This is a genomic window from Desulfomicrobium salsuginis (genome assembly GCF_054657795.1).
On the sequence record NZ_BAAHYA010000002.1, the window covers coordinates 505,643 to 563,313 of the forward strand.

Below are 57,671 nucleotides of genomic sequence, written 5' to 3' on the forward strand. Positions count from 1 at the left end.
AGGTCGGCGACGGCCCGTGCACTCCGCCCGTTGTGCTCGACGGCCTGGCGTGCTTCGGCAGCGTGGACGGCCATCTTTATGCGGTGGATGTGGCTACGGGAGCGCTGAAGTGGAAGTTCTTCGCCGAGGATTGGGTCGACCAGCCGCCGGCCATGGCCGGAGGAACGGTCTTTTTCGGCAACGTCGTTGGCGATAGGAGCGGCGACCGCCATTTTTTCGCCCTGGACGCGGCCACGGGCAGCGAGAAATGGCGCTTCAAGTCCCTGTATTACGGCGTGAATTCCTCGCCGGCCATGGTGGACGGCGCCATCTGCTTCGGAGCCGGCAAACACGTGTACAGCGCCGACCCGCAGACGGGCGATGCGAAATGGAGTTTGGAGACGTCTGATACCGTAGGCACTCCGGCCGTCTCCGACGGCACGGCTTTTTTTGCCCACGCCAACCGCCTGACCGCCGTGGAACTGGGTGCCGATGCGGAAAAATGGACGTTCCGCGCCGGGGCCAACATCACCACCTGTCCGGCCGTGTCGGATGGGCTGGTGGTCTTCGGCAGCGACGATTTCAACATCCACGCGGTGGACGTTCAGACTGGAGTGGAGAAATGGAAGTTCGGCACCGGGCTGATCCATCACCCCGCGGCGGTGCACGACGGCGTGGTCTATGCCGTCAGCGCCGACAACCTGCACGCCCTCGACGCCGCCACGGGGACCGAGAAATGGAAGGTCAACATGCAGCGCGCCGGACTGAAGGCCCCTGTCATCGACGGGGATGCCCTGATCCTCGCTGCCGGCAATTTCCTGGTCTCGCTGGACAGGGCATCCGGGCAGGAGCGTTGGAGATTCGAGGCCGGCGGCGAGATCACGTCCCCGGCCCTGGCGGGTGGCGTGGCGTATTTCTGGAGCGAGGACGGGCATTTGTATGCCGTCCGTTAGCCTTGTGATCAACGCGGCAACGAGGAGGCTCATATGCGTTCTTCCCTGATAATTCTGATGCTGGCCGGGCTCCTGTGCGCGGGGCCTGCATTTTCCGCCACTGCGCAGGGGGCCGCGCCCGAAGTCGAGATCGCCACGGGCCCGGACGGGCTCCTGCAGATGGAAGTCGAGGGCAAGATCACGGTCCGCGCCCTGCGCGGCTGGGGACGGCTGCCTGACACGTTCGTCAAGCTGGCGCAGCGGATGCGGCAGGAAGCGGGGCTCGATCTGCTGGGCGCAAATCTGGATCAGGTCCGGAGGTGGGGCGGCGACGAGGCCGCGGCCGCGTACAGGGCCGAACTGCAGGAACTGGCGGCCTTCATGGAGCGCGGCGAGCATCTGGACTGGACCCCGTCCGCTCCGGGCGCCGCCGTACCGGCCGGCACCCTGGTTCGCAGCGGCGGCGTGCGCTGGACACAGGCCGCCGACGGGCCCGTCGAGGCTCGCGTCGCGTCGGCCGATACAGCGCCTGCCGAAGTCGCTCCGGTCGAAGCCGTGCCTGCCCAGGCCGGGGCGGAGCAGGGGGCGGCGACGGCTTCGTCCCTGCCACCTGCCGCACCGAGCGACGCTGGCCCGGCGGAAGGCGTGGAATTTCCCATCAACGACCAGGTCCAGGGTACGTACAGGGTCAGGCTGCAGGCCGAGGGCATCACGGTGGCCGGGCTGCAGGACGACCCCTATTTTCAGCGGCGCCTGCAGGCCATGCTGCCGGGGTCCCCGGCGGTCGCGGAAGGGGAGAAGCGCCATTTCGACAAGCTTGCCGAGAACATGGGCGTCAAGGCCGCCCTCGACGGTGACGCCCCCTACAGCCGGGTCCTCGGGTTCGTCACGGCCGACACGCCCGTGGTCATCCGCGTCGACGCCCCGGAGAACCCCGAGATTCCCCTGAGCGAAAAGGAGGCCAAGGACGGGGTGTCCTACCGCGTGGCGGGCAAATCTGTGTATGTCTACCGGCACGACGACGCCGGGGGCGACGCTGACATCGGGTTCGAGGAGAGCCGGGACGGCGAGGTGCGCTGGACTCCCCGCCTGGACCCCGCCACGGGCCGCCCTGTGGGCCCTAGGGCCTTTGGCGTCTACATGGCCTACCGGGTCAAGAAATTCATCGGCGACAACGAGCTGGGCACCCTCAGCACCAGCGTGCACCGTGTCGGCTGGGTCGTGACGGCCATGCCCGGCGACGTGTATGAGCACGAGGGGACGCTCTATGCCGTGGGTCAGGAGGAATCCCTGTCGGCCGGGGCGCCGGGCGGACCGGCGACGGCCGCTGAGAACTTCGATTTCGAGCTGCCGCAGTACGCCCTGGATGAAAGGGCCATCAAGCTGTCCGACGACCTGCGCCACGTGGCCTGGATCGAGGGCGAGAAAAAGGGGAAGAAGCGCGTCGTGGTCAACGGCGTGCCCGGAAAATGGTACGACGACGTCAAGGGGTACTCCATGCTCTTCACGCCCAAGGGCGAGACCTTCTGCTTCGAGGCGGAGCTGGGCGACAAGGAGGTTCCGGTGTGCAACGGGGCCGACGGCCCGGTCTTCAGCGAGATCGATTTCCTGAAAATGAGCGAGGACGGGGCCCATGTCCTGGTCGGCGGGCAGACCGGCGACGTGAACCGGGTCTATCTCGACGGCAAGCAGGTGCGCGAGACGCCCGTCCCCGTACGGGAGGGGGCCGTGGCCTGGAACGGCAAGGCCGCCTGGATCGAGCGGGGGCGCGACGAGCAGGCCGGCGCCGACTTCGCCATGGCCGTGACCGCGGACGGGACCGTGGGGCGGAAGTACCCGGCCATTCACGGCAACCTCCTGTTCACGCAAAACCGCGCCGAACTCTACTACATCGCCGAGAAGGAGGGCGGAGACCGCTTCCTGGTTCGGGACGGCGAGGAGCTCACACCCACCATGGGCAGCGGCTACAAGTTCACGGTCACCCCTGACGGTGCGTATTACGCCTTCGTGGCCCATGTGGACGACACGGTCAGGTCCATGGTCGTCAACGGACAGATCGGTCCGGATTTCGAGGATATCTGGGATCCGGCCACGTTCAGCCCCGACGGCTCGCGGCACGTCTACGAGGCCAAGAAGGGCGGTCAGGCGTTCCTGGTGGTCGACGGGCAGGTCTTCGAGCATGATTTCGGGGCCCTCAAAAGCGTTGTCGGCGAAACCTTCAGCCCCGACGGACGGCATTGGGCCGCGGGCTTCCAGATCGGCGACCAGGAATACGTCGTGGTCGTGGACGGCAAGGAGGTCGGCCGCGGCCAGGGCTCGCCCAGAAGCATCGTCTTCAGTCCGGACGGGACGAAGGTGGCCTGGCTGGAGAAGGGCAAGTCGTCCTGGCGGGCCTTCCTCGACGGGCAGGCCGGCCCGGAATTCCGGGAGATCTTCGGCGACGAGCCCCCGCAGTTCAGCCCCGACGGCATGCATCTGATCTACTTCGCTCTCGACAAGGAGAAGAAGGTGCACATCGTCGTCTTCGGGGGCGAGGACCGCGCCCACGACATCATTCCGCCCCGGGCCGTGTTCGCCAAGGGCGGGGTGGAGTACCTGGCCGTCGACGGGAACCGCTTCCGGCGGCAGAGCGTGCCGCTGCCCTGAAACGGTTCCGTCTCGGCCGTCCCTCCCGGCGGCCCGGACAGACATGAAAACAGGCCGGAAACCGCCATGGTTTCCGGCCTGTGTCTTTTCGGGGTGACGCCTAGGAACGTTTTCCGAACTTGACTGCCCCTTCCAGGAGGTAGGTCATGTCCTCCACGACCTCGGGGATGCTCTTGCCGCCGGTCAGTTCGCGGATGCGGCGGTCGGCGGTGACGGGATCGATGTTGTTCTCGCCGAAGTCGGCCAGGATCTGGCGGACCTTGTTCCAGTGCTCGCGGGCGTTCTGGAATTTGGCCTGGCTCTGGCCCGTGGGTTTGACCTGGTCGAGGATGGGGTTCAGCTTGGTCTGCATGTCCTTGGCCGCGCCGCGGCTGATCTCCTGCAGCTTGGTCATCCTGTCGAGGCTCGGGTCGTTCTGCATGTGCCAGGACTTGTAGCGCGTCACGTCGGCCGACTGCTCGCCCCAGGCCTTGGATACGCCGGACTTGTCTGGCGAGAGCCAGGCCAGGTCCTTGTAGCTCTCGGCATGGCCGCTGGTGGTCACGGTTTCCCATGCCTGTCCGGCATTGCGTCCGGTTGACGCCTCGTAGGCCTCGTTCCAGGCCCTCTGGGCGTCCTCCTGCCACTGGTTCAGCTTGGCGGGCTTGCCGTCCCGGGTCAGGGCGCGGGCCGCCTGCTCGTCCAGGCCGATGTCGAAGTCCATGCCTACGGACCCGGCGCTGGCGGAGTTGCGGAACTCCTTGAGGGGCTGCTGGTTCCAGCCCCTGGACTGCATGTTGGCGTGGAACTTGGCCTCCACGTCGGCGTGCACGGCCCGCAGGTGGGCGTTGTAGGCCTGCTGCGAACCGGCGTCGCCCTTGTATTTGAGGAAGTTCTTGGCGTGGGGGCTGCCGTTGACCGCGGCCACCTTGTCGCGGACTGCGGCCTGGAGCTTCATGATCTCCGCGGGCGAGGCCCCGGCCGCGCCCGCCTCGGACAGGCGTTTCTGGGCCTGCCGGAAGTCCTCGACGAGGTCTTCGCCCTGCTTCCTGGCCTGCCTGAACTGCTCCAGGGCGCGCTGGTCCCCGGATTTCGGCAGCTTGGCCACGGCCTGCGGCGCCGTCCCGGAGGACGCCGCCGGCTTCGTCGCCTGCGCACCCGGCGCGGTCCCCTTGGCGGCGGGCGCATCCGGGCCGTCGACGCCGCCCCCTTTGCCCATGACCTTGCCCATGCCGTACTCCATGCCCTTGGCCGTGGCCAGGGAGATGGCCCCGCGCTTCAGGGCTTCCTGCACGCCGCCCTCGCGGTAGCCGCGCATGGCTTCGGCCGCGGCCCCGGCCGTGGGACCGAACATGGAGGCCGTGCGCAGGGCGGCTTCGGCGGGCCCGCCCTCGATGTAGCCCGTGGCCGCCTGGTAGGCGGCGTCCACGTACTGCCCGCCGAACAGGGACAGGACCATCATGCTCGAATCGGCCGCGGTCTTGATGTTCTCGGCCGCCTCCAGGCCCAGTGTGGCGTAGGCGGCCTCCTCGTCGCTCTTGGCCTGCTGCCCCAGGTAGTGGCCCTCCACCTTCTTGCCCAGCGCGTCGGCGATGCGTTTCACGGAGGCCTGATCCATGTTCAGGCGCACTTCCGGCGTCAGTTGGCGCTCCACGAAGGCGCGGGCCTCGTTGCCCTCGTCCCCAGGCAGCATGCCGGCGAGCTTGAAGAGGGCGTCGCTGGAGCGTTGGAAGTTCTCCATCTGCCGCTGGCTCTGCCTGATGTTGGTGATGAACCCGGCATGGGCGTAGTCGTCGAAGGCGGTGCGGGTGCGGACCAGTTCTCCGGTCTCCACGGAGGCGACGAGGTCCTTTTCGCCCTGCAGGTCGGACATGGCGCCGACGATGCGGAACTCCAGCTGCGCGCGGCGTTCGGGGTCGGTCTCCTTGTCCAGTTCGGCCCGGTCGCGGTCCAGGTTGCGCTGGATGATGACCATGTTCTGTTTGTGGAACTCGATGCGCTCGAGCCTTGCCGCTTTTTCGGCCTCGGTCGCGTCGTCCGTGGCCTTCGGCGCCTCTGGTGCGGCGGCCTTTTCGGGGGCCTGGGCCACCGCGGCCTGCGCAGGTTTCGGCGGCGCCTGCTGCGGGCCGAGAAGTCCGGCGAACATGGCCGACAAGGCCTGACGGTCCTGGGCCAGGGTGGATTTTTCGGAAAAGGGGCGGTCCTTGAGCCATTGCCGCGCGGCCCGGAGGAAGAGCGGCGTCCACTCGTTGTGGCGGCGGACGTCGTTCATCGTCGACACGGCGAACTTTTCGAAAGCGGAAACCATGGCCACGCCGACGACCTGCTGGGCCGACTGCTTGAGCGCCTGTTCCGTAGTTTCGGCCGGAGCGGAGGGGGCGGAATCAAGCTGTTCGCGCTTTTCGGCGTTCTTCCTGAGATCCTTTTCGAAGGCGGCCTCGACGGTCTCCAGGGCCACCGGCGGGGGATAGTCGAAGGACTCGGCATCGTCCGCGAGGCGTTCGGCGTTGACGGTGATGACGTACGTGTCCTCCTCGTCCTTGATCTCGTAGCTGTGCCGCAGGATGCCGTCGCCGAATGCGGGCAGCATGCCCGGCATGTCCGGCGTGTCCCCATCGTTCATGCCGAAGATGTTGACGTAGGGATCCGTCTTTTCATCGTAATCCTCGGCGTCCAGCCGCAGGGCGCGGTAGCGGGGGCTGGCCGGGTCCCCCACGGCGTAGACCACAAAGAGGGCCGGGGAACCCTTGATGCCTTCGATCCAGCCGTCCTCGTCGTATTCCGATGACCCGTACCAGATGCCCTCCAGGGGCGGGGCCTCGACGAAGAGTTTCTTGATCGTATCGACGGCCGACTTGTGGCGCGAGCGCGCCTCCTCCTTTTCCGCCACCGGGTCCGGGGCCTCGCCCAGGTCCTGCAGGGCCTGGGCCAACTGTCGGCCCCGGGCCTCCAGGGAGACGAGGTAGTCCTTGAGCATGTCGGCCTGGGCCAGGGCCGCGTCGGCCCCGTCCAGACTGTCGTACCCGGCGGCCAGCCCGGCTTCGTTCCAGGCCTGGTCGAAGGCGGCGGAGGTGGTCGCGATGGCTTCGCGGATGTTCAGGAATTCCGAAAGAATGGGCGTGGCCGCCCGGAAGTGTTCGACGATCTCGGCCGACGGGTGGTCGTAGTAGGCCGCCCAGCGCTGCTCGAATTTCCTGGTTTCGGCTTCGGAAATGTCACCCATGAGGGTGCGGGTGGCCTCCTTGGCCGTGGTGATCATGCCCGCGTACTGGGCGCTGCCGAGCTCGACCATGGGCAGGGCGGGAGGCAGGGCCATGGGCGGCAGGGGGGCCGGGGCCGGGCGGACAGGCACGGAGGCACCTGCTGCCTGCGCCGGAGGTGTGGCGGACGTTTCGGCTACGGAGACGGCGACCTCTTCTTCCTGTGCAGCAGGCGCGGAGGAGGGCTTGCCGGCCGCCTCTTTGCCGGTTTCGCGCATGATGCCCGCCACCCGCTCCAGGGCCTGCTTCTCGGCCGCGCTCAGGGTGGTTCCGTGTTCCTTGAGGATGGCGTCGAGCTGCTGCGGCGTGGCCCCGAGCACGTCGATGCCCTTGCCGCGCAGTCCGGACAGGGGGGCCATGGCGGCTGCGGGGATGCGGCCGAATCCCACGAGGGCGCGGACCGTCAGGGTGTCCTTTTCCATGAGGGCGCGCAGGGCTTCGTCGGATGCGCCGGTCGAGGCCGCCTGCCGCGGGCCGGATGCGGCCGGAGCCCCGCTCTGGGCGCGGACGGGCCATGCGGCCAGAATAAGGAGGAGGGAAAGGGCGAGAATCGGCAAGCGGTCCGTAATGGTCGTGACGCGGGAAAAGAACATGGCATCCCCCTGTACGTGGTTTAGCGGAATATCTAGGAACTTTTGCCGCAAAAAACAATCCGGCCGCTGCACTTCCGCAGGGCAAGCGACTTGCTCTGCCTGTCGTCTTGTGGGTATGCGAAAATATGGCCCGAGGGCAGATGCGGGCCGGCGTCATCCACCTCGTATCCGGGAGGGTCCACGATGCATTTTCGTTTCACCATGGCGATACTCCTGTTCCTGGCCATTGCCGCGGCCAGTCCGTCCCGTGCGGCCCGTGCCGCGGGACTCGAGACGGCGGTCGGGCCCGAAGCTCTGGTGCGGCTCGAACTGCAGGGCAAGGTCACGGTCAGGGCCCTCGGCGCATGGGGGAAGATGCCGGAGCGGTTCGTGGGTCTGGGGCGCACTCTGCGTGCGGATGCGGGTCTGAACCTCCTCGATGCGGGCACCGTCCAGGTCGCGGACTGGCTGGCCCAGGCCCGGGGAGGTGATGCCCGCCTCGCTCCGTCCACGGAAGGGCTCGCGGATCTGCTGGGCTTCCTTGAGCGCGGCGATTTTCTGGAGTGGGTGGCCGTGGCCGACGAGGACGCCGCCGCGCCGGGCGCGCTGCTGCGTCGCGACGGCCGTCGATGGGTTCGGGGGCCCGGCGGACAGGGCCCGGCAGCCGCGTCGGCGTCTTCCGCGCCGGCCGCACAAGACACGGAAGCGCTTTTTGCGGGCGACATGTCCGACATGTGGGCCCCGTATCAGGCTGATGGTGGAAAATTCAAAAATTTCGCTAAAATAGAAAACGGCATGTTCATCGTGGACGTTCCGGAGGGGAATTCCTGGGGGCGCACGGGCATGTACACCAACGCTACCGTCGTCGAGCATCCCCGCGGCGCGCGGCAGGGCGTCAGGCTGACGGCGCTGTTCGACCCGGGCGCGTCAACCGACTTTGTCTTGTCCCTGGTCCCGGCCGAGGCCAAGACCGACGACGAGTGGCGGTACCATCATGTGCGCGTGGGCATGCATCTGGAAACCATCGATGGCCCCCGGACCCTGACCCTGTGGGTCGGGCAGCAGGTGGTCATGACCCGTGAGATCGCAGAGGTCCCGGAGCGCATAGACCTCGTCCTGCGTCCCGACGACGCCATCGTGGTCACCGACGCCGGAGGCAAGGTGCTGCTGCAGGGCGTCATGCCCGGCGACGTCCCCAAGGACGGCTACCGGCTTTACGCCCTCGCCGGCGCCACGGCGAGCCGGCGCGGCAAGCCCGTGCGTCTGTCCCTGAAGCGGATCGAGCGCAGCCGGGAGCCCTTCGCCCTGCAGGCGGCGCATGACGCGCCACTCGACGGGGCCCGGCGGACCATCCTTTTCGAAGGCGGCGTGCTGGGCCGCTGGCTGACTCCCCTGGCCGGCCAGGGCGGGGATTTCCGCAAGCACGCCAGGCTGGAGGACGGGGAGGTCGCGGTGAATGTCCCTGCCAATTCCAGCTGGGGCAAGGTCGGCGTCTATACGCCGGGTCCCGTGCTGTGGCTGGACGGATTCGGCCCCGGCTCCGAGGCGGGCGTGACCTTCGAGTTCGATCCGGACGGCACCACGGGCTTTGTGGTGGCCCTGTCCCCGCTGTACAATCTCAAGAACAACGATCCGGGCAAGCCGTACGTCTGGGCCCAGTGGAACCGCAAGGAGGATGGCTCGGGCGGCAGGAGCATGCTCCTGCTCGATCCGGACTCGCGCGAGGGGGCATGGAAGGTCGAGACGGGAGCGCAGGCCCCGGGCAGAGTGACCCTGCGCATCTCGCCCGAAGGGGTCATGGCCCAGGGCCTGGGCGGGCCTGATGAGCGCTTCCCCTGGAAATGCGCCGTGCCGAACCTGGGCTTCCGGGTCTACGCCTTCAGCCAGGCCGAGAAGGCGGGAGCGCCCGTGCGCATGGCCCTCAAGCGCATCGTCATGGACCGCGTGACCGGCGCTCCGCTGCCCCCGGAGGAACCGGCGCCGGGCGTCGAACCCCTGGAAGAGGCAACCTTGTTCGACGGCCGGGGCGGCGAGGCCTGGGAAAGCTACGGCATCCGCGGGGCCGAGTTCGCCAAGCACGGCCGCTTTGAAGGTGGAGGGTTGGTCGCCGAGGTGCCTGCAGGCACCTTTTCCTGGCCCAAGGTCGGCATCGTGTCACGAAACCCCGTGCTGAACTTCAATGAGCGCATCCTGCGCACGCCCTACGCCGTGCGCATCGCCTGCGACCGGACGCGCACCAGCGGCGTGGAGGCCGTGTTCCGGTCGGCCAGGTCCCCGGAAATGGACAAGGGCACCGAGGTCCAAGCCAGTTTCGTCCGCCACGACACGGGGCCTGACGCGGGCATGTACGTCCTGTCCCTGAGCGGCGAGAACGCCATCTACGTGAACTGGTCGCGCCGGGTTGACGCGCGCTGGGTGGACGCCAACTGGGACGGCGTGCTGGAGGTGCGCTTCGGCGACGGCTGGGTCGAAGCCGGCCTGCCGGGCGGCCCAAGAGTCCGCGGCATGGGGCTGCGGACCGGGAAAGGCTGGGAGTACTATGCGGCCCTGACCACGTGCCCCGCGATCAAGAACGGTGGGTCCTCCCTCGCTTTGAAAGGGGTCGTCGGAGGCTGGGTCACCCCGTCGGGCATGACGGCCGACGAGCGCTGGACGCTGGTCGACGACGAGGACTTCCAGGCCGAGGCGTTCATCGACCATGTGGCCGAATCATTGCCGGAGGAGAACTGACATGAATCAGAGACAGCACGAACCCGCCCGATCCCGCGTCCACGGTCCGGAAATCGCCCCGAAAGGCGTGCGCTTCCTGGCGAGCCTTCTGTCCGCCGCGGCCCTGGTTTTCTGGCTGGCCGGCCCTGTATTCGGCCATGACCTCGAATCGCTGCGCTCCCTGCAGCAGAAGGAGCTCGACGCCATCGAGGCCAAGTATTCCGAGATGGCCCGGAAGGCGGCCGGCAACCCCGACGGTACGGTCAATGTCGACAGCGAGGCTTACCGCAAGATCGAAGTGGAGTATTTCCAGCAGATGGAGAAGACGCGGGCCAAGTACACCAAGTACGACCCCCGCATGCAGGAGCTTACGCGCATTCAGAACACGTACGACGGGCTCATCGAGAATACCGGCTCGGGTGCCGCGACAGGTGACGCAAAGGCCGATACCTCCGCCGATAACGGCCAAAAGAAGGCAAAGGACCTCAAGCCTCCCAAGGACGTGCGTGCGGATCTCGATCTCACGGCCAAGACCGACGAGGCGGCCCGGCAGCTCGTGGACGAGTGGCGCAAGAACGGCGACTACACCATCACTTACGACCCGAAGACGGGCAAATACGTCAGCACGATGCATGACGCGACAATCTGGGAGCCGGCCACGCCCGAGCGACAGAAGGCGCGCCAGGCCGACTCCGACGCCTTCGTCACCCCCGGCGGCAAGAGGGCCGTGGGCGTGACGGGGCCCGAGGCCATGACCGACCCCCTGGGCTACGCCTTGGACAACAAACAGAAGTTTCAACACGCCCGCGAGGTCAAGGACATGAAGACCATGGGCAAAAGCCTCAGCAAGGTCGCCGAGAGCGTGGGCCACACGTCCCCGGTCAGCCGGCAGGCCGACGACCTGCGCAAGTACAAGAGCCTCAATGAGGCGCGCGTGACTCGGCTCGGCGAGTCCAAGGAGGTGCAGGAGCGCAAGATCGAGGAGTTTACGAACAAGGCCGAGGCCGAGCTGGAGGTGGTCGAGCACAAGGCCAAGCAGCGCAGCGAAAAGCTGCAGGAGGCGCGGCGCAACATGGCCGACACGGTCGAGAAGACGTCCAAGGGCAGCGCTGACCAGAACTGGAAGGACCAGCTCGGAGACGAGCCGGGGCAGAGCAAGAAGAGCAAGGGCGGTGGGAGCGACGATACGGCCGAGCAGATCCGGAAACGGGCCGACGCTCTCGACGAGGCCAACGTCGAAGCGAAGAAGCGCGTGGATCGGCCGGACACGCAGCCTGCGCCCGCCGATAAGGGGGGGATGGACGATGCGGCGCGGAAAGGCGACGCCGATGCCGACGCGCGGCGCACTGCCGATGCGGAGGCCGATGCCGGACAGAGGACCACGGCCGACGCCGATGCCGACACGCGGCGCACCGCCGATGCCGATGCGCGGCGCACCGCGGACACAGACGTCGGGCACAAATCGTCGGCCGATGCCGACGTGCCCGCCAGACGCACCGCGGACGCCGATGCAGCTCCCGGCCGCAAGCGCGCTGTCGCGGACGTGGACGGGCCGACCAAGCCCGGGGTCCCGTCGGGGGACGGCATCGTGCAGAAGGGCATGAACGCCGCCGACAAGGCCGACATGATCATCCAGGGCATCGAGATCACGACCACCGTCGTCGAGGGCATCAAGGAGGGCGACGCGGCCAAGGCGGCCTCGCCCCTCCTCGGCCAGGACACGTCCGAGCGGGCCAGGATGATGAACGCCTACGAGTGGGCCGAACTGGAGGGCAAGGCCTTCGAGGCCAAGGACCGTGAGGTTGCCGCCGAGATCGAGGCCAAGCTGCGCCGCATGGGCGCCACGCAGGCCGAGGCCCGGGAGGCCCGGAACAGGTTCGAGAGCGGCGATCGGAGTGGTTTTCGTCAGAACGTGGCCCGCATCAAGGAAAAGGGGGGCAAGGACGACGGCCAGCGGGCCCTGGACGCCGGCGGGGCGCTGCAGGAAGAGGACGGCATGAAGGAGCGCCTCAAGGAAGGCGGCAGGCAGGCCGGCAAGTATGTCGACTGGTTTTACGGAGGCATCGTGGAGAAGACCGAGGCCGCCATGGAGGGGCGCAAGCAGTTGGGCGCCATCCAGGAGGGTACTCAGGGCGGCATCCAGGACGACGTGGACAACCAGGTGGTCAAGAAGATGATGCGCATGGGCGTGCCCTACGAGGAGGCGCGCCGGGCCGTGGACATGAGGCGCACGGGCGATTCGTCGGAGTTCATCAGGATCGCCGAGCGTCTGCACCGGGAGGGCGTTGTGGACCCGGAGGCCGGCACGTCGGGCCTGGACGCCACGGGCCGGACCGACACCTTCGAGGGAGGCGACATCTGGAAGGAGGTTTCGGGCAACGCGTGGGAGATGGTGGAGAGCAAGGGTCGGACCGTGCTCAAGCCCCTGGATATGATCTTCGAGTGGCAGGAGGAGAACAACCTGGAGGAGATGCGCAAAAACGAGCGCGCGGCCAAGGTCTACCAGGTTCTGCGCGGCAACGGCGTGCCCAAGGACGAGGCCCTGTCCGCGGCCAGGTCCTTCGCCGAGGACGAGAATTCTGCCGAGCTGCGGGAGGTCTACGACAGGTACGTCAAGGGCAGGAAGGGCGGCAAGGCTCCGGCCGCCGAGGTCGCCGTCAAGCACAAGAATTTGGTGGAGTATCTGAAGAGCCTCAACCACAAGAAGATGGAGAACGTGTTCGCGCACCTGGGCGTCGCACCGTCCCAGGAGTTCCTGAACTGCCTGTGTCGTTCCGCGGGCTACGGCAGTCCGGGCACGGCGCAGATCTACCACCCAGACACCATCGGGGACTACAACCCCAAGTACAGCTGCAACAAGCCGGGCGATCCGTGCGTCGTTTCAGGTTTCGGCTGCCTGCGCTATCCGCTGCCCTCGGATTCGAGCATATGGGAATCGTGCATGGCCGCGCACAGATTGAATGCGGTCACGGGCGGCGACGGCAAGGTGGTTCCCGACTCCGGGGAGCGTCTGGACGATGTGTTGATGCAGAAGATTCGGGAGCGGAACGCGAAGAAGGCTGCCGCGTTGCAGTAGGCCATCAGGTTAAAATGTGGGACGGGCCTGCAAGGAAGGCCGCGCATGACGATGCCTGTCAGGGGAGTTGAAGATTTCCAACGATGCGGGTTTCCTGATCGTAAAGGCGGCTTCCTCTGAACAGGGCGAAAACCCCGTGTCGGCGTGTCTGGAACACGACCTTCGGTCAGTGATTTCCGGCCGACGGCCGTCCTTCGTTGCGGGGCTGGCGTCGTTTCGGGGAGCGTGAGGTTCGGTCTCATAATCCGCGGTCGCCACGTCACGGTCTACGCTGCGCAACGTGGCCATGGGCGTCGGCCGCCTGGCGGCCACGGAGATCGTCTGCCGGCTCGGTTGTTGAAAACGGCCCGGCCGGACGAACCGCATGTCCGTCCGGCCGAGTTCTTCACATTGAAACGCGTGGGTGGGCTGGATTTGGGGCCCCGCGGCGTCGCGGGATTTCCGAGCCGGCGCCGGGGTCAGAGATATCCCAGGTAGCCCGGCACCAGGAGCGTCAGCTGCGGCACGAACATGACCAGCAGCATGGCGAGGGTCATGGCCAGCACGAACCACAGCACCCACGGCACGGTCTCCTCCATGCCGATGCCCGCGATGCGCGTCGTGACCATAAGGTTGAGGGCCAGGGGCGGCGTGAACTGCCCGATGGCCAGGCTCATGGTCATGAGCACGCCGAACCATACGGCGTTCCAGCCGAAATGGGCCATGACGGGCAGCAGGATGGGGATGAAGATGAACAGGATGGACACGCCGTCCAGGAACATGCCGGCGATGAACAGCACCACGATCACGGCCAGCAGCGTGACCGTTTCGTTGGTCGAGATGCCGATCAGCGCGTGGCCCATGGCCTCGAAGGCGCCCAGCGTGCTGCCGGCCCAGGCGAAGACCGAGGACAGGGCGATGATCAGCATGACCACGGCCGAAACCTCGGCCGATTCGATGAGCAGCTCGTACATGCTTCGCAGATTCAGCGTCCGGTAGACGAAAAAGCCGACGAACAGCCCGTAGAAGACCGCGGCCACGGCGGCCTCCGTCGGGGTGAAGTAGCCGGACCTGATGCCGCCCAGGATGATGACAGGTGCGAGCAGCCCCCAGACCGCCTCCTTGAAGGCGATGAGGATGCTCCCGCAGGTCGCGCCGTCGTCGACGAGGCCGAAGCCGTGCCGCACGGACAGGGCCCAGGCCGGGATGATCAGCGCCAGCCCCGCCAGGAAACCGGGGATGAGGCCGGCCGCGAACAGGGCCGGCACGGACGCCTGCGGCACGAGCACGCTGTAGAGGATGAAGGCGATGGACGGCGGGATGAGGATGGCCGTGGACCCGGCGGCTGCGATGAGGCTCGACGAGAAGGCCTTCGGGTACCCGGCGGCTGCCATGCCCGGAATCATGACCATGGCCACCGCCGCGGCGTCGGCCGGGCCCGACCCGGAGATACCGCCCAGGACCATGCAGACCATGATGGCCGCCACGGCCAGGCCGCCGCGCAGGGGGCCGACCAGGGCCACGGTGAAGTTGACCAGGCGCAGGGCCACGCCGGAGCGCTCGAAGACCATGCCCGCGAAGACGAACATGGGAATGGCCAGCAGCGGGTACTTGGCCACGCCCGTGTAGACGCTGATGGGCACGGACAGCAGGCCGAGCTTGGCCGCGGCGATGGCCGCTGCGCCGGACAGCCCCATGGCCGTGGCCAGTGGCACGCCGATGATCATCATGGTCGCGAACAGGCCGAAAAGGAGTATGGTCATGCCCGCTCCCCCCGCCTGAAAAGCGTCAGGACCAGGCGCAGCACGATGACCGCCGCGAAGGCCGGCAGCCAGATGCTGTACCACCATTGCGGCACGCCGAGGGCCGGCGAGGTCACTTCGAACGAGTAGTCGTCCCAGGCCGCCAGGACGCCCAGCCACGCCAGCATGGCGAACATGGCCATGTTGCAGCACCAGGCCAGCGCGTCGCACACCCTGCGGCCGCCGGCGGGCAGGGCGTTGACGAAGAGGGTGATGCGCACGTGGCGCCCTTCGGCAAAGGCGGACACGGCGCCTATGAGGGTCAGGACCATGAGCAGGAAGACCGAGACCTCTTCGGTCATGGCGAAGGAGACGTTGGTGCAGTAGCGCATGACGACGTTGGCGCCGGTGATGAGCGTCAGCGCGGCCATGACCAGCGCGGCCAGGGCCCGCTCGATGCGCGCCGGCTGTTTCTTGTTGGGTTCCATCACGAGAAATCCTTGAGATGCGTCAGTGAAAGGGGCGCAGCCGCCCCCGCATACGGAAACGGCCCGCCGCGGGGGGCGGGCCGTCCTGTCCCTAACGGGATGCGGCGATGGCGTCTTCGGCCTTCTTCACCAGATCCTTGCCGACGATTTCCGCCCACTTGTCGAACACGGGCCGGGTGGCTTCCCGGAACGGCTTGCGCTGCTCGTCCGTCAGGCGGGTGATGGTCACGCCGTTTTGCTCGATTTCCTTGAGCAGGGCGTCGTCCTCGGGCGTGATGCCCTTGCGCGCGTCGACCAGGTTTTCGGCCGCGGCCTGCTTGGCCGCTTCAGCCACGACGGCGCGGTCCCCTTCGCTCCACTGGGCCCACACTGTCTTGCTGACGACGAAGAACAGGGGATCGGCCATGTAGCCCCACAGGGTCAGGTACTTCTGCTCGACGGTGTGCAGCTTGGCGGCGTTGAACACGGACAGCGGGTTCTCCTGGCCGTCCACGGCCTTGGTGGCCAGGGCCGGCTGGGCGTCGGCCCAGCTCATCTGGGTCGGGTTGGCGCCCAGGGCGGTGAAGCCGTCGATGAAGATGGGGGAGCCGACGACGCGGATCTTGAGGCCCTTCAGGTCCGCCGGGGACGCGATGGGCTGCTTGGAGTTGGACAGTTCGCGGAACCCGTTCTCGCCGATGGCCAGGGGCACCACGCCCTGCTTGTCGAGGATGGCGAACAGGTCCTCGGCTACGGGGCCGTTGATGAGGGCGTCGAAGGCCTTCTCGTCGGGCGTGAGGAAGGGCAGAGAGAAGAGGTTCAGTTGCTTGATCTGGGGAGACCAGTTGATGGACGAGCCGACGGCCAGGTCGATCACGCCCTGGCGGATGGCCGTGAATTCCTTGGTCTGGTCGCCGCCGACGAGACTGGTGCCCGGATAGACCTTGATGTTGATGCGGCCTTCGGTCTTTTCACGGACCAGGTTGGCCCAGCGCTCGGCGGCTCGGCCCCACGGGAACGCGGGGCCGAGCACCGTGGACAGGCGGTATTCCGCCTTGTACTCCGCAGCGCAGACCGTAAGCGATGACAGCACCAGACACAGCACGACCAGGACAACGCACTTTTTCATGCACAACACCCCTGTGAAAAACGTTAGCTGAATGGAGAAGACCCGACATCGCGCCCCGCAGCGGCTCTTGTGAAGCCGGCTGCCGCGCTGCTCCGGTCTGCGCCGCCGTCCTGTTGGGAGGCGCGCACCGTGCCACCTGGCACAGGGAGAAGGTAGGGCGCCACTGTGATGGCGCTTTACCGATAATCTTTTGTTGCGCGGCTGTTGTAGTAGCGGGGAAAGGATAACGTCAAGTCGATGGAAATAAAGTTTTGAACCGCGACGGCGCGACACGGGCGTCGAGGGGACGCCCGATGCGGACGGCGGCGGGCTTAATGAGCGGGGGGCGGGGCGGAAAGCACGGCGCCGGGCGGGTTGCCCGGCGCCGTGGGCGTTTCTATTCCGGTTTGATGCCGGTGCTCGAACCCGGCACGATCTTCACGAAGCGGCTTTCGGCCTCGTCGGCCAGGGCCTGGACCAGGTCGGCCTCGGCGTCCTGGAAGCTCTGGCGCAGGGAGGCCGTATATTTGCCCAGAAGTTCCCTGATCTGCTCCGCATCGTCGCCGTCAAGGCCGCGGATGACCACGTGGGCGCCGCGGGCGAAGCGGTGTCTCAGACTCTCGCGGCCGAAGCCGTGTTCCGGGTAGAGGCACTGGTAGACGACGCCGCCGGTCATGCCCGCGCACATCCACGGGCCCGGGTCGCCCAGGACCACGGCCCGGCCGCCGGTCATGTATTCGAAGGCGAAGCCCTTCAGGTGCGCGCGCGAGGCGATGTTGCCCAGTTCGTCGCGCACCGGCGCGGTGATGCGGCCGCCGAAGATGGCGTCGGCGCCGGACATTCGGATGCAGGCGCGTGAGTCGGCGAAGTTCTGGACCACGACGGTGCCGGACAGGGCGCCGTAGGCCAGGGACTTGCCCACGGAACCGTCCACGCGCTGGCCCAGGATGTTGGCCCCTTTGAGGATGCAGACCCGGCCGCCGCGCGCGCCCTTGGCGATGCCGTCCTGGCCGCCGCCCTGGACGCAGGTGCTGATGCCGTCGACGTTGAAGGCGCACAGGCCGTTGCCCGGCACCGAGGAGTCGAGCATGAGGTCGACCTTGGCGCCGTCGCCCTCGCGGACCATGGCGCCGGCCAGGTAGGTGCCCACGGCCCGGTCCACGGAGCGCACGTTCTCCTCCCGGTACTGCACGTAGCCGCAGCCGTCGCGGGCCGTGGAGAGGGCCATGTCGGAGATGAGCCGCGTCAGGTTGTCCAGGGGCTTGCGCACGATGCGCGGCACCGGGCAGTAGGCCTGCATGGCGTCCATGGGCGCCGGGACGAGGAGGTCCGTCAGGTCCACCTTGTCCTTGCCCCGGGCCTGGACCAGGAGGTCCGTGCGGCCCACCAGGTCGGCCAGGCGCCGCTCTCCCAGGCCTGCCAGGATGTGCCGGATCTGGTCGCCGAAGGCGCGCAGGAGGCGGGCCAGGTTCTCGGCCTCGACCTCGCCCTGCAGAGGCTTGAAGAGCTTCACGCCGCGCTGCTGGGCCTCCTCGATGCTGCGCAGTTGGGTGGAGATGCCGCGCGGGCAGACGTCCAGGTGGCACTGCTCGCAGCTGATGCAGCCCACGCCCATCAGCGCCACGGTGCCCACGCCGACGCGGTCGGCGCCGAGGCAGACGAGTTTGACCACGTCGGCCCCCGAGCGCACGCCGCCGTCGCACCAGATCTCGACCTGGCGACGCAGGCCTGCCTCCACCAGGCCGCGGTGGGCCTGGGTCACGCCGATCTCGACGGGCAGGCCCACGTACTTCTTGGCGTGCTCGCGGGCCGCGCCCGTGCCGCCCTCGAAGCCGCTGATGTTGACGATGTGCGCGCCCGCCTTGGCCACGCCCACGGCGATGGTGGCCACGCCGCCCGTGACCGGGATCTTGACGGAGATGCGCGCGCCGGGGTTGGCGGTCTTGAGCTCCGTGATGATCTGGCAGAGGTCCTCGATGGAGTAGATGTCGTGGTGGTTCGAGGGCGAGATGAGGGCGATGCCGGGCTTGCAGTGCCGGGCCTGGGCCACCATGTCCGTGACCTTGGAGCCGGGCAGGTGGCCGCCCTCGCCGGGCTTGGCGCCCTGACCGATCTTGATTTCGAGGTACCGGGCCGAGTTCAGCAGTTCGATGGACACGCCGAAGCGTCCCGAGGCCACCTGCTGGCCCCGGTTCTCGCGGTACTTGCCGAGCATGTCCGGGATCTCGCCGCCCTCGCCGTTCATGCAGATGATGTTCAGCTTGCGCGCGGCCTCGGCGTAGGCCCTAAACGAGCTTTCGCCCTGGGAGCCGAAGGACATGGCGCTGATGAGCAGGGGCATGGCGTGCTGGCCGATGGAGATGTCCACGGCCTCCAGGGGCAGGGGGGCGGCGCTGCGCGGGGCGATGTCCAGGAGGTGGCGCAGGCCCACGGGGGTGTCGCGGTCGACCTCCTCCAGGCCTTCGGCCATCTGCAGGTAGCCGGTCTTGCCCACGGCCACGGAGCGCAGGATCTTGCCGACGCGGGCGTTGCGCTTGGGGTCGGCCGGCAGCTTGCCTTCCAGACCCTCCCGGACCAGGGCGATGCGCCGCGCGGCCCGACTTTCCAATTCGGCGTAGCCCAGCCCCGCCGCGTCGGACGAGCAGAAGTTGGCGCAGCCGAAGACCTCGGCCAGCTCGGCCTTGAGGCCGATGGACGAGAAGATGCGGCCGTACCCGCACAGCTCGTGGATGCCCATGGTGGACATGATCTTTTCCACGCTGGCCTGCAGGGCGGTCAGGGTGTTGGACAGGGTGCGCTGCAGCCCTTCGGCGTTCTCGGCCTGGGCGTAGGCCTGCTTCCAGAGCATGTAGGGGTTCACGGCCGCCGCGCCCAGGCCCAGGACGAACATGACGTCGTGCATGTTGCGGATGGCGCCGCTGCGCACGATGAGCGAGGGCAGCCGCGGGATGCGCCCCGATTCGGCGGCGCGGCGCAGCCGGGCCGTGGCCAGGCCGGGGTCGATGTAGCAGCGGCCGTCCACGAAGCTTCGGCTGTCGTCCAGGACAAGGATGGCCGCACCGCCGGCCACGGCCCGCAGGGCCTCCGCTTCCAGGGCCTGCAGGCGCTTTTCGAGGCCCTCGCCGGGCACGAAGGTCGCGTCGAGGATGGCCAGGCGCGACGGGTCGCGCTGCTGGGCCGTGAAAAAGTCCAGGACTTGCTCCAGGGTGTGGGTGCCGTGCTCGCGGCACACGGCCAGGATGTCCAGGGAGGACAGGGCCGGCGTGAACTCGCCGCCCAGCAGGATGGGCGTCTGCAGGCGCAGGCCCACGGGCGGTCGGTCGGGATTGTCGGGCCGGTCGCCGAGGATGACGGCCGTGGAGAAGTGCTCGGCCTCGCGCTCGCGGTCGATGGCCGGGTTGGTGACCACGGCCACGTTCTCCTTGAAATACTCGCTGACGTTGGACAGGCCGTCGGCCTCCAGGCAGGCCAGGGGGCCCTGGTGGCCCATGGAGCCGATGGGCCCCTTGCCCGTGGCGGCCACGTGCTTGCGCATGTCCTGGTCGTACTTGCGCCAGCCGAAGGCGGCCAGGACCGTCGTGGCGTCGTGGCCGGGCCGGTCGTCGAAGACCTGCCTGTCCCGGAAGAAGCGGCGCAGGTCGCGGCAGCTGCCTTCGGGGCAGGCCAGGATGGGCTCGGGGATCTCGCCGTGCAGGTTGTCGGCCAGATGGGCCAGCCGCCCCTGCTGGAAGAGCCGCAGCAGGCGCTCCTGCAGGGCGCAGTGGTCCACGACCTCGCCGCGCTTGCCGGGCCCGGAGACCACGGCGATCTTTTCGCCGGGAGCCAGGGGGCGCGGGTCGTGGATGGTGTTCTGCAGGTCCACCACGCCCTTTTCCGAGGACAGGAAATAGTCGTAGTCGCTCTCGCCGAACCACAGGGGCCGCAGCCCCAGGGCGTCGACGCTGCCCATGCATGTGTCGCCGTGGCGCGAGACCACGGCCGCTGGCCCCTGGGCCGAGGGCATGAAGAACCAGCGGTAGAATCCGTACATGCGCCGCAGCTCGGGGCTCATGTGTTCCACTTCCGAGTGGATGGCCGGGAAGACCATCTCCAAAGCCTCCATGAACTCGAAGCCGTGGAGGTGGATGAGGCCCTCCAGGATGCGGTTCAGGTCCTGGGAGTCGCTGCCGCCGGGCGTGGGCGTGATGCCCAGGTCCAGGGCCGAGGAGCGCATCTTCTCGATGGTGTTGATCTCGCCGTTGTGCCCCAGCAGCGAGAAGGGCTGGGCGCGCTCGGCCGTGGGCAGGGTGTTGGTGGAGTAGCGGCTGTGGCCCAGGGTGATGATGGACTTGCTGGCCGGGTCGCGCAGGTCGGGGTAGACGCGGGGCAGCAGGTCGGGCGTGCCGCGCAGCTTGTAGACGGCGCTGTCGAGGTTCAAGGAGCAGACGTGGGCCTCGGGCGCGTCGCGTTCGACGGCCGTCTGCATGGCGAAGAGCCTTCTGGCCCCTTCCTGGCGCGTTTCGTCGCGGACCAGGCCGCAGACCTGCCAGAAGAGAGGGGCTTCGGCCCGGGCCATGGGGCCCAGTTCACCGGGCTGCATCCGGTCGTCGGCCTCGACGAGCACTTCGCTGCCCTCGCCGGTCAGGATGGCGCGCACGCGTTCCTTGGCCTCGTCGGCCCCCGGGCCTGCGGGCAGGAAGAAGTGGCCGACGAAGAAGCCCCGGCTCTCGCTCAGGTGGCGGCTCAATCCCGCGTCCTGCAGGCGCTGCCCCCAGATGGCCCGCGGGATGTCCGTCAGGACGCCGCAGCCGTCGCCCTCGCTGTTGATGTCGCCCGAGCGGTGGGCCATCTTCTTCAGGGCGTCTATGGTCTTGACTATGTTGGCGTGAGTGGCCCGGCCGCGCTTGTCCACAAAGGCGATGATGGCGCAGGCGTCACGTTCTTCGACGAGGCGATGTTTCATGCGGATTCTCCGGAAGGTGTGTCAAATCGATACTCGTTTATATGCATGAGATGCAGACGCGGCCATTTTAATAAATATTTCACAAAGCTTGAGGAAAGTCTTTACCGGCCCGCCTGGATTGCCTATATACTGAATCATAGAAAATCGCCATTCCCCGCGCTCAAACCCCGAGGTTCACATGGAAAGGACCGACTTGATTGACCGGCTCCGCAAGGAGATGGGATATTCCGACGAAGAGGCGTCCCGTGTCGTGGACGCCATGATGGAGAGCATGACCGAGTCCCTGAGCCAGGGAGACAGGATCACCCTGCCCGGCATCGGGACCATGGCCGTGGTGGACCGCGCCCCGCGCAAGTCCGTCGACCCCGAGACCGGGCAGGAGACGGACAGGCCGGTCCGGGGCATCAAGTTTTCGCCCGGCAAGCGCCTCAAGGACGCCCTCACGTCCCTGGATTTCATCACCAAGGGCCTGGAGTAGTTCCGCTCTCCCAGCGTTGTGCGCCGGCCTCTGGCCGGTTTTTTTTGTCTGGACTTCGCCGTGGCCATGGGTCATGCCCAGGCTTTCCCGCTTCGAGGAGGAAACATGAAGATCGCCAACTCCATGACCGAACTGGTCGGCAACACCCCCCTGGTGCGGCTGAACAGGATGACCGAGGGCTGTCTGGCCGAGGTCGTGGTCAAGCTCGAATTCTACAACCCCTTGTCGTCCATCAAGGACCGCATCGCCCTGAACATGATCGACGAAGCCGAGCGGGCCGGGCTCATCCGCCCCGGCACGGTCCTCGTCGAACCCACCAGCGGCAACACGGGCGTGGGCCTGGCCTTTGTCTGCGCCGTGCGCGGCTACCACCTCATCCTGACCATGCCCGAATCCATGAGTGTCGAACGGCGCATGCTGCTGGCGGCCATGGGTGCCGAGCTGGTTCTCACCCCGGCGGCCAAGGGCATGGCCGGGGCCGTGGCCGAGGCCGAGAGGATTCTGTCCTCCATGGAAGACGCCTTCATGCCCGGACAGTTCGTCAACCCCGCCAACCCGGCCATGCACGAGCGGACCACGGCCGAGGAGCTGTGGCGCGACACCGACGGCCGCATCGACGCACTTGTGGCCGGCGTGGGCACGGGCGGGACCATCACCGGCGTGGGCCGGACCCTCAAACGCCGCAAGGACGGTTTTCTGGCCGTGGCCGTGGAGCCCGCCTCCTCGCCGCTGCTGAGCCAGGGCACGGCCGGGCCGCACAAGATCCAGGGCATCGGCGCCAACTTCGTGCCCGAGGTGCTGAACCGCAAGGTCATCGACCGCATCGTCACCGTGACCAACGAGGACGCCATGGCCACGGCCCGCACCCTGGCCCGCGAGGAGGGCATCCTCTGCGGCATCTCCTCCGGCGCCAACGTCTGGGCCGCCCTGCAGCTGGCCCGTGAGCCGCAGATGGAAGGCAAGCTCATCGCGGCCATCGTCTGCGACACGGGCGAGCGCTACCTTTCCACCGAACTTTTCGCTTCCCAGAGCTGAACATGGCAAAATATCTGAAGATCGACAGTGTCCTTTCGGGCGTGGTGGAAAGCCTTTGCGCCCCGGAATCCTACATGGGCGTCTACCACCAGCCGTCCTTCGGCTCGCCAATGCCCTCGGTGGAACTCCTCTCGGACATCGTCGAGCGTCTGCGCTCGGTGCTTTTCCCCGGCTTTTTCAAGGAGCCCTTCATCACCCCGGAGAACATGGCCTACTTCGTCGGCTCCAAGCTGGAGAAGGTCCGCCGCGAACTGACCAAGCAGGTCGAGCGCGGCTTCTGCTTCGCCTGCGACAAGGACGAGCACGCCTGTTCCGCCGATTGCGCCGTGCGCGCCGAGAACATCTGCAACCAGTTCCTGCAGACCCTGCCCCACGTGCGCCGCCTGCTGGCCACGGACGTGCAGGCCGCCTTCGCCGGCGACCCGGCGGCCAAGAACCCGGGCGAGACCATCTTCTGCTACCCGTCCATCCGGGCCGTGACCAACCACCGCATCGCCCACGAGCTGCACAAGCTCGGCATCCCGCTCATCCCGCGCATCATCAGCGAGATGGCCCACTCGGCCACGGGCATCGACATCCACCCCGGCGCGACCATCGGCGAGTCCTTCTTCATCGACCACGGCACGGGCACGGTCATCGGCGAGACGTGCATCATCGGCCGGAACGTCCGCCTCTACCAGGGCGTGACCCTGGGCGCCAAGAGCTTCCCCAAGGGCGAGAACGGCCATCTGGTCAAGGGCATCGCCCGCCACCCCATCGTCGAGGACAACGTGACGGTCTACTCCGGGGCGACCATCCTCGGCCGCATCACCATCGGCGAGGGCGCGGTCATCGGCGGCAACATGTGGGTCGTGGACGACGTGCCCCCCGGGGCGAAGATGTACCGCAACCTGTAGGCATTGCTGCCACGCCGCGAACAAAGCCGCTTCCGCAAGGTCGCGGCTTTTTTCGTGGCATTCGCCGGGAAAGGCCGGGTTGTGGCCATGCGCAGGGCGGGGTATGGAGCGAGTTCGGACGGTGGATTCCCGCCTCCGCGGGAATGACGCTGTTGCAGGGCGGGGACAGCCACCATCGTTCCTCGTGTGGAATGAGGACGGCGCACGACCTGGGTTGTGGCCATGCGCAGGGCGGGGCATGGAGCGAGTTCGGACGGTGGATTCCCGCCTCCGCGGGAATGACGCTGTTGCAGGGCGGGGACAGCCACCATCGTTCCTCGTGTGGAATGAGGACGGCGCACGACCTGGGTTGTGGCCATGCGCAGGGCGGGGCATGGAGCGAGTTCGGACGGTGGATTCCCGCCTCCGCGGGAATGACGCTGTTGCAGGGCGGGGACAGCCACCATCGTTCCTCGTGTGGAATGAGGACGGCGCACGACCTGGGTTGTGGCCATGCGCAGGGCGGGGCATGGAGCGAGTTCGGACGGTGGATTCCCGCCTCCGCGGGAATGACGCTGTTGCAGGGCGGGGACAGCCACCATCGTTCCTCGTGTGGAATGAGGACGGCGCACGACCTGGGTTGTGGCCATGCGCAGGGCGGGGCATGGAGCGAGTTCGGACGGTGGATTCCCGCCTTCGCGGGAATGACGCTGTTGCAGGGCGGGGACAGCCACCATCGTTCCTCGTGTGGGATGGGCACGGCGCACGGCCCGGGTCACGAAGTCATCCCCGCGAAGGCGGGGATCCATGCCATTCTAGGTGATCGACGGTTGCACCGCCGTGTAGCGTTTTCAAGCAGACGGGAGGTTCCATGGCATTCACGTTCTCCACTGCCCGCATTCTTTTCGGCCCCGGATCGGGTCTGGAAATAGCCGCGCAGGCCTACCGCCTGGGGAGGCGCTGCCTGCTGGTGACCGGAAGCCGGCCCGAGGGCTGCGCCTGGCTTGCCGACGACCTGTCCGCCGTCATGGACGACGTGTTCGTCATTCCCGTGAGCGGAGAGCCTGAAGCCGCAGCCATTGCCGCGTTCGCCCTGTCGGCCAGGGCCAGGGGGTGCGACGTGGTGGTGGCCGTCGGCGGCGGCAGCGTCCTGGACGCGGGCAAGGCCCTGGCCGCCCTTGTGCCTAACACGGGGGACGTCTTCGACTATCTCGAAGTTGTGGGGCGGGGCATGCCCTTCGAACAGTCGCCCCTGCCACTCATCGCCGCGCCGACCACGGCCGGGACGGGTTCCGAGGTCACGGCCAACGCCGTGCTCCTGTCCAGGGCGCACGGCGTCAAGGTCAGCCTGCGCTCGCCCGAGATGATCCCGCGCCTGGCGGTGGTCGACCCGGAACTGGCCGTGTCCCTGCCGCCGCGGCAGACCGCGGCCACGGGCATGGACGCCCTGACCCAGCTCATGGAGGCTTTCGTCTCCCACGCCGCGAGCCCCCTGACCGACCCCCTGTGCCGGGACGGCATGGTCCGCGCCGCACGCTCCCTGCGCCGGGCCGTGGCCGACGGGACGGACCTGGCGGCGCGCTCGGACATGGCCCTGGCCAGCCTCTTTTCCGGCATGGCCCTGGCCAACTCCAAACTCGGCGCCGTGCACGGTTTCGCCGCCCCCCTGGGCGCCATGCTCGGGGCCGCCCACGGCGAGATCTGCGCGGCGTTGCTGCCCCACGTCATGGAAGCCAACATCGCGGCCCTGCGCGCGACCGATTCCGCGCACCCGATCCTGGGCCGCTACGCCGAGACCGGGCTGCTGCTTGCCGGCGAGCGCGACGCCTCGGCCGGGGTGCGCTTCGTACATGCGTTGTGTCGGGACCTGGGCGTCAGGAACCTGCGCGCCCTTGGACTGGAAGAGGGGATGGTGGACGATGCGGTCCGCAAGGCTGCCGGAGCGTCGAGCATGAAAGGCAATCCGGTCGTCCTGGATCATGGCCGCCTGTCGGCCGTCCTGCTCCTGGCGCTGGATGGCTGAGGCGCGAAGCCGCCGTGCGCCGTGGCTCCGCCGCATCCCGCGCAGCGGTCACGTGCGGCCGCTGCCCCACAGAGGGTCCTGGCCGAAGCGGTCCGCCCACCATTCCTCGTCGGACAGATGCCTCCGCAGCTCCTCCTCGGAAAAGGAGTACTGGTAGGCATCGCAGTAGCAGGAGATGAGCCTGTAGGCTGCGACGATCCTGGCCGTCATCTCGGTGCACGCCTCGCTGTCTTCGGGGTGCGTGTCGGGGTGCCAGCGCTTGAGCAGGCGTGTGTAGGCCGTCCGGATTTCCTTTCTGGTCGCCCGGTCCTGCAGTTCGAGCAGGTTCTTGGCGGCGGTGAGTTCCGCGTACGAAGGGTTTTTCATTTCCGTGCGCATGCGGACTCCTGGTACCGCTCCATGAATTTCTTCTCGGCCTCGGCTGTGGCGATGAGGATGAGTTCGTCCGTCGCCTCCGTCACGGTGTCGGGGTCGGGGTTGATGAGCATGGCCTCGCCGCGCCTGATGGCGATGACGCTGCAGCCCGTTTCCTCCCGGATGTCCTGGTCGTGCAGGGCCTTGCCGGTGTTGGCCTTGCCCGGCTGGGAGCGGAAGATGTTCAGCCCTTCGGAGATCATGAGCAGCTTTTCGGGCTTGAGCAGGTTGATGATGGTCGTGGTGCACAGCGACGCGTAGGACATGACGAGGTTGGCCCCGGCGCGGTGCATGGTGTTGACGTTGCGGTCCAGGCTGGCCCGGCTGATGATCTGGGCGTCGGGCCTCAGGCGGCGGCAGTAGATGGTCAGGAAGATGTTCAGGTCGTCGTCGTGGGTGGTGATGATGATGGACGGCGTGTCCTGGATGCCCGCCTGGATGAGGACGTCCAGATCCGACGCGCTGCCGATGATGAGGCGCTCGTCGCCCGGGATTTTCGGCGCTTTTTTCTCCACGATCCTGTAGTCGATGCCCCGCCCGGCCAGGGTCCTGGCCACGGACATGCCGACCCGTCCGCCGCCGAGGACCAGGACCGGCCCCCTGTTTTCGGGGTCGCTCTGTCCCGCGCCCACATGCATGTCGTAGCTGTCCAGCTGCGCCCGCGAACCGGCCAGAACCAGGACCGTCGAGGCCTCGATGACGGTCCGCGGTCCCGGCAGGCGGATCTGCCCCTTGTCCAACACGCCCACGACATTGACCCCGGTCAGTTGGCGCAGTCGGCTCTCGGCCAGGGTCTTGCCCTGCAGCGGCGAGTCCGAGACCGGAGCCTCGGCGATGAGCAGTTCGTTGAAGGCGCCGATGACGTTGGCCTTCGTGTTCAGCCCCAGGACCCGTCCGGCCAGGACCTCTCCGAGCTTTTTCGTGAACTGGAAGGTGTGCGTGCTGCCCGCCAGGTCGAGGATGTCGACGGAGTCCTCCATGTCGGCGTTGGAGATGACCGGCACGGTGTCGTTGACCTCGCGGATGGTGAAGATGATGTTGGTGCTGGCCACGTCGTCGTTCATGACCACGACCATGGCCGCGTCGTGGACGCGCAGGCGGTTGTAGGTCTCGGGGTCGTCGACCTCGCCCACGACCACGTTGAGGCCCGTGTCGTGCAGGTTCAGGGCCTGCTGCAGGTCGGCCACGAGGATGACGTTGGGGATGCCGTACTGGTCGAGTTTGTCGACCAGGTTGAGGGAGACGGCGTCGAAATGGGTCAGGATGACATGGCCGCGGACACCTTCGGGCACGAAGCGCGGGGCTCTGGCCCTGTTCTGGGCGTCCAGCCAGGGCGCGTAGAAGAACTGGATGAAGGTGAAGGGGAAGACGATGAGCAGGAAGACGACACCGCTCAGCATGACGATGATGGAGAAGAGGCGTCCCAGGTCCGAGGTGAAGGTGATGTCGCCGAAGCCCAGGGTGCTCATGACCGTCAGGGTCCAGTAGAGGCCCGTGAGCCAGGAGTGCTTCTGCCCTTCGTAGGCCATGACGAAGTGGAAGATGACGGTGTAGAAGAGGAAGAAGCCGAGCAGGATGAGCAGGAACCTGTTCATGAGGCGCGTGTTGCTTCGCTGCTTGGCGCGGTTGACCAAAGCCGTCATCTGCGAGACCAGGAATTTCATGTGCGTCCTTCGGTGTTGGCGTTGAAACGTGAGCCTAGCCCAGGATGGCCGCGGGGATCAAGGCGGATCGGCGGCGTCATCGCCCATCCAGGCTCCCGCCGTCGCATCGGCCCCATGCGGTTGACAGCGCGGACGCGTCGGGACATCAGCGGGTTTCTTCACGCTTCAGGGAGGCCTTTCATGGAAATACGCGACGTCGACGACGCAAACATCCACGTCTATCTGAACCTCTGTCAGGCCTACGAGGCCGAGTTCTCGGCCATCACCGGCAAGATCCCCGGCCCGGACGGGATGTACGCCCTCGACACGGCCCTGGGTGGGCCTGTCAGGGGCTATCTGCTCCACTTCGACGGCTCCCCCGTCGGCTTCGCCGCCATCAAGGTCGCGGAAGGTGAGGGCTGCGAGGTCTGCGAGTTCTACATCGTGCCGTCCATGCGGGGGCGCAGTCTGGGCAAGGATTTCGCGAGCCGTCTTTTCGCAGCGCACCCAGGCCCCTGGCAGGTCAAGCAGCTTCGGGATGCGGGGTACGCCACCTGCTTCTGGTGCCGAGTCATCGACGAATTCACGGGGTGCGAGTACTCCCAGGACGAGTTCGACGACCCCTATTGGGGGCGGGTCGTGCGCCAGTGCTTCGTTTCCGTTCCTTCCGCCGCAGGGCGCTGACTCGGGGCGCCACAGTCGACGCTGGCCTACCGGTCGATTTGACTCTTGCTTCCTGCCCCGTTCGGCCTTAGCTCCTTCCCCATGAACACCAAACGCCCCGCGGCCGTCCTCTTCGACATGGACGGCCTGCTTCTCGACACCGAGGTCACCCTCAAGCGGATCTGGCAACGCGAGGCCGCCCTGCTGGGTTTCGATCTCGACGACGCGCACTATGCCCATCTCGTGGGCGTGCCCAATGTGCTGTGCGAGCAAAAGCTCATGCGATGGTTTAAGGATTTTCCCCTCGACGAGTTCCGGCGCAACTGGAAGGCGGCGCGCGAGGCAGAGCGCAGGACGGCGGCCATCCCGCCCAAGGATGGCGCCCTGGAGATGGTGCTGTGGCTCGAAGGACAGGGCGTGCCCATGGCCCTGGCCACGTCCTCGTCGCGCGAGGCCGTGGAGCGCAACCGCGAGGCCTGGCCCGAGCTCTTCCGCTTTGCGGCCACGATGACCGTCGAGCAGGTCGAGCGCCCCAAGCCGGACCCGGACATCTACCACCGGGCCAGCGCCTGCCTCGGGGTGCGCGCGGCGGACTGCGTCGTGTTCGAGGACTCGAACCCCGGCATGCGGGCGGCCATAGCATCCGGCGCCCGGGCCATCATGGTCCCGGACCTGGCCGTACCTGAGGACGACGTGCGCCGGGGGGCCGCGGCCATGTACCCGTCCCTGTCCCGGGCACTGCTCATGCGGGAGGAATGGTTTTGACGAATCAACGGACATCGACGACCGACACGGTTCACGTCGAGATCCTGGTCGAACCCGACCGGATCGGCGACGCCGCGCACATCCGCGCTCAGGCCCTGGCCAAGGCCGGGCGCCCGGACAGCGACCCCGCGCCCGTGCGCGTGGTGCGCCGCTCTATCGACGCCCGCGCCCGCATGCCGCGCTTTCAGCTGCGCGTGGCCGTGGGCGGGGAGGAGCGGGGCGCCTCGATCTTCCGGCCGGCTCCGCTTGGCGGGAAACGGGCGGTGGTGGTCGGAGCCGGGCCCGGCGGGTACTTCGCCGCCCTGACGCTTCTGGAGGCGGGCATACGGCCCGTGCTTCTGGAGCGCGGCCGGGACGTGCGCTCGCGTCTGAAGGACGTGAAGAGGATCTATTCCGAAGGGCTCATCGACCCGCATTCCAACTACTGCTTCGGCGAGGGCGGGGCCGGCACCTATTCCGACGGCAAGCTCTACACCCGTGCCACCAAGCGCGGCGACGTGGACCGCATCCTGGACCTCTTCGTGTCCTTCGGGGCATCGGAAGACATCCGCGTGGACGCCCACCCTCACCTGGGCTCCAACGTCCTGCCGCGACTCGTGCGGGGCATGCGCGAGGCCATTGTGGCCGCCGGCGGCGAGATTCATTTTGGGGCCCACGTGTCCGACCTCCTCCTCGACGGGGGCAGGGTGCGGGGCGTGCGCCTGGCGGGCGGAGAGAGCGTCGAGGGCGACGCCGTGATCCTGGCCACGGGGCATTCGGCCCGCGATGTCTACCACCTCCTGCAGCGGCAGGGCGTGCGCATCGAGGCCAAGCCCTTTGCCCTGGGCGTGCGCATCGAACACCCGCAGGCCCTGGTGGACCGCATGTTCTACCACCAGTCGCCGCGCCATCCGGCCCTGCCCGCGGCCAGCTACCGGCTGGCCTGCCAGACGGCCGAGCGGGGCGTCTTCTCTTTCTGCATGTGTCCGGGCGGGTTCGTGGTGCCGGCCTCCACGGCGCCGGGCGAACTGGTCCTGAACGGCATGAGCCTGGCCAGCCGCAGCGCGCCCTTCGCCAACGCCGGACTGGTGGCCGAGGTCCGGCCCGACGACGTCGCGGAACGCGATCCCCTGGCCTTGCTGCACTTCCAGGCTTCGGTGGAGCAGGACATGTTCCGGGCCGGCGACGGGACGACGCAGCGCGCCCCGGCCCAGCGCGTGCCGGATTTCCTGGCTGGGCGGCTGTCCGGGGTCCTGGGCAAGACCTCCTACATCCCCGGGGTATACGTGGCCCCGCTGCACGAGCTGCTGCCCGGCTTCGTGGCCCGCGCCCTGCGCGAGGGGCTGTCCATCCTCGGCGCCAAGCACAAGGGCTTCGACAGCGCCGAGGCCACGCTCCTGGCCGTGGAGTCGCGCACGAGCTCTCCGGTGCGCATCCCGCGCGACCGCGAGACCCTCATGCACCCGGAGGTGTCCGGGCTTTTTCCCTGCGGGGAAGGGGCGGGTTATGCGGGCGGCATCGTCTCGGCGGCCATGGACGGGGTGGCGGTGGCGCAGGCGGTGCTGCGGGAGATGAAAAAATAGGTCCCACGGGCCGTCCGGGACCCATGGGACCTCTTCAAAAGGCGGGTGCGTGAAGCCGCTATTTGCCGAAGGACTTGGCGAACAGGTCGGCGATGGCCTGGCGGCCGTTGTCTTCCAGGAAGCGGGTGCCGGTGCCGCAGAAGTGGTGGTTGGTGATGGTCGGGGTCTCGCAGCGCTCCCAGATCTCGCCGGTCCACTTGTGCCAGGCGTTGCGGACCTGGCCGAAGGCGTAGAGGGGCTTGTTGCAGATCTTGGCGAACTCGGTGCCCCAGCCCGTGCCGCCCTTGACCGTGCCGTCCTCCATGATGGTGCCGACGACGAAGACCTCGTGGCCCGAGTCGATCTGGTACATGATGGTCTGCAGGATGCTGCGCATCGTGGGCGCGTTGGTGAAGGTGCGGTTCAGCAGCTTCGAGACGTAGCTCAGGCTCACGTCCTTGCGCATGAGTTCTTCGGGGGTCAGGACTCTCAGGCCTCTGGAACGTTCGATCTTGTGGCCTTCGAAGGTGAAGGTCACTTCCTGCACGCCGAATTTTTCGGCCATCAGGCCGAATTCCGCTTCCGCTCCCGGTGCGCCGCCGCTGAAAAGCGTGTATTCCGATGTGGGCATGAGCCCTCCTCTGTGTGGTTGAAGGTGAACACGAAGATTGGCCGCGGGCTCACTATGCCCGCATCGCGGGTCTGAATCAAGGCCCGGCGCGAATTCGCCGCGCTGACCGGGCGCGGCCGCATGAAGGTGTTTTTTGACCTGCCGTCCCTTCGCGGTCAAGAGTCCCTTGACATGGAATTTCGAAAGTCATAGGCACGAATCATTCGATACTCGATTACCCGAAATCCCGAGGAACATCCCATGAACCGCATCTGCAACGCCTTCGTCAGCCTAGTCGTAGTCGTCGTAGTATGCGTAGTTAGGGACGCCCTGACGCTGTAACGGGATTTGGACGACGATTCACCCCCGCCAGCGCAGGCGCCGGCGGGGGTTTTCCTTTTTCGGCTCACCCCCTCGCCGGTCAACGGACGAGCCGAACAAGGAGTGCACGATGTTTTCCATGACCGGCGCGCAACTGACCATCAGCCTTCTCGAACGCCAGGGCATCCGCACCATCGCGGGGATTCCTGGCGGCGCAAATCTCCCTCTCTACGACGCTCTCTCGCGCAGTACGCGCATCCGCCACGTCCTGGCCCGCCACGAACAGGGCGCCGGCTTCGCGGCCCAAGGCATGGCCCGGGTCACGGGCCGCCCGGCCGTGTGCTTCGCCACCTCCGGCCCCGGCGCGACCAACATCCTGACGGCCATCGCCGACGCCAAGCTCGACTCCGTGCCCGTGGTCTGCATCACCGGCCAGGTGCCCCGGGCCATGATCGGCACCGACGCCTTCCAGGAGGTGGACACCTACGGCATGAGCATCCCCGTCACCAAGCACAACTTCCTGGTGCGCGAGGCCGCCGACCTCCTGCGCGTCATCCCAGAGGCCTTCGCCATCGCGGCCTCGGGCCGCCCCGGTCCGGTGCTCGTCGACATCCCCCGCGATGTGCAGCTGGAAACCGTGACGTTCGAGGCCTGGCCCGAGCCCGGCGAAAAGGACCCGGCTCCGGCCTTCTTCGACGCCGACTTGGAGTCGGCCGTGAGCATGATCGACGCGGCCAGGCGGCCCGTGCTGTGGGTCGGCGGCGGGGTGGTGGCCTCGGGCGCGGGACGGGAGATTCTTGAACTGGCCGAGCGCGCGTCCATGCCCGTGACCTCGACCCTTATGGGCCTCACGGCCGTGCCCCACGACCACCCCCTGAGCATGGGGATGCTCGGCATGCACGCCCAGCGCCACACCAACATGGCCATGGAGGCCTGCGACCTCATCGTGGCCGCGGGCGTGCGCTTCGACGACCGGGCCACGGGCAAGGTGGCGGAGTTCTGCCCCCAGGCCCGGGTCATCCACATCGACATCGACCACAGCGAACTGGAAAAGCTTCGGCCCGCCTCGGTGGCCATCCTCGGCGACGTGGGCGACGTGCTGCGGGCCATCCTGCCCAAGGTCTCGCAAGCGCCTCGTCAGGAGTGGCTCGACTACATTGCGGCTCTCAAGCGCGCCTTCCCGTCGTGCATCCCGGACAAGGGCGGGCACGCCACGCCCCAGGAACTCATCCGCCGCGTGGGCGAGCTGTGCGGCGACACGGCCGTGGTCGTGACCGATGTGGGCAAACACCAGATGTGGGCGGCCCAGAGCTACCCCTTTCAGCCCGGCATGTCCTGGCTGACCTCGGGCGGCCTGGGGACCATGGGCTTCGGCCTGCCCACTGCCATCGGCGCGGCCCTGGCCGCCCCCGAACGCAAGGTCGTCTGCGTGAGCGGCGACGGGAGCCTGCTCATGAACATCCAGGAGATGGCCACGGCCGCCGAGCAGGGCGCGGACGTGACCGTCGTCCTGCTGAACAACGTCTGCCTGGGCCTCGTGCACCAGCAGCAGGAACTCTTCTTCAAGGCCAACTACTTCTCGTCCCTCTATGAGGTGAACGTCGATTTCCCGCGCATCGCCCAGGGCTTCGGCTGGAAGACCTGGGACCTGGCCGGCGCGGCCGACCCCGACGCCGTGCTGCGCGAGGCCCTGTCCCACAAGGGGCCGGCCCTGATCCACGTGCCTGTGGACCGCGACGAGAAAGTCTGGCCCATGGTCCCTCCCGGGGCCGCCAACAGAACCATGCTCGGAGGTGAGAACCATGAGTAGCCCGCGCACCGTCCTCGATGTCCTTGTCAGCAACCACCCTGGCGTCATGTCCCACGTCTGCGGGCTCTTCTCCCGGCGCGCCTTCAACGTCGAAGCCATTCTCTGCCTGCCCTTGAACGGCGGCGGCGAGAGCCGCATCTGGCTCCTGGTCAACGAGGACGACAGGCTGGAGCAGATGATCCGCCAGATGCGCAAGCTGCAGGACGTGCACGACGTGCGTCTGCGGCCCTTCGCGACAGAGACCTTCGCCCGCCTGGGGGAGGTCATGGCCGATTGAACCGTTGCGCCCCTTGACCCGCAGTGCCCGATGCACTACGTAGGGTGCAGTTTTGCTTTTGAAAAGACGACCCCGCTTTGCCCGTCAGTCCATTGGCGGGCAAAGCATCTTTTTTTATTGCCATATGACAATCTCTGCACAGTAAGGACGACGATGAACAGGATTCCCATTTCAGTCGAAGGCTACAAGCGCTTGGAAAAGGAACTGGACGAACTGAAGAAGGAACGGCCCGCCGTCATTCAGGCCATCAAGGAGGCCCGCGAGGAGGGCGATCTGCGCGAGAACGCGGGGTACGACGCGGCCCGCGAGCGCCAGGGCCTGCTTGAGGCCCGGATCAGCCACATCGAGTCGCGCATGATCCGCTTCGACGTCATCGACATCGACACCCTGCAGAGCGACCGGGCCGTGTTCGGCGCCACCGTGACCCTCGAGGACATGGATACGGGCGACCAGAAGACCTACACCCTGCTCGGCCCCGACGAGGCCGACCACACCAAGGGCACCATCTCCATCGAATCCCCCGTGGGCCGCGCCCTGCTCGGCAAGCAGGAGGGCGACGAGATTTCCGTGCAGGTCCCCAAGGGCCGCGTGGACTACGAGGTCGTCTCCGTGACTTTCCAGGGCACGGCCGGTCTCAAGTAGACGGACTGCGTAAAACGCGTTTGACATGACCTCCGCGGGGCGACCTGCGGAGGTTTTTTTGTGCGCGTTTTGGGGGAAAGAGTGGATTCCCGCCTGCGCGGGAATGACATGTGGCCTGGCCGCGGGATGCGTTCTTCCGCCGGCTTGGACGAAGTACGTTCTGACGGGCCGCCTCACCGTCATTCCCGCGCAGGAGGGAATCCATGCCTTTCGTCGTGCCGAGTCATGCCGTACGCCAAGCGGGGCGTCGCGGTCCGTCGGGAATCAGAAAAAACGGTGCAGCAGGGCCTGCAGGCGGGTGTGGTCGAAGGGTTTGGAGAGGTAGGCGTCCATGCCGGACGACAGGAATCGCTCTTCGTCACCGGCCATGGCGTGGGCCGTCAGGGCGATGATCGGGACCCGGGCGTAGGGCGCGAAGCGGGCGTCGGTGCGGACGATGCCCGTGGCCTCCATGCCGTCCATGTCCGGCATCTGGATGTCCATGAGCACGATGTCGATGCCGGGGGTCTGCAGGCAGTCGAGGGCCTCCAGGCCCGTGCGCGCGCAGACGACGCTGTGGCCCATCTTTTCGAGCATGCGCCTGGCCATGGTCATGTTGACCACGTCGTCCTCCACCAGCAGCACGTGCAGGGGGCGGACCTCGTCGGCCGGGGCGGCGGTTTCGACCTTCCTGGCAGGCATGGCTTCGGACCGCAGCATGGGCAGGACGAAGAAGATGGTCGTGCCTTCGTTCTCGACGCTCTCCACGGAGATGTTGCCGCCCATGAGGTGCACGAGCCTGCGCACGATGGGCAGCCCCAGCCCGGTGCCCTGGTAGCGCCGCGAGTAGCTGCCGTCGACCTGGGTGAAGGACTCGAAGATGTAGTCCAGCTTTTCCGGCGGGATGCCGATGCCCTGGTCCCGGACCGCGAAGAGCAGGCGCTCGTGATCGTTGGTCCGGCCTACGGGCCAGGCTTCGAGGGTGACTTGGCCTGAGTCCGTGAACTTGAGTGCGTTGCCCATCAGGTTGAAGAGGATCTGCCGCAGGCGTCCCTCGTCCCCGACGAAGCGCCCCAGGCTCTGCGGTTTTTCCAGGTGCAGGCGTATCCTCTTGTCCATGGCCAGGGCCTTGAAGAAATTCACGGCCTGCCCCAGCAGATCGTCCAGATCGAAAACCCGTTCCAACAGCTCCATCTTGCCCGCGTCGACCTTGGTGAAATCGAGGACGTCGTTCAGCACGCGCAGCAGGTTGCGCGAGGACTCCAGGGCCGTGCGCAGGTATTCCGAGAGTTCCGGGGGCGCTTCGGACTGCAGGCAGAGCTGCAGCATGCCCATGATGCCGTTCAGCGGCGTGCGTACCTCGTGGCTGATGTTGGCCAGAAATTCGCTCTTGGCCCGGTTGGCCGATTCCGCCGCCTCCTTGGCCCGGATGAGGGCCTGCTGGGTGCGCTGGCGTTCCGTCACGTCATCGAAGGCCACGGCCAGCTTTTCGCCGGGCAGGGCGAAGGCGTGGAGGCGGAAGTAGCCCTTGATGCGCTCGTCCTCGTAGCGGTGGGCGTCGCAGTTGAAACGGACCTTGGTGCGCAGGCAGTTCAGATACGTTTCGAGCATGGTCCCGCGCGGCCAGATGTCCGTGAAGAGCATGCCCCGGGCCTCCGACAGTTGGCGGCCGATGAGGCGCAGGGCCACGGGGTTGGCGTTCTCCAGGACGAGATTGTCGGGCCCGTGGGGCTTGTAGATGAAGAGGCCCGAGGGGATGTCCCGGATGATCTCCTCGGCCGTCTGGGAGAACTCGTCGTGCCGCTGGCGTTCGATGGCCAGGGCGATCTGCTCCGAAACCTCGAGCATGATGTCCAGGTCATGACGGGTGTACTGCTTCGCGGTGGCGTAGTTCTGCACGATGAGCGCGCCGATGCCCGCTCCGCGCACCGTAAGGGGGACGCCCATCCAGCTTCGCGGGACGCCGCCCACGACCGTGAGCTTTCCGGCGTCGGACAGGGCGCGCATGTCATCGCCGCTCAGGATGTTGGGGATGTTGCCGCGCATGAGTTCGAGGGTCAGGCGCCGGTTTTCGGGGTCATCCACGTTCTCGATGCGCGGGGAGGCGCTCGCGATGTCGGTCGTTTCATCGACCCAGTAGGGGAATTCCAGGGAGTTCCGGTCGGTGTTGAGGATCGCCGTGATGAGGTTCTTGGCGTCGATGGCCTCGCACAGGATCGCGTGCACGCTGCGCATGAGGGCCGAAAAATCCGCTGTGGAGTGGGCCGCCTCGTGGATGCGCAGGCGCATGGAGTGCAGGAGGGCGCTGCGAGCCAGGGTGTCGCCGGCCTTGCGGATGGCCGTGATGTCCACGCCCATGCAGGTCACGCCCGTGACCACGCCTTGGATGTCCGTTTCGGTCACGGTGTTCCAGCGGATGAGCAGGCGCCTGCCATCGCGGGTCAGGATCTCGGCGTCGAACTCGCGGGGATCGGCGGGCGCCGTGTCGGAGGCGGCTTCGAGGACCGAGCGCATGGCTTCGCCCTGATCCGTTGGCACCAGCTTTTCGAACCAGTCGCGGCCGAGCAGTTCCGCGTCGTGCCAGCCCGTCAGGCGCTGCAGGTAGGGGTTGGCGAAGACGATGCGGTCACCCGGGTCCAGAGTGACGGCAATGAAGTTGATCCGCTGCAGGAGGTTCTGGAAGCGCTTTTGCGACTCCATGAGGGCCAGTTCGAAGCGCTTGCGCCGGCTGATGTCCTCCATGGTCCCGAGCAGGCAGGGCTCGCCCGTGGCCGCGTCCCGGATGAGGCTCGCGTTGAGGGAGACCCAGATGACCGCTCCGTCCTTGCGCTTCATGCGTGTCTGGAAGCCGCGGATGCTCCCGTGCTCGTGCAGCAGTTCCAGATAGCGTTCGCGGTCTTCGGGGTCGACGTAGAGCTCGCGGTCGATGTTGCCGATGGAGGCCATGAGTTCCTCGGGGCTATTGAAGCCCAGGATCGAGGCCATGGCGGAGTTGGCGCTCAGGAAGGCGCCGCTTGGAGTGGTCTGGGAAATGCCCTCCAGGGCGTGGTCGAAGATGGAGCGGTAGCGGGCTTCGCTCCGGCGCAGGGCGTTTTCCGTGTTGCGCCGGCGGGTTACGTCCTGGAAGGTGCCGGAGACGATGCTCATCGCCCCGGTTTCATCGGCCTCGAATTCGGCCCGGATATGGGCCACGCGCGGGGAATCGGTCTTCAGAACGTAGCGGATCTCGATGCGGAAGGGGCGCCCGGTGACGGCGCTGATGCGCATCTTGCGCAGGAAGCGCGCCCGGCTCTCCTTGACCAGGAGCTTCAGGAAATGGTCCAGGGACGGGGAGACCTCGCCGGGTTCGAAGCCAAGCAGGTGATACATCTCGTCGGACCAGAAGGTCTGCCCCGTACGCATGTCGTGCTCGAAGGACCCGATGCGCGCATGGCGCTGGGCGCGTTCGAAGTGGGCGAGACGGCGTTTGAGAGAGAGTTCGCTGTCGCCCTGCATCAGTTCCCCGATTTCTTGGCGGCGATGCCCAGGCCGGCGAGATGGGCCAGCAGGGCGTCGCGGTGCTCGCCCTGGAATTCGAGCACCCCGTCGCGCAGGGTGCCGCCGCAGCCAAGTCGCTTCTTGCAGGCCGAGAGCAGGTCTCGAAGCTGCGCTTCGTTCATGGACAGGCCGGTCACGACGGTGACTCCGGCGCCCTTGCGACCCTTCGTCTCCCGCCCGACGCGCACGGGCCCCGCGGCCGCGGCGGGTTTGGCCGACTTGGCGGCGCAGACGCAGGTCGGTCGGCCGCATTTGCGGCACACGGTATTTTCGGTGGAATAGACTGTCTTGTAGGCGTCTTTGGACATGGAATTTCACCCTCACGGCGGCAGTGGCGCGTCAGACATTGCGGCAAAGCCGGGCCGCTGGCAAGTGCCTCTGTCATACGCCGCCCGGCGGGGCTCAGGCGCGGGAGGCGATGAAGAAATCCAGTTCGCGCATGTAGCGGCCGATCTTCTCCCTGGTCAGCGGGTCGGTCAGGGGCTTCATGGCGTGCGCGTACTCGTGGTGGGCCATGAAGCACCAGGACAGGCCGCGCAGGACGATGACCCGCTCCATGACGGCGCAGAGGCGGTCCAGGGCCTCCAGGGGCGGCGCGTCATCCAGGTCGGCGTGGTAGGCCGCCAGGAATGCCCGGCGCCGGTCGGGGGCGATGACGGTTTCCGTTCGCCACAGAGTGGTCGTCGGGGCCAGGAAGTGGCCGAGGTCCTGGTGGCGGCTGGAGACGACGGCTTTTTCCCAGTCCACGAGAAAGGCCCCCTCCGGCCCGACGAGGAAATTGCCGGAGTTGACCTCGGTGTTGACCACGCAGGGCCGGTCCCCGGCGAAGAGCGGGCGGCTGTCCTCGCCCAGGCGGACGATGCGCTCGTGGTAATCGAGCAGGCGGGCGCGCTCAGCGGTCAGCGCGTGGTCCGGGTAGCGGTTGATGAGCCCGAGGCTCTCGGCCGCGATGGCCGCCACCGGGTCCTCCTGGGCGAGCAGTCCGGGACAGGGCGGCAGGCCGTGGATGCGAGCGAAGATCCGGGCAGCCTTGTGCAGGTCGCGGCCGTAATCGAGCGCCGAGCCGGGCAGGAACTCCATGAGCATGACCCCGCCGCCGAAGGGCTCGCGGGCCGGGTGGACGCGCAGGGGGCGCGGCGTCACGCCCGAGGGGGCCACGCACGTAAGGACCCGGAACTCGTAGCCGATCTGGTCGGCCAGGCCCAACTGGCTGCCGCGGTTGATGCGGAAGACCATGTCCCGTCCGCCGCAGCGCACGAGGAAGTTCTGGTTGTACTCGCCGGCGGCCAGGAAGGAGATTGCGGGGACGTCGTTCACCCAGCCCTGTTCCAGCAGAAAGTTTGAGATCAGCTTTTCCATGCGTGGGACACCAGGTTGAAGCGACGGATGCAGGCCATGGTCTGCGAATCGGCGTCGCGGTTGCGCCGGGCATAGTCGGCCAGGTCCTCGACCGTGTCCACGTCGGGCCAGGGGTCGAGGAGGATTGGTGCGAGCCCGAGGCGGCGGCAGTTGTCCAGGGTGCGGACCAGGACATGCGGGCTTCCCCACGAAACGCCCGCAAAAACGTCGGCCGGCAGCGGGGCGGCCAGCCCCAGGAGGTGAAAGCCGCCGTCGGGCGTCGGGCCCAGGCAGAGGGCGGACTGCGTCAGTGCGGCGAAAGCCTTTTCGATGCTGCCCGCCGGGAGGTCCGGCAGATCGCTGCCGATGAGCACGGCGCCAGGTTCGCCCGTGTCCAGGGCGTCGTGCAGGGCGCCAAGCATCCGTTCGCCCAGGTCCGCCCCTCGCTGGGCGGCGTAGTCGTGGTGCGGCCCGAAAAGGGCCCGGTATGCCTCTGTCGGCATCGACGGTTCGCAGCAGACGGTCACACGCGCCCCCAGGCTTTGGAGCATGCGCAGTTCGTCGCGGATGAAGGCGGTCTGCAGGGCCGCGGCCCGGTCCATGCCGACGACCGCGCCCAGCCTCGTCTTGGCCGCCCCGGGGCGGGGGTATTTGGTGAAGAGCAGCACGCGCACCCTAGCTCCCGTGCCTGCGGTACAGGCCGGCCAGGAGTCCGGCCGGGACGCCGAGATGGTACAGCAGGCGCAGGAAAAGGTTGCGCAGGGTGCAGCGCACGAGGCCTTCGCGCAATTGCCGCCGTCCCGAGGTGCGCACGGGGAAGACCAGGATGCGGATGGCGTGCCCCTGTCGGCGCAGTCTGGTCATGAGCTCCAGATCCTCCATGACTGGCAGGGCCGGGAAACCGCCGACCTGCCGAAAAACCGACCGGCGCAGGAAGATGGCCTGGTCGCCGTAGGGCACGCGCGTGAAGTTCGACCGCGCGTTGGCTGCGGCCGCGATGAACGCCAGGCCCGGGGAGGCTTCGGCGTAGCCCAGGCTGAAGGCCCCGCCGGCCGGCGCCGGGTCGGCCAGGCACTGGCGGACGAGGGAGAAGGCGTTGTCCGGGAGGCGTGTGTCGGCGTGGAGGAAGAGAAGAATGTCGCCGCGTGCGGCCCCGGCCCCGGCGTTCTGCTGCACGGCCCGGCCGGGAGGGGAGGCCAGGAGGGACAGGCGAGGGTCCCCGGCCAGATGGGCCGGGATGCGGCCCAGGGTGTCCTGTCCGGGAGCGCCGTCGACCACGACGATTTCGAGGGCGCCGGCGTCCGGTCTGGCCAGGAGGTCTGCCAGCAGCGTGGCGATTTCCCCTTCCCTGAAGACCGGGATGACGACGGAGACCTTCATTCCACGACGACGGCCTGCCCCAGGCTGCGGCAGAGGCAGAGCCGGCTGGAGCGGACCAGGACGAGGAGCGGACCGCCGGAGTTGGAGAGCATCTCGATCTCGGTGCCCGGGGTGATGCCCATGGCCGTGAGCTTGCTCAGGTGGCAGCCCTGGGAACGGGAAAGGCAGCGCACCACGGCCTTCTCGCCGTCCTTGAGGTCGTTCAGGGTCCGCACCCCGTCGGCCGTGTCCTTGGTTTTGCAGAAGAACATCACCACCCCATGCGCATGCCGAGTTGATAGGTTGCCGTGGCCAGGGCAAAGGCGAAGGCCGTGTTGAAGACGACGCTGAAGGCCGCCCAGCCCCAGGACGCCTCGCGGGCGATGGCCACCACGGTGACGAAGCACGGCGAGTAGAGGAGTACGAAGATCATGAGGCTCACGGCCACGCTGGTGTTCCAGCCCGGCGCGGAGGCAATGCGGGCGGCGAAGTTCTGGTCCTCCGCGTCGCTCAGGGCGTGGGCCGTGGCCAGGGTGGAGACGATGACCTCCTTGGCCGCGATGCCGCCCAGCAGGGCGATGTTGGTGCGCCAGTCGAAGCCGGCCCAGGACGTGACGGGCTCGATGGCCTGGCCCAGGCGGCCTGCCAGGGAATAGGTCAGGGCCTCCTCCTTGAGGTGCAGCTCCAGGGCCGCGAGGGAGGCCTCGAGTTCGCCGCGGGCAACCTCGTCGGGTGCAGCCTGCAACTGCTCCCGGATGCCGGCCATTTCGGCTTCGTAGGGCGCGGCCTTCTCCTGGGGCAGCCCGGGGAAGGTCATCATGGCCCAGATCAGCACGGCGATGGCCAGGATGACGGTGCCGGCCTTCCTGATGTACTGCCAGCCGCGCTCCCAGGTGTGCAGCACAAGGCCCATGAGCGTGGGCATGCGGTAGGGTGGAAGTTCCATGACGAAGGGGGTCGACGGGCCGCGGATGATGGTGGAGCGCATCAATTTGGCCGCCACAAGGGCCGCTGCCCAGCCGGCCAGGGTGATGAGGAACATGACCTGCGCCCCGTGCTCGGGGAAAAACGCGGCCGCCAGCAGGATGAAGACCGGGACCTTGGCCCCGCAGGCCATGAAGGGCGCCGTCAGGAGCGTGGCCAGCTTCTCCTTGGGGCTTCTGAGGGTGCGCGCCGCCATGACGCCCGGCACGGCGCAGCCGCCGGGGATGCCGCCGGAGATGATGAACGGGACCACGGAGCTGCCGTGCAGCCCGAAGATGCGGAAGACGCGGTCGAGCATGTAGGCCATGCGCGCCATGTATCCCGAATCCTCCAGGAAGGTGATGCCCATGAACATGATGAGGATCAGGGGCACGAAGCCCAGCACCCCGCCCACGCCGGCGATGACACCGTCGATGATCAGGGAGCGCGTCAGGCCGGGCGGCATCTTGCCGGCCAGTTCGGCCAGCCGGGTGAAGACGGCCTCGACCCAGCCCATGGGCGCCTCTCCGAGGGTGAAGGTCAGGCTGAACAGGCCGTAGAGGATGGCGAACATGATGGCCGGGCCGGCCACCTGATGGGTCAGCACGGCGTCGATCTTGTCCGACAGGTCGGCCCGGCCCTGCAGGTCGGGCATGACGGTCAGCACGCCCTGACGCAGGATGGAGGATATGTAGCCGTAGCGGTAGTCGGCGATGAGAAATTCGGGCTGGGTCTTGAGGGTTTTCTCGCAGTGGCGGGACACCTCTGCGGCCATGTCGCGCAGGCGCCGGTGCAGCTCGTAGTCGGTCTCGAAGAGTTGGCGAACGACCAGGTCGTTTTCCAGGAACTTGAGGGCCAGCCAGCGCGGGGGGTACGTGTCGGCCATGAATCCCGCCGCCGCGATCAGCGCGGTCATCTCCGCGAGGACGGGGTCCAGGTCGGGGCCGTAGGAAATGAACAGGGGTTCCCATGATTGCCGGGGATGCGACAGGGCGGCCTGCAGAGCCTCGCGCACGCCCAGGCCGCTGCGGGCCACGGTGCGGACCACGGGCAGGCGCATGAGGTCGGCCAGGCGGTCCGAATCGATGCGGATGCCCTTGGACTCCAGGGCGTCGACCATGTTCAGGGCCAGGGTCACCGGGATGCCCAGCTCCAGGAACTGCACGGTCAGGTACAGGTTTCGCTCCAGGCTGGTGGCGTCGATGACGTTGATGATGCCCTGGGGGCGCTCCTTGACGAGGAAGTCCCGGGCCACGAGCTCTTCCTGGGAATAGGCCGTCATGGAGTAGGTGCCGGGCAGGTCGATGACGCGGACCGCGCCCGAGGGCATGTCCACGAAACCTTCCTTCTTCTCGACGGTGATGCCGGGATAGTTGCCGACGTGCTGCCTCGACCCCGTCAGGGCGTTGAAGAGCGTGGTCTTGCCGGCGTTGGGGTTGCCGGCCAGGGCTATGGTGGCGATGGCTTCAGTCAAGGGCTTCTTCCGGGAGTTCGACGGTGATGAAGTCCGCCTCGCTGTTGCGCAGGGTCAGCGTGAAACCCTTGAGGCGCAGGGCGACGGGGTCCTTCAGGGGCGCTCGACCGATGACGGTGACTTCGGTCCCGGGGACAAGCCCCATGTCCCGAATGCGGCGGCCAAGTTCGCCCTGGGCGGCGACGGTCTTGATGATGCCGCGCTGGTCCACGCGCATTTGTCGCAAGTTGACGATGGTTGACACGAGTTCTCCTTGAAGCTGCATGGTCGGCCGGATTCACGCCGGGGGGAAGAATATTTAGGACGTCTAATTTGTCAAGCCAAGAGGCCGCCGCAGAGCGGCCGGATGCCGCGTTTTTTTCCCGATCATTCGGGGCCCGCCGCGCAAGCCGTTCGTCAGGACGACTTGGAGCATTTGTCGTCCTGACGTTCCAGGCAGGAGCGGATGCATTCCGCGCAGTTGGTGCAGGTGCCCCGTTCGTTGCAGGTTCTTGTGAAGTTATCGAGCCAGTCCTTGCCCGTGCGCGGGCAGGTCATGATGAAGCGGGCGAACCTGGTCAGGGTCTCCAGGCTCTCGTCGTCGATATGGTGCTCCAGCTTGCAGGCCGTGTCCTCGGCCACTTCGGGGCGGATCTGCAGGAACGTGTGCAGGAAGTCGAAAAGCACCTTGTGGCGGTGCACGATGCGCGTGGCCGTACGGAAGCCCTCGGGAGTGAGCGTCACCGAACTGTAGGGCTGGTAGTTGATGAGGCCGCGCTGGGAGAGTTTCTGCAGGGCGTTGGTCACGGAGGCGCGCTGTACGCCCATGGCGTCGGCGATATCCTTGGCGCGTGCCTCGGAATGCGCGGATTCCAGGGAAAAGATGACTTCGAGATAGTCTTCCAGATTGGAGGACATGTGGTCCATGGCAGTGTCGTCCTGTTGGCGTTGTGCTCGGAAAAAAGTTAGATAAGACTATAGGCAAGATTGTGAAGAGGCAAGGGGCGTGCGGGATGGCGAAAAGCCGGGCATGCCGGTTCGGGGAGGAAAAGCGCTTTTCAGCAACGTGAAAAAAACGTACGTGACTGATGTCGAATTCATTCAGCCGCATATGAGGAGAGCAGACGTGACGAATGCACCGCTTCTGTCCATGGAAGAGACCCTGGACCGCATGTCCGGGGACCGGGAACTGCTGGCCAGCCTGTTTCAGCTGTTCGTCAGCGACGCTCCCAAGAAGCTCGAAAAGATGGACGCTTGCTCCGCGGAGCGGGATCTCTTCGGCGTGGAGCGCACGGCCCACTCCCTCAAGGGCGCTTCGGCCACGGTGGGCGCGTCCCAGCTGTGCGCGATAGCGGCCGAGACCGAGCGGGCCGCCAAGGCCGGGTCCTGGGATGACGTGGATCGGCTCCGCCGGGATCTGGACCGCGTCTGCGGCCAGACCCTGGAGGCCATGCGCGAGTTTTGCGGCGGTTCCTAGCCTGCTTGCGGCATGGCGAACATGCCGTCTTCATAAATGACCGTCTTCGTGCCGTCGCGCAGGAAGGCGGTCACTTTTTTGGGCTCGGTGTTGACGAGGTCCCAGTGCAGGGCCGAGTCGTTGAAGCCCAGCTCCTTTTTTCTCTCCTCGGTCAGTTCGGCCGGGTCCCCCGCATAGGTGTCCGCGTAGGACGCGCCCACGGCCACATGGCAGTTGCCGTGCTCGCCGCCGAAGTTCTCGTCGAAGAGGGTGTGGGCCATGAATGCGTCGATGCGCGAGAAGCGTTTGTCCGTGAGGGAGAATTCGCCCAGCTGGCAGGCACCGGGGTCCATCTCCAGCTGGGAGCGCACGAACGCCTCGCCCTGGTCGGCCCCGGCCACGCGGGCCTTGCCCCCGGTAAACTCAAGGGTCACGCCGCTGACGAGGTTGCCGCTGCGGTAGGAGGGCTGGTCGGCGTGGTAGACGCCCTCGGTCAGGCGGTGATCCGGGGACATGAAGAGCTCGAAGCTCGGGATGTTGTGGCCCGAAACGCCGATCCAGCGCCGGTCGCGGCCGGGGAAGACCTTGAGGTCCGTGGAGGCGGACTGCACGTGATAGTACTCGACGTCCATGCCGTTGAGCCAAGCCTTGACGCTTTCGGCCTGGAGGAAGATGCCCTCCCAGGCCGCCACGGGGTCGGCGTCGTCGAGGTAGGCGGCGCGGACGATCTGGGCGGCGTAGTCGGCGAGGGACAGCCCGGAGTTCTCGGCCAGGGCCGGGGTGGGCATGAGGCACAGGGTCCAGCCGAATTCGCGCATGGCCTCCCGGCGATCCAGGATGTCGCGCAGGTATTTGCGGGCCAGGGAGAAGCTGGCGATCTTGGCCGGCGGGGTGTCCTTCAGATGCGTGATGGAGTCCGGGGCCAGGAGCGAGACGAGGCCGCCCAGGCCTTCAAAAAGTTCGCGGTCGCCGGGCACGACGAAGGACAGCTGGTCCTGTCCGGCACCGGTGAAGAACCCCTTTTCCAGGGTGCTCGGCAGGTTCATGCGCACCACGGGATTGAGGCCCTTCTCCAGGACCAGGGCCTGCATCTTCTCGGCCAGTGCCAGTGCCTGCAGGTCCGTGCGGATGAGGACGATGTCGCCGGGGGCGAAGGGGGTGACGCGGGCCTTCTGCATGCCCCAGAACAGGACTTTGGCGTATTTTTCGAGCTGGATGTCGCTTAGCATGTATCTCCTCCGGTCCGGGCCTCGCAGCCCAGCAGTGTGTTCAGACGTTCTCGTTCGGCGGGTTCAAAGACGAAGCTCCCGGCGGGGGGGAGCCCCTGCGCGCTTCGCCAGTCGCGGTGCAGCCTGTGGTAGCTGACGGCCAGGGCCGCCGCCATGTCCAGGCCCAGTCGGCCGGCCAGGCGCGGGATGGCCTCGGGCGAGCCTTCGATCTCCGCGAAGTGGCCGAAGGGCAGGATGTCCAGGCACACGGCGGCGCCGTCCACATCCCACACGGCGCGGAATTTTTCGTACGTGAAGCTCGCGGTGTAGCCCAGGCCGCGCAGGATGAGGTCCATGCATCCGGGATCGTCAACCCGGCACTCCCGCTCCAGGCGGCTTTTGACGCCGGGTGCGCCGGGGCCGGGCACGGGCTCCTTGAAGGTCAGCGTCGCGACCAGCGCGCGGCGAAGGCGCAGGAGGCGGCCCGTGGACGCAAGCTCTCCCCCGCGATCGTAGACCGTGTTGGACTCGAAGTGCCAGGACGTGCGCAGGCTGCCGAGGGCGCGGAGCCGTTCTTCGAGGCCCGTGCAGTCGGTCAGGGGAAATTTGGCTTCGTGTTCGACGGTCATGGCCTCACCAGAAGATCCAGAGCACGACCGGGGCCAGGGCCAGGCGGTACCAGGCGAAGGGCCGCAGGGTCAGGCGGGAGAGCAGTGCGATGAAGACCTTGACCGCGGCCCAGGCCGAGACGAACGATACGGCGAAACCCACGGCCAGGACCAGGAAATCGTCGGTGCCGAAGATTCGCCAGCTCTTGGGCAGGTCGTAGCCCGTGGCCGCGAACATGATGGGCACGGCGGCGATGAAGGAGTATTCCGCCGCCACCCGCCGGTCCACGCCCAGGATCATGCCGCCCATGATGGTCGCGGCCGAGCGCGAGAAGCCGGGCCACAGGGCCAGGCACTGGAAGCAGCCCACGCCAAGGGCCAGGGCCGGGGTCATGGCGTCCAGGTCGCCGACGCTCTTTTTGATCTTGAGACGTTCGACCAGGAGGATGGCCAGGGCGCCGATGATCAGGGCGAAGGCCACGGTCACGGGCGAGAAGAGGTGCTCCTTGATGGCCGAGTGGGCGAAGAGGCCCAGCAGAGACGCGGGCAGGGACGTGAGGAAAAGCAGCCACAGCCCGCGCACGCCGCCGAAGGCCCGTCCCGTGGGCCGCACGAGCCCCCAGAAGGTCGGCAGGTACATGGCCACCACGGCCAGGATGGCGCCGAGCTGGATGACGATTTCGAAGGTTTCCGCCTTGGGGCCCGTGAACCCCAGGAGGTGCCCGGCGATGATCAGGTGGCCGGTGGAGGACACGGGCAGAAACTCGGTCAGGCCTTCGACGATGCCCAGGATGATGGCGTTCAGGTATGTTGTCATGGGGTGTGGGGCTGGAACGTGAAAAAAGAACCTCCTACGCGCGCGGGGCGGTGGGGGTCAAGAGCGCCTTGCCCGACGGGTGTTCATGGACTAAGTCAGGCTTTTCGACCGCGCAAGGAGGCAGAGGTGCGCACACTGCGATTCTACAAGGCCGTTCCGGGGGGCAACCCCACCATCCTGATCCTCGACCCCGTGCCTGCGGGCGAAAGGGCGGCCGTGTCGCGGGTGCTCATGGGAGCGGGGCACCTCCAGGCAGAGCAGGTCGGCTTTCTGGACCTGTCGGCCCGGCCCGTGCGTTTGGACATGATGGGCGGGGAGTTCTGCGGCAACGCGTGCCGGGCCGCGGCCGCAGTGATGGCGCGTGAGGGTTCGGGGCTTTCGCCCCACGAGGGCGGCGTGCGCGGCGAGCTTTCGGTGTCCGGGGTCGATGCGCCGGTGGGGCTGCGCGTGGAAGGCGGAGAGTGCTGGGCGCAGATGCCGCTGCCCAATGAGGCCGGCATGGGTGTGCGCGAACTCGGCCAGGGCCTCGGGCTGGTGCGTCTGCCCGGCATCGCCCACATCTGCCTCGACGAGGAACGGCACCCCTTTCCCGGCGATGTCGCAGGGGCCGCCGAGAGCCTGCGGACCCGTTTCGGCGTGGAGGCCGAGGCCGTGGGCTGCATCTGGTACCGGACGGACCCGTCCTGCGCCATCAAGCCCGTGGTCTGGGTCCGTTCCACCGCCTCGACCCATTTCGAGACCGGGTGCGGCTCCGGCAGCCTGGCCCTGGCCCTGTGGCTGGGGAGAGGGAAAAATTTTCCTACGGACCTCGCGGTGTTGCAGCCCAGCGGCAACTCCATCGGGGTCCGCCTCGAAGAATCCGGCCCCGTCCGCCGGGCCTGGATTCACGGCCCCGTGGACCTGGTGGCCCGGGGCGAAGCCTTCGTGTGACTACTTCTTCATCTGCAGGGCCGTCTGCACGACCTGGTCGCTGGTGGTGATGACCTTGCTGTTCGCGTCGAATCCCTTCTGTGTCATGATCATGTGCACGAATTCCGTGGCCAGGTCGACGTTGGAGTTCTCCAGGGAACTGGAGACGACCTCTCCCAGGCGCCCTTCCGTGGCCCAGCCCAGGATCACCCCGCCGGAGTCTTTGGTGGCCGAGAAGAGGTTGCCGCCTTCGCGGTAGAGGCCCTGCGGATTGATGAAGTCGGCCAGGGGGATCTTGTAGAGGGCCTGGATCTGCCCGTTGGAGAAGTTGCCGAGCATCGTCCCCCCGGCGTCCACGGACACGCTTTGCAGGATGCCGCGCGAGTACCCGTTCTGGGATTGTGACAGGGTGCTCGACCCGGCGCTGAAGTTGGTCATGCCCAGGACCTGGCGGTCGGGGTCGATCATGTTCGGCAAATCGGCGATGTCCGTGCCGAGGTCGTCCAGAGTGGCCACGCCGGCGGGCATGCTCCACCCTCCCGACGAGCGCAGCCCGAAATTGAGGGAACTGCTGATCGGCGCCGCTCCGTTCACCGTGGCCGTGAAGACGGGAAACCCGTTTTTATCGAAGGACACGGGCGTCCAGTCGCTCTTGTCGTCGGATGTCCCCGAGAAGGCGCTCATTCCGAGGAGTTCGCCCGCGGGGGTGAAGGTCATGGTGCCGGTCATGACGATGCCCTTCTTGGCGGACAGGGCCGAGGCGTCCTCGCCCGGCGGGATGGCCACCACGTACTCCCAGACCCGCGTGCCGTTGGTGTCGCCCGAGAGGTCGTTGACCGGGTCGAAGTAGACGCTCAGTTCGTGGGCCTGGCCCGCTGCGTCGTAGATCTTGAGCTGTGATCCGTAGGCGTAGGAACTGGAGCCCAGGGGATCCTCCGCTGTCGGGTCCCACTTGTCGAAGAGCGACGTGAAGGGGTTTGCGGCATCGGTGCTGCGTTCCGGGGATCCCGAGTTCAGATTGATGATCATCTGGATTTCGGTGGTCGCCTCGGGCTCGGACACGGCCATGCCTCCCTCGTTGGTGGACAGGACGATATCCTGGAGGTTGGCGGATGCGGCTTGCGGGAGGTTCAGTTCGGCGTCGTCCGGGTCGCCGACGGGCAGCCTGTAGCCCTGCAGGACGTTGCCCTGCGGGTCGCGCAGGTATCCGTCCTTGTCGAAGCGGAAACTTCCGGCCCGAGTGTAGTAGGTGGCGTCCGAGGTGTCCGGCGAGACGATGAAGAAGCCCTGGCCGGCGATGGACAGGTCAGTGGCCGTGTTGGTCGGCTCCAGGGCCCCGACGGTCATGTCGCGATGGATGGAGCTGATGGCCACGCCCTGGCCGACCTGGTTGCCCACGGTGGACGCCGGAAGCTGCTCGCTGATAAGGGTGCTGAAGAGCATCCGTGAAGACTTGAACCCCACGGTGTTCATGTTGGCGATGTTGTCGGAGATGACGGACATCTTTTCCTGATGGGCGATCATGCCGGTCGTGCCGATATAGATGGACGAGGAGATACTCATGGGCGCCTCCGCGGCTGAGGGAAATCGTGGTCGACGCGGCATTTTTTTCCCGCGCGCAGGACAGGTTGCAGGAAAGGTTCCAGCCCGGCTGACGGCCTGCCTGCTGCTGTGCTGCGTGACGGCGCTGTGGGCCGGGAGCCTGCCCGACCTGACCGCTCCGGATCATCCCGGCTGGAAGGAAAAGGTCTTTGCGGGGCGCACGGTCTACACCCCGCTGCCGGCCGAGGGGCTGCTCATGGCCGAGAGCTGGGGCACGGCTTCGGGGCTGTTCCACGAGGGGCGCGTCGACCTGCGCCTGACTCCGTGGCTGAACTGGTCCTGGAAGGTGGAAAACGTGCTGGCAGGCGTGAACGAGCGGGAGAAATCCGGTGACGACTACCCGGCCCGCATATACGTCGTGGCCAAGGGCGGCATCGCCTTCTGGAAGACGAAAGCCCTGTCCTACGTCTGGTCCAGCACCGAAGCGCAGGACGTCATGTGGCCCAGCGCCTTCACCTCCAACGCCTACATGGTCGCAGTGCGCAGCGGGACGGACAGTCTGGGACGGCTCGTCACGGAAAAGCGCAACATCCGGGAGGACTGGATGCGGGCTTTTGGAGAGGACATCGCGGAGATCGACGCCGTGGCCATCATGACCGACACCGACAATTCGGGCCAGAGCGCCCGTGCCTGGTACGGGCAGCCCCGGTTTTCGGCCGACTGAGAACGACCGGCGGGAGAGGCGCTGGGGCGCGGTCCTGTCTGTCCTGCGCGCCCTGAAGGGTCTGGGCATCCATCCGAATGAAAAAGCCGGGAGCCCCTCGCAATTGAGGCTCCCGGCGCGCAAGGAGAGAAAAATGCGGGCCGGCTTTCGCCAGCCCGTTTTTTTATTTGAGGTGGTCCGCCAGGACTTCGGCGATGTGCCGCACGGCGAAGCCGGACTTGTTCACTTCCGCGCCGCCCCTGAGCTGCATGATGCAGCCCGGGCATTCGGTCACCAGGACCTCGGCCGCGGTGCGGGCCGCGTCGGCCAGCTTGTTCTTGAGGATCTGCTCGGACACGCCCGGGAACTTGGCGGAGTAGGTGCCGCCGAAGCCGCAGCAGACCTGCTCCTGTTCGGCCTGGGCGTACTCGTAGCCGCCCAGGGCCAAGAGCTTGCGGGGCTGCTCGACCACGCCCATGCCGCGGCAGAGGTGGCAGGGGGCGTGCATGGTGGCGCGCTGGTGGGTCTGCGTGAACTTCTCGTCGGTCACGCCGAGCACGTCGGTCATGAAGGCCGAGAAGGGGATGACCTTGTCGGCGAAGGCCTTGGCCGCCGCGTCGTTCTCGCCCAGCAGGAACGGGTAGTTGTGCTTGAGGTGCGAGGCGCAGGAGGCGCACAGCGTGATGATGTAGTCATAGTTGCCGGCCATGGCCTCGATATTCTGCTTCGCCACGTCGATGCTGGCCTTCTTCTCGCCCATCATCTGCAGGGGCAGGCCGCAGCAGGACTGGTCCATGGGGAAGTCGATCTCGACGCCGTGGGCGCCCAGGACCTTCACGGCCGCTTCAAGCTGCTCGGGGTAGACGAAGTCCTGTACGCAGCCCGAGAACAGGGCGATGCGGTACTTGGGCGCGGACACCCGCGGCTTGATGGCCTCGAAGCGGTCGCGGAAGGGCTTGGCCGCAATGGCCGGCAGGGCCTTGAACCCGTGATCCTTGGAGAAGATGTGGGGCAGGTGCCGGATGTACTGCGTGCCGCCCGTCAGCGGGCGCTGGGCCATCTTGGCCGTGCGCAGGAAGGTGTGGAAGAGCTTGCGGTTCTTCATCAGCTTGCCGAGCAGCAGGGACGGCAGCGGGTGCCCTTCCTCGTCCAGGATGCGGGAGTGTATTTCCTTGATCAGCCTGGGCAGGTCGATGCCCGCGGCGCAGATGTGCTTGCAGGCTTCGCAGTTGATGCAGTTCTGCACCAGGTTGCGGGCCTTGTCCTTGCCGTGGAAGAAGTAGGTCAGGATGAGGCCGATGGCGCCGATGTAGATGTGGCCCATCTGGTGGCCGCCGACCATGCGGTAGACCGGGCAGACGTTGGCGCAGGCGCCGCAGCGCACGCAGCGCAGGACCTGGGCGAAGAGCGGGTCCTTGGCCATCTCGCTTCTGCCGTTGTCGAGGAAGATGATGTGCATCTCCTTCTTGTTGCCGGGCGCGGCCTGGCACTCGTTGGCGCCGCTGATCCAGGTCACGTAGGAGGTGATGGCCTGGCCCGTGGCGTTCTTGGGCACCACGCGCAGGATCTTCAGGGCGTCGCTCAGGGTGCCGCAGAGCTTGTCGATGCCGGCGATGGCGACGTGTACGCGGGGCAGGGTGGTGACCAGGCGGGCGTTGCCCTCGTTGGTCATGAGGCCGATGGTGCCGGTCTCGGCGATGGCGAAGTTGGCGCCGCTGACGCCCATGTCGGCCTGGGCGTACTTGGCGCGCAGTTCACGACGGGCGACCTTGACCAGGCGCTGGATGTCCGAGGACTGGTCCTGCCTGGTGACCTGGGAGAAGAGTTCGGCGACCTGGTAGCGGGACAGGTGGATGGCCGGCATGACCATGTGGCTCGGGCCTTCGCTGCGCAGCTGGATGATCCACTCGCCGAGGTCGGTCTCGACGACTTCGAGCCCGTCCTTTTCCAGACGGTGGTTGAGGAGGGTCTCCTCGGCCGTCATGGACTTGGACTTGACGATCATCTTGCAGCTGTTTTCCTTGGCGATGCGGGCCACGATCTCGTTGGCCTCGTCGCCGTCCTTGGCCCAGTGCACCTTCACGCCGTTGGCTTCGGCCTTGGCCTTGAATTCGGCGTAGAGATCGTTCAGGCGGGAGATGCCGGCGTCCTTGACCTTGGCGACCTCGTCGATGAGGGCGGTCACGTCGTATTCACGGAAGGCGTTGGCCCGGCCGACGGGGTAGGCCGTGGCGAACTTTTCCATGGCGCCGCGCAGGAAGGTGTTGTCCAGAGCCTCGCGCAGCTCCTTGTTGTAATCGGAAAGAGTTTTGGCCGTCTGCATTATTTGTCCTCCAGAATCAGGATGTGCAGTTCCAGGGGCCCGTGCACGCCCAGGGCCAGAACGCGTTCGATGTCGGCCGTGCGGCTCGCGCCGGTGACGAAGGCCAGATAGTTGGGCTTGCGGCTCTGGAAGCCTTTGATCTCGTCGTACAAGTCCTCGGCCGTGGCCCGGATGCGGGACTTGGGGATGACCGCGACGTGGATTTCGCTGATCATCGTCGCCAGGCGCAGTTCCTCGCTGGAGGAGTCGATGACCAGGCTGCCGGTCTCGCCGATGCCGTAGTCGGCCACGGTGAAGCCGATATCGATTCCGGCCAGGTTCTTGCGCATCCCTTCCTTGATGACCGAGATGCCGCGGCTGGCGGCCTGCTTGACCAGTTCGGCCATGTCTGCGTCGTTCAGGGCCGGGGCGGCGATGACCTTGCCCCACTGCTTGAGCTCGCACAGGTCATGGCCCCTGTCCGAAAGGGACTCCTCGCATCCGCTCATGAGCAGCTGGCAGGCCTCTTTCTGGGTGCACAGGTCGACAGTATAGGCAATGGCCTGGGCCATGGAATCAACTTCCGAAACGATGGCCGAGACGAGTTCCGCTTTTTTCCTGAATTTTTCCAAAACCTCTGGGGTTGGTCCCATACGTCCTCCTGGGTGATTTCGTTTGCCGTAATATAGGCAGGATGCGTGCCAGAAACGTCGGATGCTTTTATGGTTTGTTTTCAGTGTGTTGGGTGAAGAGGTTGGGGAAGGATGGGGTGGATGTGGGGGATTTCACCCAGAATTTGTGGGGCAAAGCCCGCAACCTGGGGCCTGCGTTGTTTTGGCGTAGAACGGAGTCCGTGGCGTCCGGTGCATAAAGGCGGAGCCGGATGCTCAGAACGATGCGGATTCCGTCCGTTGCCGGACGCGAGCGGAGTCGCCCGGCCTATGGATCCCCGCCTTCGCGGGGATGACGTGTTGCCAGTGCGTCATGCTGCAGCTTGTCCTTGATGTCCTCAGGCTCCACCACGGGTCATCCCCGCGAAGGCGGGGATCCATGCCTTTGAGGTCTTCCGGCACAGCACCGAGTCATTCCTGCGAACGTGAGTCCAGCATATGCAGGCGGAGAGCCATGTCTTTCTTCTGACCCAGTCCGATTATCTGGAACATTCCTCCAGCAGATAGAGAATATTGCGGTAGGGGATGCCCCCATGGACGGCCAGGCCGATTTCGCAGGTGCGCGAGGTCGAGTAGCCTTCGGCGCAGTCCCGGACCTGCTCGGCCAGACCGGCCAGGGCCGAGGCGTTCAGTTCCGGGCGGTGGAAGCCCTTGTCGCCGGCGAAGCCACAGCACAGAATCCCCCGCGGCAGGACGACTTCCGCCGCCAGGCCGCGGGCCAGATCGTGGAAGGCGTCGGCCAGGCCCATGAGGCGGGTGGAGCAGGTCGGGTGCAGGGCGATGCGTCGATCCACCGGCTGAAAGCGCAGCCGGGGGAGCAGGAAGACGCGGGCGAACTCGACGGGCTCGAACAGCGACAGGCCCCGGATCTCCTTTTTCATCCGCGCCAGGCACGGGCTCGTGTCGCACAGGACGGGGTGTCGGCCGTTGTCCGACGCGGCGCGCAGGGTCCGCTCCAGTTCGCGCAGTTTCGTCTCGGCCTGGGCATACAGACCCTTGGTTTCGAAGGCCTTGCCGCAGCACAGGCCCTCGACGCCGTCGGGGATGCGCACGGCGAAGCCTGCCCGTTCCAGCAGGCGAACCGTGATGTCGACCAGACTCTCGGCAGGGTCGCGGCGCGTGTCGCCCATGGTGCGCGTGGCGCAGGACGGCAGGTAGACGACGGTCTCCCTGTGCGCGGCGGCGGTTTTCCGCACGATCCGAGCCGCCGGCCGGGGCAGGCCGGGCATCCAGCCAGGCAGGCGCTGTCCGCTCAGCCTGGTCATGATGCGGCTCACTGCTTCGAGTTTTTCGGGCCCCAGGGCCAGGTGCGCCAGGTCGGCCGCGCCGAGGGCGGTCCGGGCCAGGGCCGTTGCGCCTGCGAAATGGCCGGCCGCGGCGTTGGCGACGGTGCGGGCCGCCGGAGAAAGGGCGTCGTGGCGCAGGTCGCGGATGAAGGACGCCACGTCGATGGCCAGGGGGCAGCGGGTTGTGCACAGGCCGTCCGTGGCGCAGGTCGATTCGCCCAGTTCCGCGAAGGCGGCGCGCCAATGTCGGGCCTCGTCGCTTCGGCCGTCCTGTTCCAACCGGGTGATCTCCCGCCAGGCCGCGACGCGCTGACGCGGGGTGAAGGCCATGTGGCGCGAGGGGCAGACGGGCTCGCAGAAACCGCAGTCCACGCACATGTCGATGCGCGGGTGGCTGGTCAGGGGGAGCTTCAGTCCCCGCAGGTGGGCGTGCGGGTCCTCGTCGAACATGACGCCGGGGTTGAGGACGCCGTGCGGGTCCAGCAGGGCCTTGATCTCGCGCATGACCTCGTAGACCGCGTCCCCCCATTCCAGGCGCACGTAGGGCGCGATGGCACGGCCCGTGCCGTGTTCGGCCTTGAGGGAGCCGTCGAAGTCGCGGGTGATGACCTCGGCCAGGTCGTCCAGAAAGCCGTGCAGGCGGTCCAGTTCGCGGGGGTCGCTGATGCGCGTGGGCAGGGTGAAGTGGAAATTGCCGTGGAAGGCGTGCCCCATGACCCCGGCTTCGTAGCCGTGGCGGGCGAAGAGGCGCCTGAAGGCCGCGCATCCTTCGGCCAGGCGCTCCACCGGGATGTTGATGTCCTCGGTGATGACGAACTCGTCGGCGGCCCGAAAGCTGCTCACGGCTGAAAAGAGGCCGCGCCGCACGGCCCACAGCCTTTCGCATTCGGCTGCGTCCGTGGTGAAGCGCGCCGTGGCGACCTGTTCGATGCCCTCTAGGGCGGCGAGGATCTCCCCGGTGTTGCGCCGCAGGGTTTCCGGGTCTGCTGCGCGGGTCTCCATGAGCACGGCGCAGGCCGAGTCCGAAAGTTCGCGCAGCAGGGGCGGGGCGGCTGGCAGGTTTTCCACTGCGCGGATGGAAGTGCGGTCCAGGAGTTCGGCTGCCTGCACCGGGCAGGCGCCGCGCAGGGCCATGACCGCCCGGGCCGCGGCGTCGAGGTCCGGGAAGACCATCAGGGCCGTGGCCCGCAGGGGGAAGACAGGCACCGTCTCCAGGGTCACGGCGCTGACGAAGCCTAGGGTCCCCTCGGAGCCGATCATCAGATGGGCCAGGATGTCGACGGGGTCCTCGAACTCGGTCAGGGCGTTCACGGCGTAGCCCGTGGTATTCTTGATGGTGTACTTGCGCCGGATGCGCGCCGCGAGCTGCGGGTCGGCCATGATGCGTTCGCGCAGGGCCGTGAGGCGCTCCAGGACTGGGGCGTGGCTGGCGCGGAAGGCCGCCACGCTGTCCGCATCGCCGGTGTCGAGAAGCGTGCCGTCGGCCAGGATGACGCGCAGGGAGCGCATGGTGGCGAAGGTGTTCTGGTCCACGGTGCAGCACATGCCGGCCGCGTTGTTGGCGACGATGCCGCCGATGGTCGCGGCCGCGGCCGAGGCCGGGTCCGGGCCGATGCGCCGTCCCAAGGACGCCAGCAGCGCGTCGGCTTCGCCGCCGGTCAGCCCGCAGCCCAAGCGGATGCAGCGCCCATCCTCCAGCACCTCATGGTGACGCCACCGCGGCCCGCGGATGCGCACCACGACGTCCTCGCCCGTGGCCTGTCCGTTGAGGCTCGTGCCCGCGCCGCGGAAGGTCACGCCTGCGCCGTGCATGCGCATCAGCTCAAGCAGGGCCAGGACTTCGGCTTCGCTCTCTATGTCCACGACGGCCCTGGCCCGGGGCTGGTAGATGCTCGCGTCCAGGGCGAACACGCGTGCACGCACGGCATCGAGGTGGACGCGGTCGGGGGGCAGGATGCGCGCCAGCCTGGCGCAAAGATCTGGTGGCAGCATGGTCGCTCCGTATGGTCAAGGCCCCGGAAACGCTGAGCCGGGGCGGGTATGCTTGAAAGTCAGAACCACTAGGTGCCGGTTGTGTTGAAGTCAATGCGCCGCGTTTTCCGCCCTTCTGTCGGAGTGACCGATGGTCAGAAAAGGGTTGCCAAGGGACGCGACGATCGATAATTGTTTATACTTCGCATACGGTCTTTTTTTCAAGATAATCAATAAAAACAGAGAGTTGTGCTGTTTACGGCGAGATCGTTCAGCACGGTTCCGCAGGAGTCCCCAATGAAAGCGAAAGGAGTTGCGATCCTGTTCCTGGTTCTGGCCCTGTTCTGCGCCGTCTCGGCCCAGGCCGCGCGCGTCCTGAAGTTCGGCCACATCGCCCCGACCCAGATCGACAACAAGCCCTTCCCCATGCACCGGGCTGCCCTGGCTTTTGCCGAGCATGTCGAGAAGGAGACGGGGGGCGAGATCAAGATCGAGGTCTTTCCCCTGGGCCAGCTCGGCAACGAGCGCTCCATGCTGGAGCAGGTCCAGTTCGGCACCCTGGACATGATGGACTGCACCACGGCGGTCATGTCCAACCTCATCCCGCAGGTGGGTCTGCTGGACCTCTTCTTTCTCTTTCCGAGCAAGGAGGTGGCCTACAAGGTCCTGGCCGACGAGGAGTTCAAGACCGTCATGGACGCCCTCATGCCGCAGATGGGGCTCATGCCCATCGGCTACGCCGAGAACGAGATGCGCGACTTCGGCGTGCGCGACCGGACCATCACCTCGCTTGAGCAGATGAAGGGCGTGCGCGTGCGCGTCATGGACTCGCCCGTCTTTCTGGACAGCTTCCGGGCCCTGGGCGCCAACCCCGTGGGCATCCCGTTCCCCGAACTGTACACCGCCCTGCAGCAGGGCGCCGTGGACATGCAGGAGAACCCCATCCCGACCTCGGTCATGATGAAGTTCACGGAGGTGGCCAAGCACCTCACGCGCTCCTCCCACTCCCTGACCTGCCTGTACAAGATGGTCAGCCTGCCGGTCTGGGAAAGCCTGACTCCGGAGCAGCAGAAGATCTTCA

The 57,671-nt window shown here is 66.9% G+C and carries 42 protein-coding genes (2 of these 42 running past the window's edge); 18 read left to right on the forward strand and 24 right to left on the reverse strand.

Features of this window, described 5'->3' with window-relative positions; genetic code table 11:
• Together ACYQ3G_RS09535 and ACYQ3G_RS09540 are read left to right on the forward strand one after the other, a co-directional pair.
• Nucleotides 1-932, forward strand: partial view of an outer membrane protein assembly factor BamB family protein gene (locus ACYQ3G_RS09535; RefSeq protein ID WP_459825286.1) — the 3' portion only. It extends 610 nt beyond the left edge of the window; the window shows 932 of its 1,542 coding nt (coding positions 611-1,542); its start codon lies off the left edge, out of view; its stop codon occupies nucleotides 930-932.
• Between the two features lie 33 nt (nucleotides 933-965).
• Entirely contained in the window at nucleotides 966-3,557 is a 2,592-nt protein-coding gene (locus ACYQ3G_RS09540; RefSeq protein ID WP_459825289.1) for a TolB-like translocation protein, read from the forward strand.
• 100 nt (nucleotides 3,558-3,657) lie between these two features.
• Here the strand turns inward: ACYQ3G_RS09540 and ACYQ3G_RS09545 are convergent, their stop codons facing one another.
• Nucleotides 3,658-7,389, reverse strand: a complete 3,732-nt coding sequence (locus tag ACYQ3G_RS09545; protein WP_459825292.1) for a hypothetical protein — start codon at nucleotides 7,387-7,389, stop codon at nucleotides 3,658-3,660.
• 183 nt (nucleotides 7,390-7,572) lie between these two features.
• On the opposite strand from ACYQ3G_RS09545, the gene ACYQ3G_RS09550 reads away from it, so the two are divergent.
• Together ACYQ3G_RS09550 and ACYQ3G_RS09555 are read left to right on the forward strand one after the other, a co-directional pair.
• Nucleotides 7,573-10,098, forward strand: coding sequence for a hypothetical protein (locus ACYQ3G_RS09550; protein ID WP_459825295.1), 2,526 nt, complete (start codon nucleotides 7,573-7,575; stop codon nucleotides 10,096-10,098).
• Nucleotide 10,099: 1 nt separating this feature from the next.
• Entirely contained in the window at nucleotides 10,100-13,153 is a 3,054-nt protein-coding gene (locus tag ACYQ3G_RS09555; RefSeq protein ID WP_459825298.1) for a hypothetical protein, read from the forward strand.
• Between the two features lie 458 nt (nucleotides 13,154-13,611).
• Here the strand turns inward: ACYQ3G_RS09555 and ACYQ3G_RS09560 are convergent, their stop codons facing one another.
• From ACYQ3G_RS09560 to ACYQ3G_RS09575, 4 genes are all read right to left on the reverse strand, one after another.
• A complete protein-coding gene (locus ACYQ3G_RS09560) occupies nucleotides 13,612-14,895 on the reverse strand; it encodes a TRAP transporter large permease (RefSeq protein WP_459825301.1) in 1,284 nt (427 codons plus the stop codon).
• Complete coding sequence (locus tag ACYQ3G_RS09565; RefSeq protein ID WP_459828307.1) at nucleotides 14,892-15,362, reverse strand: TRAP transporter small permease; 471 nt, start codon at nucleotides 15,360-15,362, stop codon at nucleotides 14,892-14,894. Before ACYQ3G_RS09565 ends, ACYQ3G_RS09560 begins: the two co-directional genes overlap by 4 nt.
• 91 nt (nucleotides 15,363-15,453) lie before the next feature.
• Nucleotides 15,454-16,470 (reverse strand): DctP family TRAP transporter solute-binding subunit, encoded by a 1,017-nt coding sequence (locus tag ACYQ3G_RS09570; protein ID WP_459825304.1) that lies wholly within the window; start codon nucleotides 16,468-16,470, stop codon nucleotides 15,454-15,456.
• A 376-nt stretch (nucleotides 16,471-16,846) separates the two neighbouring features.
• Nucleotides 16,847-21,391: a glutamate synthase-related protein gene (locus tag ACYQ3G_RS09575; RefSeq protein ID WP_459825307.1), complete on the reverse strand. Its 4,545-nt coding sequence runs from the start codon at nucleotides 21,389-21,391 to the stop codon at nucleotides 16,847-16,849.
• 136 nt (nucleotides 21,392-21,527) lie between these two features.
• Between ACYQ3G_RS09575 and ACYQ3G_RS09580 the strand changes: the two genes are divergently transcribed.
• The 4 genes from ACYQ3G_RS09580 to ACYQ3G_RS09595 all read left to right on the forward strand — a co-directional run bounded on the left by ACYQ3G_RS09580 (nucleotide 21,528) and on the right by ACYQ3G_RS09595 (nucleotide 25,802).
• On the forward strand, nucleotides 21,528-21,869 hold the full coding sequence (locus tag ACYQ3G_RS09580; protein WP_281168269.1) for an HU family DNA-binding protein: 342 nt from the start codon (nucleotides 21,528-21,530) through the stop codon (nucleotides 21,867-21,869).
• A 105-nt stretch (nucleotides 21,870-21,974) separates the two neighbouring features.
• Nucleotides 21,975-22,904 (forward strand): cysteine synthase A, encoded by a 930-nt coding sequence (gene cysK / locus ACYQ3G_RS09585; RefSeq protein ID WP_459825310.1) that lies wholly within the window; start codon nucleotides 21,975-21,977, stop codon nucleotides 22,902-22,904.
• 2 nt (nucleotides 22,905-22,906) lie between these two features.
• Nucleotides 22,907-23,800: a serine O-acetyltransferase EpsC gene (gene epsC, locus ACYQ3G_RS09590; protein ID WP_459825313.1), complete on the forward strand. Its 894-nt coding sequence runs from the start codon at nucleotides 22,907-22,909 to the stop codon at nucleotides 23,798-23,800.
• An 850-nt stretch (nucleotides 23,801-24,650) separates the two neighbouring features.
• On the forward strand, nucleotides 24,651-25,802 hold the full coding sequence (locus ACYQ3G_RS09595) for an iron-containing alcohol dehydrogenase (protein WP_459825316.1): 1,152 nt from the start codon (nucleotides 24,651-24,653) through the stop codon (nucleotides 25,800-25,802).
• Nucleotides 25,803-25,850: 48 nt separating this feature from the next.
• Here ACYQ3G_RS09595 and ACYQ3G_RS09600 read toward each other — a convergent pair whose 3' ends face one another.
• Both ACYQ3G_RS09600 and ACYQ3G_RS09605 read right to left on the reverse strand, forming a co-directional pair.
• Entirely contained in the window at nucleotides 25,851-26,180 is a 330-nt protein-coding gene (locus tag ACYQ3G_RS09600) for a J domain-containing protein (protein ID WP_459825319.1), read from the reverse strand.
• A complete protein-coding gene (locus tag ACYQ3G_RS09605) occupies nucleotides 26,165-27,880 on the reverse strand; it encodes a potassium channel family protein (RefSeq protein ID WP_459825322.1) in 1,716 nt (571 codons plus the stop codon). The genes ACYQ3G_RS09600 and ACYQ3G_RS09605 overlap by 16 nt, the downstream gene beginning before the upstream one ends.
• A gap of 180 nt (nucleotides 27,881-28,060) precedes the next feature.
• Here ACYQ3G_RS09605 and ACYQ3G_RS09610 point away from each other — a divergent pair, with 180 nt between their 5' ends.
• The 3 genes from ACYQ3G_RS09610 (at nucleotide 28,061) to ACYQ3G_RS09620 (ending at nucleotide 30,849) form a co-directional block, all read left to right on the forward strand.
• Nucleotides 28,061-28,543, forward strand: a complete 483-nt coding sequence (locus tag ACYQ3G_RS09610) for a GNAT family N-acetyltransferase (RefSeq protein ID WP_459825325.1) — start codon at nucleotides 28,061-28,063, stop codon at nucleotides 28,541-28,543.
• A gap of 81 nt (nucleotides 28,544-28,624) precedes the next feature.
• Nucleotides 28,625-29,287, forward strand: a complete 663-nt coding sequence (locus ACYQ3G_RS09615) for an HAD family hydrolase (protein ID WP_459825328.1) — start codon at nucleotides 28,625-28,627, stop codon at nucleotides 29,285-29,287.
• Entirely contained in the window at nucleotides 29,284-30,849 is a 1,566-nt protein-coding gene (locus tag ACYQ3G_RS09620; protein ID WP_459825331.1) for an NAD(P)/FAD-dependent oxidoreductase, read from the forward strand. Before ACYQ3G_RS09615 ends, ACYQ3G_RS09620 begins: the two co-directional genes overlap by 4 nt.
• Before the next feature lie 58 nt (nucleotides 30,850-30,907).
• Here the strand turns inward: ACYQ3G_RS09620 and ACYQ3G_RS09625 are convergent, their stop codons facing one another.
• The gene (locus ACYQ3G_RS09625; protein ID WP_459825334.1) at nucleotides 30,908-31,459 is read right to left on the reverse strand and encodes a hypothetical protein; all 552 of its coding nucleotides are present in this window, start codon (nucleotides 31,457-31,459) and stop codon (nucleotides 30,908-30,910) included.
• A gap of 430 nt (nucleotides 31,460-31,889) precedes the next feature.
• On the opposite strand from ACYQ3G_RS09625, the gene ilvB reads away from it, so the two are divergent.
• The 3 genes from ilvB (at nucleotide 31,890) to greA (ending at nucleotide 34,488) form a co-directional block, all read left to right on the forward strand.
• On the forward strand, nucleotides 31,890-33,569 hold the full coding sequence (ilvB, locus tag ACYQ3G_RS09630) for an acetolactate synthase large subunit (protein ID WP_459825337.1): 1,680 nt from the start codon (nucleotides 31,890-31,892) through the stop codon (nucleotides 33,567-33,569).
• Nucleotides 33,562-33,846, forward strand: coding sequence for an acetolactate synthase small subunit (gene ilvN, locus ACYQ3G_RS09635; RefSeq protein WP_459825340.1), 285 nt, complete (start codon nucleotides 33,562-33,564; stop codon nucleotides 33,844-33,846). The genes ilvB and ilvN overlap by 8 nt, the downstream gene beginning before the upstream one ends.
• A 153-nt stretch (nucleotides 33,847-33,999) precedes the next feature.
• The gene (gene greA, locus ACYQ3G_RS09640; RefSeq protein WP_459825343.1) at nucleotides 34,000-34,488 is read left to right on the forward strand and encodes a transcription elongation factor GreA; all 489 of its coding nucleotides are present in this window, start codon (nucleotides 34,000-34,002) and stop codon (nucleotides 34,486-34,488) included.
• Between the two features lie 264 nt (nucleotides 34,489-34,752).
• Here greA and ACYQ3G_RS09645 read toward each other — a convergent pair whose 3' ends face one another.
• From ACYQ3G_RS09645 to ACYQ3G_RS09685, 9 genes are all read right to left on the reverse strand, one after another.
• The gene (locus ACYQ3G_RS09645) at nucleotides 34,753-37,962 is read right to left on the reverse strand and encodes a PAS domain S-box protein (protein ID WP_459825346.1); all 3,210 of its coding nucleotides are present in this window, start codon (nucleotides 37,960-37,962) and stop codon (nucleotides 34,753-34,755) included.
• Nucleotides 37,962-38,312, reverse strand: coding sequence for an SUI1 family translation initiation factor (locus ACYQ3G_RS09650; RefSeq protein ID WP_459825348.1), 351 nt, complete (start codon nucleotides 38,310-38,312; stop codon nucleotides 37,962-37,964). The genes ACYQ3G_RS09645 and ACYQ3G_RS09650 overlap by 1 nt, the downstream gene beginning before the upstream one ends.
• 94 nt (nucleotides 38,313-38,406) lie before the next feature.
• Nucleotides 38,407-39,363: a phosphotransferase family protein gene (locus ACYQ3G_RS09655; protein WP_459825350.1), complete on the reverse strand. Its 957-nt coding sequence runs from the start codon at nucleotides 39,361-39,363 to the stop codon at nucleotides 38,407-38,409.
• Entirely contained in the window at nucleotides 39,351-40,016 is a 666-nt protein-coding gene (locus ACYQ3G_RS09660) for a TIGR04282 family arsenosugar biosynthesis glycosyltransferase (RefSeq protein ID WP_459825352.1), read from the reverse strand. Before ACYQ3G_RS09660 ends, ACYQ3G_RS09655 begins: the two co-directional genes overlap by 13 nt.
• A 1-nt stretch (nucleotide 40,017) precedes the next feature.
• On the reverse strand, nucleotides 40,018-40,722 hold the full coding sequence (locus ACYQ3G_RS09665) for a TIGR04283 family arsenosugar biosynthesis glycosyltransferase (protein WP_459825354.1): 705 nt from the start codon (nucleotides 40,720-40,722) through the stop codon (nucleotides 40,018-40,020).
• Nucleotides 40,719-40,973, reverse strand: a complete 255-nt coding sequence (locus ACYQ3G_RS09670; RefSeq protein WP_459825356.1) for a FeoA family protein — start codon at nucleotides 40,971-40,973, stop codon at nucleotides 40,719-40,721. Before ACYQ3G_RS09670 ends, ACYQ3G_RS09665 begins: the two co-directional genes overlap by 4 nt.
• Nucleotides 40,973-43,138 (reverse strand): ferrous iron transport protein B, encoded by a 2,166-nt coding sequence (gene feoB, locus ACYQ3G_RS09675; protein ID WP_459825358.1) that lies wholly within the window; start codon nucleotides 43,136-43,138, stop codon nucleotides 40,973-40,975. The genes ACYQ3G_RS09670 and feoB overlap by 1 nt, the downstream gene beginning before the upstream one ends.
• Nucleotides 43,131-43,355 (reverse strand): FeoA family protein, encoded by a 225-nt coding sequence (locus ACYQ3G_RS09680; protein WP_459828311.1) that lies wholly within the window; start codon nucleotides 43,353-43,355, stop codon nucleotides 43,131-43,133. The genes feoB and ACYQ3G_RS09680 overlap by 8 nt, the downstream gene beginning before the upstream one ends.
• A gap of 179 nt (nucleotides 43,356-43,534) precedes the next feature.
• Nucleotides 43,535-44,044, reverse strand: coding sequence for a metal-dependent transcriptional regulator (locus ACYQ3G_RS09685; protein ID WP_028577290.1), 510 nt, complete (start codon nucleotides 44,042-44,044; stop codon nucleotides 43,535-43,537).
• Between the two features lie 199 nt (nucleotides 44,045-44,243).
• On the opposite strand from ACYQ3G_RS09685, the gene ACYQ3G_RS09690 reads away from it, so the two are divergent.
• The gene (locus ACYQ3G_RS09690) at nucleotides 44,244-44,594 is read left to right on the forward strand and encodes an Hpt domain-containing protein (protein ID WP_459825360.1); all 351 of its coding nucleotides are present in this window, start codon (nucleotides 44,244-44,246) and stop codon (nucleotides 44,592-44,594) included.
• On the opposite strand, the gene ACYQ3G_RS09695 is transcribed toward ACYQ3G_RS09690, so the two are convergent.
• From ACYQ3G_RS09695 to ACYQ3G_RS09705, 3 genes are read right to left on the reverse strand one after another with little or no spacing between them, the layout of a single operon-like run.
• Entirely contained in the window at nucleotides 44,591-45,802 is a 1,212-nt protein-coding gene (locus ACYQ3G_RS09695) for an aminopeptidase (RefSeq protein WP_459825362.1), read from the reverse strand. The genes ACYQ3G_RS09690 and ACYQ3G_RS09695 overlap by 4 nt on opposite strands.
• Complete coding sequence (locus tag ACYQ3G_RS09700; RefSeq protein WP_459825364.1) at nucleotides 45,796-46,410, reverse strand: class IV adenylate cyclase; 615 nt, start codon at nucleotides 46,408-46,410, stop codon at nucleotides 45,796-45,798. Before ACYQ3G_RS09700 ends, ACYQ3G_RS09695 begins: the two co-directional genes overlap by 7 nt.
• 4 nt (nucleotides 46,411-46,414) lie before the next feature.
• Nucleotides 46,415-47,206 carry an undecaprenyl-diphosphate phosphatase gene (locus ACYQ3G_RS09705; RefSeq protein ID WP_459825366.1) on the reverse strand — a complete coding sequence of 264 codons (792 nt, stop codon included), beginning with the start codon at nucleotides 47,204-47,206 and terminating at the stop codon, nucleotides 46,415-46,417.
• A 126-nt stretch (nucleotides 47,207-47,332) separates the two neighbouring features.
• Between ACYQ3G_RS09705 and ACYQ3G_RS09710 the strand changes: the two genes are divergently transcribed.
• A complete protein-coding gene (locus ACYQ3G_RS09710) occupies nucleotides 47,333-48,136 on the forward strand; it encodes a histidine racemase CntK family protein (RefSeq protein ID WP_459825368.1) in 804 nt (267 codons plus the stop codon).
• On the opposite strand, the gene ACYQ3G_RS09715 is transcribed toward ACYQ3G_RS09710, so the two are convergent.
• Nucleotides 48,137-49,678: a flagellar hook protein FlgE gene (locus tag ACYQ3G_RS09715; RefSeq protein WP_459825370.1), complete on the reverse strand. Its 1,542-nt coding sequence runs from the start codon at nucleotides 49,676-49,678 to the stop codon at nucleotides 48,137-48,139.
• Here ACYQ3G_RS09715 and ACYQ3G_RS09720 point away from each other — a divergent pair.
• Nucleotides 49,677-50,381 carry a DUF3047 domain-containing protein gene (locus ACYQ3G_RS09720; RefSeq protein WP_459825372.1) on the forward strand — a complete coding sequence of 235 codons (705 nt, stop codon included), beginning with the start codon at nucleotides 49,677-49,679 and terminating at the stop codon, nucleotides 50,379-50,381. The two genes, ACYQ3G_RS09715 and ACYQ3G_RS09720, sit on opposite strands and share 2 nt — an antisense overlap.
• Before the next feature lie 163 nt (nucleotides 50,382-50,544).
• On the opposite strand, the gene ldhH is transcribed toward ACYQ3G_RS09720, so the two are convergent.
• From ldhH to ACYQ3G_RS09735, 3 genes are all read right to left on the reverse strand, one after another.
• The gene (gene ldhH, locus ACYQ3G_RS09725; RefSeq protein ID WP_459825374.1) at nucleotides 50,545-52,683 is read right to left on the reverse strand and encodes an L-lactate dehydrogenase (quinone) large subunit LdhH; all 2,139 of its coding nucleotides are present in this window, start codon (nucleotides 52,681-52,683) and stop codon (nucleotides 50,545-50,547) included.
• Nucleotides 52,683-53,315 (reverse strand): LutC/YkgG family protein, encoded by a 633-nt coding sequence (locus ACYQ3G_RS09730; RefSeq protein ID WP_459825376.1) that lies wholly within the window; start codon nucleotides 53,313-53,315, stop codon nucleotides 52,683-52,685. Before ACYQ3G_RS09730 ends, ldhH begins: the two co-directional genes overlap by 1 nt.
• Nucleotides 53,316-53,812: 497 nt before the next feature.
• Nucleotides 53,813-56,611, reverse strand: a complete 2,799-nt coding sequence (locus tag ACYQ3G_RS09735) for an FAD-binding and (Fe-S)-binding domain-containing protein (protein ID WP_459825378.1) — start codon at nucleotides 56,609-56,611, stop codon at nucleotides 53,813-53,815.
• A 276-nt stretch (nucleotides 56,612-56,887) separates the two neighbouring features.
• Between ACYQ3G_RS09735 and ACYQ3G_RS09740 the strand changes: the two genes are divergently transcribed.
• Nucleotides 56,888-57,671: the 5' portion of a DctP family TRAP transporter solute-binding subunit gene (locus ACYQ3G_RS09740; protein ID WP_459825380.1), read on the forward strand. 272 nt of this gene lie beyond the right edge of the window; only the first 784 of its 1,056 coding nucleotides appear in the window; the start codon lies at nucleotides 56,888-56,890; the stop codon falls past the right edge of the window.

Excerpts from the sequence above, each read along its gene's own strand:
- ACYQ3G_RS09540 (WP_459825289.1), top strand. The coding sequence starts at position 966 with ATGCGTTCTTCCCTGATAATTCTGATGCTGGCCGGGCTCCTGTGCGCG.
- ACYQ3G_RS09545 (WP_459825292.1), bottom strand. The coding sequence starts at position 7,389 with ATGTTCTTTTCCCGCGTCACGACCATTACGGACCGCTTGCCGATTCTC.
- ACYQ3G_RS09550 (WP_459825295.1), top strand. The coding sequence starts at position 7,573 with ATGCATTTTCGTTTCACCATGGCGATACTCCTGTTCCTGGCCATTGCC.
- ACYQ3G_RS09555 (WP_459825298.1), top strand. The coding sequence starts at position 10,100 with ATGAATCAGAGACAGCACGAACCCGCCCGATCCCGCGTCCACGGTCCG.
- ACYQ3G_RS09560 (WP_459825301.1), bottom strand. The coding sequence starts at position 14,895 with ATGACCATACTCCTTTTCGGCCTGTTCGCGACCATGATGATCATCGGC.
- ACYQ3G_RS09565 (WP_459828307.1), bottom strand. The coding sequence starts at position 15,362 with ATGGAACCCAACAAGAAACAGCCGGCGCGCATCGAGCGGGCCCTGGCC.
- ACYQ3G_RS09570 (WP_459825304.1), bottom strand. The coding sequence starts at position 16,470 with ATGAAAAAGTGCGTTGTCCTGGTCGTGCTGTGTCTGGTGCTGTCATCG.
- ACYQ3G_RS09575 (WP_459825307.1), bottom strand. The coding sequence starts at position 21,391 with ATGAAACATCGCCTCGTCGAAGAACGTGACGCCTGCGCCATCATCGCC.
- cysK (WP_459825310.1), top strand. The coding sequence starts at position 21,975 with ATGAAGATCGCCAACTCCATGACCGAACTGGTCGGCAACACCCCCCTG.
- epsC (WP_459825313.1), top strand. The coding sequence starts at position 22,907 with ATGGCAAAATATCTGAAGATCGACAGTGTCCTTTCGGGCGTGGTGGAA.
- ACYQ3G_RS09595 (WP_459825316.1), top strand. The coding sequence starts at position 24,651 with ATGGCATTCACGTTCTCCACTGCCCGCATTCTTTTCGGCCCCGGATCG.
- ACYQ3G_RS09600 (WP_459825319.1), bottom strand. The coding sequence starts at position 26,180 with ATGCGCACGGAAATGAAAAACCCTTCGTACGCGGAACTCACCGCCGCC.
- ACYQ3G_RS09605 (WP_459825322.1), bottom strand. The coding sequence starts at position 27,880 with ATGAAATTCCTGGTCTCGCAGATGACGGCTTTGGTCAACCGCGCCAAG.
- ACYQ3G_RS09610 (WP_459825325.1), top strand. The coding sequence starts at position 28,061 with ATGGAAATACGCGACGTCGACGACGCAAACATCCACGTCTATCTGAAC.
- ACYQ3G_RS09615 (WP_459825328.1), top strand. The coding sequence starts at position 28,625 with ATGAACACCAAACGCCCCGCGGCCGTCCTCTTCGACATGGACGGCCTG.
- ACYQ3G_RS09625 (WP_459825334.1), bottom strand. The coding sequence starts at position 31,459 with ATGCCCACATCGGAATACACGCTTTTCAGCGGCGGCGCACCGGGAGCG.
- ilvB (WP_459825337.1), top strand. The coding sequence starts at position 31,890 with ATGTTTTCCATGACCGGCGCGCAACTGACCATCAGCCTTCTCGAACGC.
- ilvN (WP_459825340.1), top strand. The coding sequence starts at position 33,562 with ATGAGTAGCCCGCGCACCGTCCTCGATGTCCTTGTCAGCAACCACCCT.
- greA (WP_459825343.1), top strand. The coding sequence starts at position 34,000 with ATGAACAGGATTCCCATTTCAGTCGAAGGCTACAAGCGCTTGGAAAAG.
- ACYQ3G_RS09645 (WP_459825346.1), bottom strand. The coding sequence starts at position 37,962 with ATGCAGGGCGACAGCGAACTCTCTCTCAAACGCCGTCTCGCCCACTTC.
- ACYQ3G_RS09650 (WP_459825348.1), bottom strand. The coding sequence starts at position 38,312 with ATGTCCAAAGACGCCTACAAGACAGTCTATTCCACCGAAAATACCGTG.
- ACYQ3G_RS09655 (WP_459825350.1), bottom strand. The coding sequence starts at position 39,363 with ATGGAAAAGCTGATCTCAAACTTTCTGCTGGAACAGGGCTGGGTGAAC.
- ACYQ3G_RS09665 (WP_459825354.1), bottom strand. The coding sequence starts at position 40,722 with ATGAAGGTCTCCGTCGTCATCCCGGTCTTCAGGGAAGGGGAAATCGCC.
- ACYQ3G_RS09670 (WP_459825356.1), bottom strand. The coding sequence starts at position 40,973 with ATGTTCTTCTGCAAAACCAAGGACACGGCCGACGGGGTGCGGACCCTG.
- ACYQ3G_RS09680 (WP_459828311.1), bottom strand. The coding sequence starts at position 43,355 with ATGCGCGTGGACCAGCGCGGCATCATCAAGACCGTCGCCGCCCAGGGC.
- ACYQ3G_RS09685 (WP_028577290.1), bottom strand. The coding sequence starts at position 44,044 with ATGGACCACATGTCCTCCAATCTGGAAGACTATCTCGAAGTCATCTTT.
- ACYQ3G_RS09695 (WP_459825362.1), bottom strand. The coding sequence starts at position 45,802 with ATGCTAAGCGACATCCAGCTCGAAAAATACGCCAAAGTCCTGTTCTGG.
- ACYQ3G_RS09700 (WP_459825364.1), bottom strand. The coding sequence starts at position 46,410 with ATGACCGTCGAACACGAAGCCAAATTTCCCCTGACCGACTGCACGGGC.
- ACYQ3G_RS09705 (WP_459825366.1), bottom strand. The coding sequence starts at position 47,206 with ATGACAACATACCTGAACGCCATCATCCTGGGCATCGTCGAAGGCCTG.
- ACYQ3G_RS09720 (WP_459825372.1), top strand. The coding sequence starts at position 49,677 with ATGGGCGCCTCCGCGGCTGAGGGAAATCGTGGTCGACGCGGCATTTTT.
- ACYQ3G_RS09715 (WP_459825370.1), bottom strand. The coding sequence starts at position 49,678 with ATGAGTATCTCCTCGTCCATCTATATCGGCACGACCGGCATGATCGCC.
- ldhH (WP_459825374.1), bottom strand. The coding sequence starts at position 52,683 with ATGCAGACGGCCAAAACTCTTTCCGATTACAACAAGGAGCTGCGCGAG.
- ACYQ3G_RS09730 (WP_459825376.1), bottom strand. The coding sequence starts at position 53,315 with ATGGGACCAACCCCAGAGGTTTTGGAAAAATTCAGGAAAAAAGCGGAA.
- ACYQ3G_RS09735 (WP_459825378.1), bottom strand. The coding sequence starts at position 56,611 with ATGCTGCCACCAGATCTTTGCGCCAGGCTGGCGCGCATCCTGCCCCCC.